The sequence below is a fragment of the Gordonia sp. C13 genome (genome assembly GCF_023218005.1).
In the GTDB taxonomy this organism is placed as follows: domain Bacteria; phylum Actinomycetota; class Actinomycetes; order Mycobacteriales; family Mycobacteriaceae; genus Gordonia; species Gordonia namibiensis.
In genome coordinates this window covers 1-57671 of record NZ_JALPSY010000025.1, presented here as the reverse complement: position 1 = coordinate 57671, position 57671 = coordinate 1, and the positions used below count along the sequence as shown (strand labels likewise).

The 57671-nt window shown below is 68.4% G+C and carries 39 protein-coding genes, 1 tRNA gene and 2 pseudogenes (1 of these 42 running past the window's edge); 9 read left to right on the top strand and 33 right to left on the bottom strand.

Annotation, left to right across the window (positions count from 1 at the left end; translation table 11 throughout):
- The 25 genes from M1L58_RS17875 to M1L58_RS17755 all read right to left on the bottom strand — a co-directional run.
- A protein-coding gene (locus M1L58_RS17875) for an acyl-CoA thioesterase (RefSeq protein ID WP_005196163.1) crosses the window boundary here: on the bottom strand, window positions 1-321 show its start. The gene continues 558 nt to the left of window position 1, outside the view; the window shows 321 of its 879 coding nt (coding positions 1-321); it begins with the start codon at window positions 319-321; its stop codon lies beyond the left edge, outside the window.
- 36 nt (window positions 322-357) lie between these two features.
- The gene (pyk, locus tag M1L58_RS17870; RefSeq protein WP_040536658.1) at window positions 358-1782 is read right to left on the bottom strand and encodes a pyruvate kinase; all 1425 of its coding nucleotides are present in this window, start codon (window positions 1780-1782) and stop codon (window positions 358-360) included.
- Window positions 1783-1959: 177 nt separating this feature from the next.
- Window positions 1960-3465, bottom strand: a complete 1506-nt coding sequence (locus M1L58_RS17865; protein WP_248659907.1) for a glutamate synthase subunit beta — start codon at window positions 3463-3465, stop codon at window positions 1960-1962.
- Window positions 3458-8029, bottom strand: coding sequence for a glutamate synthase large subunit (gene gltB, locus M1L58_RS17860; RefSeq protein ID WP_248659906.1), 4572 nt, complete (start codon window positions 8027-8029; stop codon window positions 3458-3460). The genes M1L58_RS17865 and gltB overlap by 8 nt, the downstream gene beginning before the upstream one ends.
- Window positions 8030-8634: 605 nt before the next feature.
- On the bottom strand, window positions 8635-10554 hold the full coding sequence (lgt, locus tag M1L58_RS17855) for a prolipoprotein diacylglyceryl transferase (protein WP_248659905.1): 1920 nt from the start codon (window positions 10552-10554) through the stop codon (window positions 8635-8637).
- A 139-nt stretch (window positions 10555-10693) separates the two neighbouring features.
- Window positions 10694-11503: a tryptophan synthase subunit alpha gene (gene trpA, locus M1L58_RS17850; protein ID WP_248659904.1), complete on the bottom strand. Its 810-nt coding sequence runs from the start codon at window positions 11501-11503 to the stop codon at window positions 10694-10696.
- Entirely contained in the window at window positions 11500-12831 is a 1332-nt protein-coding gene (gene trpB, locus M1L58_RS17845) for a tryptophan synthase subunit beta (RefSeq protein ID WP_248659903.1), read from the bottom strand. The genes trpA and trpB overlap by 4 nt, the downstream gene beginning before the upstream one ends.
- Window positions 12832-12892: 61 nt before the next feature.
- The gene (gene trpC, locus M1L58_RS17840) at window positions 12893-13711 is read right to left on the bottom strand and encodes an indole-3-glycerol phosphate synthase TrpC (protein WP_006867638.1); all 819 of its coding nucleotides are present in this window, start codon (window positions 13709-13711) and stop codon (window positions 12893-12895) included.
- Window positions 13712-13892: 181 nt separating this feature from the next.
- Window positions 13893-14654, bottom strand: coding sequence for a Trp biosynthesis-associated membrane protein (locus tag M1L58_RS17835; protein WP_374112747.1), 762 nt, complete (start codon window positions 14652-14654; stop codon window positions 13893-13895).
- Window positions 14651-16243 carry an anthranilate synthase component I gene (locus tag M1L58_RS17830; RefSeq protein ID WP_248659902.1) on the bottom strand — a complete coding sequence of 531 codons (1593 nt, stop codon included), beginning with the start codon at window positions 16241-16243 and terminating at the stop codon, window positions 14651-14653. Before M1L58_RS17830 ends, M1L58_RS17835 begins: the two co-directional genes overlap by 4 nt.
- Window positions 16240-16419: a tautomerase family protein gene (locus M1L58_RS17825; protein WP_005196179.1), complete on the bottom strand. Its 180-nt coding sequence runs from the start codon at window positions 16417-16419 to the stop codon at window positions 16240-16242. Before M1L58_RS17825 ends, M1L58_RS17830 begins: the two co-directional genes overlap by 4 nt.
- 39 nt (window positions 16420-16458) lie before the next feature.
- The gene (hisI, locus tag M1L58_RS17820) at window positions 16459-16857 is read right to left on the bottom strand and encodes a phosphoribosyl-AMP cyclohydrolase (protein WP_006867635.1); all 399 of its coding nucleotides are present in this window, start codon (window positions 16855-16857) and stop codon (window positions 16459-16461) included.
- 19 nt (window positions 16858-16876) lie between these two features.
- On the bottom strand, window positions 16877-17650 hold the full coding sequence (gene hisF / locus M1L58_RS17815) for an imidazole glycerol phosphate synthase subunit HisF (RefSeq protein ID WP_248659901.1): 774 nt from the start codon (window positions 17648-17650) through the stop codon (window positions 16877-16879).
- Window positions 17651-17721: 71 nt separating this feature from the next.
- Window positions 17722-18543 (bottom strand): inositol monophosphatase family protein, encoded by an 822-nt coding sequence (locus tag M1L58_RS17810; protein ID WP_248659900.1) that lies wholly within the window; start codon window positions 18541-18543, stop codon window positions 17722-17724.
- Window positions 18543-19286, bottom strand: a complete 744-nt coding sequence (gene priA, locus M1L58_RS17805) for a bifunctional 1-(5-phosphoribosyl)-5-((5-phosphoribosylamino)methylideneamino)imidazole-4-carboxamide isomerase/phosphoribosylanthranilate isomerase PriA (protein ID WP_248659899.1) — start codon at window positions 19284-19286, stop codon at window positions 18543-18545. The genes M1L58_RS17810 and priA overlap by 1 nt, the downstream gene beginning before the upstream one ends.
- Window positions 19287-19339: 53 nt before the next feature.
- On the bottom strand, window positions 19340-19639 hold the full coding sequence (locus M1L58_RS17800) for a hypothetical protein (RefSeq protein WP_154883974.1): 300 nt from the start codon (window positions 19637-19639) through the stop codon (window positions 19340-19342).
- Window positions 19636-20277 carry an imidazole glycerol phosphate synthase subunit HisH gene (hisH, locus tag M1L58_RS17795; RefSeq protein WP_006867630.1) on the bottom strand — a complete coding sequence of 214 codons (642 nt, stop codon included), beginning with the start codon at window positions 20275-20277 and terminating at the stop codon, window positions 19636-19638. Before hisH ends, M1L58_RS17800 begins: the two co-directional genes overlap by 4 nt.
- On the bottom strand, window positions 20274-20897 hold the full coding sequence (gene hisB, locus M1L58_RS17790) for an imidazoleglycerol-phosphate dehydratase HisB (RefSeq protein ID WP_005196188.1): 624 nt from the start codon (window positions 20895-20897) through the stop codon (window positions 20274-20276). The genes hisH and hisB overlap by 4 nt, the downstream gene beginning before the upstream one ends.
- A complete protein-coding gene (locus tag M1L58_RS17785; protein ID WP_248659898.1) occupies window positions 20894-22057 on the bottom strand; it encodes a histidinol-phosphate transaminase in 1164 nt (387 codons plus the stop codon). The genes hisB and M1L58_RS17785 overlap by 4 nt, the downstream gene beginning before the upstream one ends.
- On the bottom strand, window positions 22054-23397 hold the full coding sequence (gene hisD, locus M1L58_RS17780; RefSeq protein WP_248659897.1) for a histidinol dehydrogenase: 1344 nt from the start codon (window positions 23395-23397) through the stop codon (window positions 22054-22056). Before hisD ends, M1L58_RS17785 begins: the two co-directional genes overlap by 4 nt.
- A 172-nt stretch (window positions 23398-23569) precedes the next feature.
- Window positions 23570-24598, bottom strand: a complete 1029-nt coding sequence (locus M1L58_RS17775; RefSeq protein ID WP_248659896.1) for an ABC transporter substrate-binding protein — start codon at window positions 24596-24598, stop codon at window positions 23570-23572.
- Window positions 24599-24697: 99 nt separating this feature from the next.
- Complete coding sequence (locus M1L58_RS17770) at window positions 24698-25069, bottom strand: 4Fe-4S dicluster domain-containing protein (protein ID WP_248659895.1); 372 nt, start codon at window positions 25067-25069, stop codon at window positions 24698-24700.
- Window positions 25066-26679, bottom strand: coding sequence for an FAD-dependent oxidoreductase (locus tag M1L58_RS17765; protein WP_248659894.1), 1614 nt, complete (start codon window positions 26677-26679; stop codon window positions 25066-25068). Before M1L58_RS17765 ends, M1L58_RS17770 begins: the two co-directional genes overlap by 4 nt.
- The gene (locus M1L58_RS17760; RefSeq protein ID WP_248659893.1) at window positions 26672-27427 is read right to left on the bottom strand and encodes an ABC transporter ATP-binding protein; all 756 of its coding nucleotides are present in this window, start codon (window positions 27425-27427) and stop codon (window positions 26672-26674) included. Before M1L58_RS17760 ends, M1L58_RS17765 begins: the two co-directional genes overlap by 8 nt.
- Window positions 27428-27430: 3 nt before the next feature.
- Complete coding sequence (locus M1L58_RS17755) at window positions 27431-28306, bottom strand: ABC transporter permease (RefSeq protein ID WP_248659892.1); 876 nt, start codon at window positions 28304-28306, stop codon at window positions 27431-27433.
- A 309-nt stretch (window positions 28307-28615) separates the two neighbouring features.
- Here M1L58_RS17755 and M1L58_RS17750 point away from each other — a divergent pair.
- From M1L58_RS17750 to M1L58_RS17730, 5 genes and pseudogenes are all read left to right on the top strand, one after another.
- Window positions 28616-30206 (top strand): annotated as a pseudogene (locus M1L58_RS17750) (DUF222 domain-containing protein).
- 169 nt (window positions 30207-30375) lie between these two features.
- A pseudogene (locus M1L58_RS17745) lies at window positions 30376-31479 on the top strand (dicarboxylate/amino acid:cation symporter); the annotation flags it as partial.
- 485 nt (window positions 31480-31964) lie between these two features.
- The gene (locus tag M1L58_RS17740; RefSeq protein WP_248659891.1) at window positions 31965-33440 is read left to right on the top strand and encodes a flavin monoamine oxidase family protein; all 1476 of its coding nucleotides are present in this window, start codon (window positions 31965-31967) and stop codon (window positions 33438-33440) included.
- Between the two features lie 33 nt (window positions 33441-33473).
- On the top strand, window positions 33474-34118 hold the full coding sequence (locus tag M1L58_RS17735) for a TetR/AcrR family transcriptional regulator (RefSeq protein ID WP_248659929.1): 645 nt from the start codon (window positions 33474-33476) through the stop codon (window positions 34116-34118).
- 14 nt (window positions 34119-34132) lie between these two features.
- A complete protein-coding gene (locus tag M1L58_RS17730) occupies window positions 34133-36166 on the top strand; it encodes a neutral/alkaline ceramidase (RefSeq protein ID WP_248659890.1) in 2034 nt (677 codons plus the stop codon).
- A gap of 344 nt (window positions 36167-36510) precedes the next feature.
- Here the strand turns inward: M1L58_RS17730 and M1L58_RS17725 are convergent, their stop codons facing one another.
- The 4 genes from M1L58_RS17725 to M1L58_RS17710 form a co-directional block, all read right to left on the bottom strand.
- On the bottom strand, window positions 36511-38025 hold the full coding sequence (locus M1L58_RS17725) for a DUF4185 domain-containing protein (protein WP_248659889.1): 1515 nt from the start codon (window positions 38023-38025) through the stop codon (window positions 36511-36513).
- Between the two features lie 42 nt (window positions 38026-38067).
- Entirely contained in the window at window positions 38068-39258 is a 1191-nt protein-coding gene (locus tag M1L58_RS17720) for a L,D-transpeptidase (RefSeq protein ID WP_248659888.1), read from the bottom strand.
- 251 nt (window positions 39259-39509) lie between these two features.
- Window positions 39510-39582, bottom strand: a tRNA-Lys gene (locus M1L58_RS17715).
- Window positions 39583-39727: 145 nt separating this feature from the next.
- Window positions 39728-39949 (bottom strand): DUF3618 domain-containing protein, encoded by a 222-nt coding sequence (locus M1L58_RS17710; protein ID WP_005199860.1) that lies wholly within the window; start codon window positions 39947-39949, stop codon window positions 39728-39730.
- A 149-nt stretch (window positions 39950-40098) separates the two neighbouring features.
- On the opposite strand from M1L58_RS17710, the gene bcp reads away from it, so the two are divergent.
- Together bcp and M1L58_RS17700 are read left to right on the top strand one after the other, a co-directional pair.
- A complete protein-coding gene (bcp, locus tag M1L58_RS17705) occupies window positions 40099-40590 on the top strand; it encodes a thioredoxin-dependent thiol peroxidase (RefSeq protein WP_005199861.1) in 492 nt (163 codons plus the stop codon).
- A 12-nt stretch (window positions 40591-40602) separates the two neighbouring features.
- Window positions 40603-41229: a TetR family transcriptional regulator gene (locus tag M1L58_RS17700; protein ID WP_005199862.1), complete on the top strand. Its 627-nt coding sequence runs from the start codon at window positions 40603-40605 to the stop codon at window positions 41227-41229.
- 30 nt (window positions 41230-41259) lie between these two features.
- Here M1L58_RS17700 and acpS read toward each other — a convergent pair whose 3' ends face one another.
- Window positions 41260-41652 carry a holo-ACP synthase AcpS gene (gene acpS, locus M1L58_RS17695; RefSeq protein WP_039880916.1) on the bottom strand — a complete coding sequence of 131 codons (393 nt, stop codon included), beginning with the start codon at window positions 41650-41652 and terminating at the stop codon, window positions 41260-41262.
- Window positions 41653-41690: 38 nt separating this feature from the next.
- Window positions 41691-50945 (bottom strand): type I polyketide synthase, encoded by a 9255-nt coding sequence (locus M1L58_RS17690; RefSeq protein ID WP_248659887.1) that lies wholly within the window; start codon window positions 50943-50945, stop codon window positions 41691-41693.
- Window positions 50946-51511: 566 nt separating this feature from the next.
- Between M1L58_RS17690 and M1L58_RS17685 the strand changes: the two genes are divergently transcribed.
- Both M1L58_RS17685 and M1L58_RS17680 read left to right on the top strand, forming a co-directional pair.
- Window positions 51512-51937 carry an HIT family protein gene (locus tag M1L58_RS17685; RefSeq protein ID WP_006868102.1) on the top strand — a complete coding sequence of 142 codons (426 nt, stop codon included), beginning with the start codon at window positions 51512-51514 and terminating at the stop codon, window positions 51935-51937.
- A complete protein-coding gene (locus M1L58_RS17680) occupies window positions 51934-52710 on the top strand; it encodes an SIR2 family NAD-dependent protein deacylase (protein ID WP_308221826.1) in 777 nt (258 codons plus the stop codon). The genes M1L58_RS17685 and M1L58_RS17680 overlap by 4 nt, the downstream gene beginning before the upstream one ends.
- Window positions 52711-52736: 26 nt before the next feature.
- Here the strand turns inward: M1L58_RS17680 and M1L58_RS17675 are convergent, their stop codons facing one another.
- Complete coding sequence (locus M1L58_RS17675; RefSeq protein ID WP_248659886.1) at window positions 52737-56891, bottom strand: AAA domain-containing protein; 4155 nt, start codon at window positions 56889-56891, stop codon at window positions 52737-52739.
- A gap of 128 nt (window positions 56892-57019) precedes the next feature.
- On the bottom strand, window positions 57020-57370 hold the full coding sequence (locus tag M1L58_RS17670; protein ID WP_248659885.1) for a rhodanese-like domain-containing protein: 351 nt from the start codon (window positions 57368-57370) through the stop codon (window positions 57020-57022).
- Between the last annotated feature and the right edge of the window lie 301 nt (window positions 57371-57671).

The window sequence follows — 57671 nt, the reverse complement described above, 5'->3', positions numbered from 1 at the left end:
GAAGATCTCTTCGCCGTCCTGCTTGGCGGTGACCTGCCGATTGGCGAAGGACTTGCCGTCGCGGAACCGGTCGACGTGGTACTCCATCGGCTTGGTGACGTCGCCACCGCGGATGAAGTGCGCGTGCAGAGCGTGGATCGGCGGATTGCCGCGGGTGAGGCTGCGCGAAGCGGCCACCACACCCTGCCCGAGGAGCTGCCCGCCGAAAGTGCGAGCGGTGACCTGCTCCGGGTGGTGCCCGATGAACACGTCCTCGTCGCGACGTTCGACGTCGAGCAGTGCCAGCAGCTTGCCGAGATCCCCGGTCTGTTCCACGGTCATGGCCTTCACCCTAGTGACAGACCGGGGACCTCTGTGTCAGTGGTCCTGCTCGCCGATCCGGTGCACGTGGATCATGTTGGTCGAGCCGACGGTGCCGGGCGGGGCGCCGGCCACGATGACCACCACGTCGCCCTCGGACAGGCGGCCGATGCGCAGCAGTTGATGATCGACCTGATCGATCATGTGATCGGTGGTGTCGACGTGGTCGACGATGAAGGTCTCCGTGCCCCAGCTCAGGGCGAGCTGGCTCCGCACCTCCTGCGTGGGGGTGAAGGCCAGCAACGGCAGGCGCGAGTGCAAACGGGCGAGGCGTCGGACGGTGTCTCCGGACTGGGTGAACGCCACGAGGGCCTTCACCTCGAGCCGCTCACCGATGTCACGGGCCGCGTAGGAGATGACGCCACGCTTGGTGCGGGGCACATGCGACAGCGGCGGGACATCACGCGGGCCGGTCTCGACGGCCCGGCAGATGCGGTCCATCGTGCGGACGGTCTCGAGCGGGAACTTGCCCACCGACGTCTCGCCGGACAGCATGACCGCGTCGGCGCCGTCGAGCACCGCGTTCGCGACGTCGGAGGCCTCGGCGCGGGTGGGGCGCGAGTTCTCGATCATCGAGTCGAGCATCTGGGTCGCGACGATCACCGGCTTGGCGTTCTCGCGGGCCATCTGGATGGCCCGCTTCTGCACCAGCGGCACCTCCTCCAGCGGCAGCTCGACACCCAGATCGCCGCGGGCGACCATGATCGCGTCGAACGCCAGGACGATGGCCTCGAGGTTCTCGATGGCCTCCGGCTTCTCCAGCTTCGCGATGACCGGCACCCGGCGACCCACGCGGTCCATGACCTCGTGGACGAGTTCGATGTCGGACGGGCTGCGCACGAACGACAGTGCGACGAGGTCGACGCCCAGACCGAGTGCGAATTCGAGGTCGGCGATGTCCTTCTCGGACAGCGCCGGCACCGAGACGCTCATACCCGGCAGCGACAGACCCTTGTTGTTGCTGACCGGACCGCCCTCGGTGACGGTGCAGACCACGTCGTTGCCGTCGATCGAGGCGACCGTCAGCCCGACCTTGCCGTCGTCGACGAGGAGTCGATCGCCGGGGCTCGCGTCCTCGGACAGGTTCTTGTACGTGGTGGAGACGCGGTCGTGGGTGCCCTCGACATCGTCGACGGTGATCCGCACCTCCTCGCCGGTCTCCCAGACGGTGGCGCCGTCGCAGCCGTCGAAACGGCCCAGCCGGATCTTGGGACCCTGCAGGTCGGCGAGGATGCCGACGGCCTTCTCCGCAGCATCGGAGGCCTTGCGGACACGCGCGTAGACGGCAGCATGGTCCTCATGCTTGCCGTGGCTGAAGTTCATCCGGGCCACATCCATACCGCTGGCGACGAGTTCTTTGAGTTTTTCGTCGCTGGAAGTGGCCGGACCCATGGTGCAGACAATCTTGGTTCGCCGAGTCACAACCTCACCTTAGTCCCGTCGGGAACGCATCTCCACGCGCCGCCGGAGTCGTCACCCCGGGGTCATGTGGTGTTGTCGCTGGTGACAGCCCGCTACTTTCCAGTACGGATTTCGCGTCACACGGGCAGCCCGCGCGTGTTCCCCGTCCTCGCCGGCCGGCGATCCCGACGGCGCCGGTCAGCGCACCGACAGCGGTAGTGCTGCCGGACGAACCGGTGACGGCAGGTCGGATTCACCGACGAGGAACTCGTCGACGGCCCGGGCCGCCGATCTGCCCTCGGCGATCGCCCACACCACCAGCGACGCACCACGGTGGGCGTCACCACACACGAAAACGCCGGGAGCGTCGGTCTGCCAATCACTTCCGCACGAGATGGCCCCTCGCTTGTTGGGTTCGATCTCCAAACCCGACAACAGCTCGCCCCGTTCCACACCGGCGAAGCCGATCGCGAAAAGCGCCAGCTCACACGGAATTTCGAACTCCTCGCCGATGGGTTTGATCTCGCGTCGGCCGTCGGCGTCGCGCTGTACCTCGACCTCGGCGAGCACCATCGTGGTGACGTTGCCCTCGTCGTCTCCGACGAAACGCTGCACCGCGACCTGATGCATGCGCTCGCCGCCCTCGGCATGGGCGCTCGAGGTCCGCATGACGAGCGGCCAGGTCGGCCACGGGGACCGTTCGTCGTCGCGTTCACCGGGCAGTTCCGGGTTGTAGTCGAGCTGCACCACCGACGCAGCACCCTGCCGATGGGCGGTGCCCAGGCAGTCCGCGCCGGTGTCGCCGCCGCCGATGATCACGACGTGCTTTCCGGCCGCGGTGATCGGCGACGGGCCGTCACCCTCGCATTCGCGGTTGGCGGGTACGAGGTGTTCCATCGCCAGGTGAACGCCGTTGAGCTCACGGCCGGGCACCGGGTTGTCGCGGGCCTCCATCGCGCCGATGGCCAGGACGACGGCATCGTGTCGGGCCTTGAGGTCCTCCACCGACAACTCGGTTCCGACGTCGCAGTTGGTGACGAATTCCGTTCCCTCGGCACGCATCTGCGCGATGCGTCGGTCGATGTCGGACTTCTGCAGCTTGTACTCCGGGATGCCGTAACGCAGCAACCCGCCGAGCCGGTCGTCCCGCTCGTAGACGGTCACGTCGTGGCCCGCACGCGTGAGCTGTTGCGCCGCAGCGAGTCCCGCAGGGCCAGAACCGACCACGCCCACCGACTTGCCGGTCTTGGACTCCGGCGGCTCGGGGCCGATGACGCCTTCGGCCCATGACTCGTAGGCGATCGTCTTCTCGATGCGCTTGATGGTGACGCTGCCACCGGTCGCGCGCTCGGAGATCGACAGGACACAGGCGGCCTCACACGGCGCCGGGCACACCATTCCGGTGAACTCGGGGAAGTTGTTGGTCGCGTGCAGGCGGCTGCTCGCCGCATCCCACCGGCCGCGGCGGACCAGGTCGTTCCATTCCGGGATCAGGTTGCCCAGCGGACAACCCGCGGTTCCGGAGTGACAGAACGGGATACCGCAGTCCATACACCGGCGCGCCTGGGTGCTGACCTCCGCGAGCACCTTCGTCGGGTCGTCGGCGTGCACGTAGACGTCGTCCCAGTCCTGGACGCGCTCGGCGACCGGACGGTACTTCGCTTCTTTCTTCGGGACCTCCAGGAACCCGCGTGGATCAGCCACGTGCCGCCTCCATGATCGCTGAATCGACGTCGCGTCCCTCGGCCTCGGCCATCCGGGCCGCGTCCAGGACACGCTTGTAGTCGGTCGGCATGACCTTCGTGAACGCCAGGCAGCGCCGGGGCCAGTCCGCGAGGATCGACGCACCGATCGCCGAACCGGTCAGTTCGGTGTGCTTGGTGATGGTCGCCTTGAGCCAGGCCAGGTCGTCGGGGTCGGGGCGCATGAGTTTGACCATCGCCATGTTGACCTTGTCGGGGTCGAGGTCGTGCACAAAGGCGATGCCACCTGACATCCCGGCCGCGAGGTTGCGTCCGGTGGGCCCGAGGACCACCACACGCCCGCCGGTCATGTACTCGCAGGCATGGTCGCCCACGCCCTCGACGACCGCGGTCGCGCCCGAATTGCGAACCGAGAATCGCTCGCCGACGCGGCCGCGCAGGAACACCTCGCCCGATGTCGCGCCGTAGAGGATGGTGTTGCCGGCGATGACCTGGTCCTCGGCGACGAACCACGAGTCGGGATGCGGGGCGACGACGATCTTGCCGCCGCACAGCCCCTTGCCGACATAGTCGTTCGTGTCGCCGCTGAGCTTGATCGTCACGCCCGGCGGCAGGAACGCGCCGAGCGACTGCCCCGCCGAACCCTCGAGTTTCACCACGATCGTGTCCTCGGCCAGGCCCTCGGCGCCGTAGCGACGGGTGACCTCGGCGCCGAGCAGCGTGCCGACGGTCCGGTTGACGTTGCGCACCGGCAGTTCGAGCGTCACCGGGTGGGCGTCCTCGAGGGCCCCTTCGGCGAGCTGGATGAGCGTCTGGTCGAGCGCGCGGTCCAGGGCGTGATACTGCTCCCGCACCCGCCGGGCCGGGCCCTTGCCCTCGACCTTCCGGAAGATCGGCGACAGATCGAGACCCTTCGACTTCCAGTGCGCGACAGCGGAATCGGTGTGCAGGCGTTGCGACTGCCCAATCGCCTCGTCGAGCGTGCGGTAACCCAGCTGCGCCAGATACTTCCGGACATCCTCGGCGATGAACCGGAAGAAGTTCACCAGATGGTCCACCTGGCCGGTGAAACGCGAACGCAGCTGCGGGTTCTGGGTGGCCACACCGACCGGGCAGGTGTCGAGGTGACACACGCGCATCATGACGCAACCCGCCACGATGAGCGGCGCGGTCGAGAAGCCGTACTCCTCGGCGCCGAGCAGTGCGGCCATGATGACGTCGCGGCCGGTGCGCAGCGCACCGTCGCACTGCACGGTGATTCGGTCGCGCAGACCGTTGAGCATGAGCGTCTGCTGGGCGTCGGCGAGGCCGATCTCCCACGGCGTACCAGCATGCTTCAGCGAGGTCAACGGCGAGGCGCCGGTGCCGCCGTCGTGCCCGGAGATGAGCACGACGTCGGCATGGGCCTTGGAGACGCCGGTCGCGACCGTGCCCACGCCGACCGCACTGACCAGCTTCACGTGGATGCGGGCCTGCGAGTTGGCGTTCTTCAGATCGTGGATCAGCTGCGCGAGGTCCTCGATCGAGTAGATGTCGTGGTGCGGCGGCGGCGAGATCAGCGCGACACCGGGCGTCGAGTGCCGGGTCTTGGCGATCCACGGGTACACCTTGTACGCCGGAAGCTGGCCGCCCTCACCGGGTTTCGCACCCTGCGCCATCTTGATCTGGATGTCGGTGGCGTTGATCAGGTAGTCGCTGGTGACACCGAACCGACCGGAAGCGACCTGCTTGACCGCGCTGCGTCGTTCCGGGTCGTAGAGGCGGTCGACGTCCTCGCCGCCCTCCCCCGAGTTCGACCGGCCGCCGATCTTGTTCATCGCCATCGCGATCGTCTCGTGCGCCTCGGCGGAGATCGAGCCGTAACTCATGGCACCGGTGTTGAAGCGCTTCATGATCTCCTCGACCGGTTCCACCTCCTCGATCGGGACCGGTTCGCGCGCATCGAGATCGAACTCGAACAGGCCGCGGAGCGTGCCGCCCTTGCGCGACAGCCGATCGACCTCGTCGGAGTACTTCTGGAAGATCTCGGCCCGCCCGGTCTTGGTGGCGTGCTGCAGCAGGAACACGGTCTCCGGGGTGAACAGGTGCAGCTCGCCTTCCCGGCGGTACTGGTACTCGCCGCCCGAGTCGAGACGCCGGTATACCTGCTCGGTCGGGTTCTCCGGGAACGCCCGATGATGCCGGATGCGTACTTCTTCGGCGAGTTCGTCGAGACCGACGCCCTCGATGCGCGACACCGTGCGGGTGAAATATTCGCGCACGACCTCCGACGAGAGGCCGACGGCCTCGAAAGCCTGTGCGGCGGTATACGAGCCGATGGTCGAGATCCCCATCTTGCTCATCACCTTCAGCACTCCCTTGCCGAGCGCCTCGAGGTAGTTGCGGATGGCCTTCGACGGGGTGACGCCGATCAGCTCACCCTCCGCGATGAGGTCCTCGATCGTCTCCAGTGCCAGATACGGATTGACCGCGGCCGCACCGAAACCGATGAGCGTGGCGATGTGGTGGACCTCGCGGGCGTCGCCGGATTCGACGACCAGCGCGACCCGGGTGCGCTCCTTGGTGCGCACCAGGTGATGGTGGACGGCGGAGATGGCGAGCAACGACGGGATCGGTGCGTGATCCTTGTCGGTCAGACGATCGGAGATGACGAGGGTGGTGTGGCCCTCGGCGATCGCCTGGCTCGCCCGCCGGCGCAGGTCCTCGAGGGCGAGCCGAAGTCCTTCTCCCCCTTCGTTCACCTCATACAACGCGCGCAACACCTTGGCCGACAGGCCGGGGTGATCACCGTCGTCGTTGATGTGGACCAGCTTGGCGAGGTCGGCGTTGTCGAGGACCGGCCAATGCAGCATGATCTGGCGGCACGATGCGGCAGTGGGGTCGAGCAGGTTCTGCTCCGGACCCATCACACGCCCCATCGAGGTCACGATCTCCTCGCGGATCGCGTCCAGCGGCGGGTTGGTGACCTGGGCGAACAACTCCACGAAGTAGTCGTAGAGCAACCGGGAACGCCGCGACAGCACGGCGATCGGGGTATCGGTACCCATCGAGCCGAGCGGCTCGTATCCCGACGCCGCCATCGGCGTCAGCAACACCCGCAGATCCTCTTCGGTGTACCCGAACGAGAGCTGGCGTCGGACCACGGTGTCGTGGTTGGGCTGGAAGACCGGGCGTTCGGGCAGCGTGGCGATGTCGAGGAGGCCCGCGTGCAGCCACTCGTCGTACGCCTCGGCGTTCATCAGCTCACCCTTGATCTCCTCGTCGGGGATGATCCGGCCCTGGGCGGTGTCGACGAGGAACATGCGGCCCGGTTCGAGCCGGCCCTTGCTGATGACGTCGTCGACCGGGACGTCGAGGACACCCGCCTCGGAAGCGAGGATGATGCGGCCGTCGCGGGTCTGCCACCAGCGGCCGGGACGCAGGCCGTTGCGGTCGAGGACCGCGCCGACGACGGTGCCGTCGGTGAAGGTGACGCACGCCGGGCCGTCCCACGCTTCCATCAGCGACGCGTTGAACTGCAGGAAGGCGCGGCGCTTCGGGTCCATGTCGGGGACGTTCTCCCACGCCTCGGGGACCATCATCATCACCGCGTGCGGCACGCTCCGACCGCCGAGATGCAGCAACTCGAGCACCTCGTCGAGCGACGCCGAATCCGACGCCTCGGGCGTGCAGATCGGGAAGGCGCGCTTGAGGTCGCCGGGGATGAGGTCGGTCTCGAGCAGTGCCTCGCGGGCGCGCATGCGGTTGCGGTTGCCGCGCACCGTGTTGATCTCACCGTTGTGGGCGACGAATCGGAACGGATGCGCTAGCGGCCACGACGGGAAGGTGTTGGTCGAGAAGCGCGAGTGGACGATCGCGATGGCGCTCTGGCACCGGTCGTCGCGCAGATCCGCGTAGTACAGCGGCAGCTGCATCGTGGTGAGCATGCCCTTGTAGACCATGGTGCGGCTCGACAGCGACGGGAAGTAGACGCCGGTGCCCGCCTCTTCGATCTCCGGGGTGACGCGCTCGGCCTGCTTGCGGAACGGGTAGATGAAGCGGTCGAGGGTGACGCCGCCGATGCGCTCGGCACCGGGCTCGGGGTCGACGGTGACGAACAGCTGCATCATGTAAGGCATACAGGCGACGGCGGTGCCACCGATGTCGGCGTGCTCGTGGTCGACCGGGACGTCGCGCCAGCCGAGGATCGTGATGCCCTCGTCGGCGGCGAGGGCTTCCACCCGCGCGATCGCCTGCCTGCGCAGTTCCTCGTCCATCGGCAGGAAGCAGGTACCGGCGGCGTAGGTGTGGGAACCGTCGGCGGTCGGCTCTGGGAGCTCGAAGTCGACGGTGGCACGCAGCAATTCGTCGGGCAGCTGGATCAGGATGCCTGCGCCGTCACCGCTGTTGGTCTCGGCACCGGCAGCCCCGCGGTGCTCGAGGTTCTCCAGCGCCAGCAGGCCGTCTGCGACGATCGAATGCGATCTGCGACCGTGGATGTCGGTCACCATCGCGACGCCACACGAGTCGACCTCGGCCTCCGGGTCGTACAGGCCCTGCTTGGCCGGGAGCGCAGAAAAGAGCATCACTACCTCCACTCGATCCGGAACGGATCGCTGCTGAGTGTCCACTGGGACAGCACTGGCCCGAGGAGTATTGCGCGGCGAGCGAGTGACCGTGCCGAGATCGGTACCGGGCTGAGTCGAAACCGTCGCGACCCCGAGGGTCGAGGCGGTCGGTACCGGGCGGTCGGAGATCGCGCGTCGTGAAATTCGATCGTATCCGAACACCATGGCGGGTGCGGGTGCTCGACGGCTGTGATATCCGCGACCGGGAGCGGCCCGGGTAACCAGGCGTCGGCGGTAGTTCGGCGCGGGCTGTCTCCTGGGCGCGGCTGAAAACCGCCCCTGGAATGCGCCCTGTACAGCTGCGCCGGCGACATATCGTCGACGGTCGCCCCCTGGAGGGCGCAGATCAGGGGCAGATTTCAGGGGTGGATTTCGGGCTCAAGGATCGGCACCCAGAGGTCAGACAGCTGCAGCACGACCGCGCCACTGAAAACCGCCCCCGAAAACAACCCTCCACAGACACACCAACGACGTATCGTCGACGGTCGCCCCCTGGAGGGCGCAGATCAGGGGCGGATTTCAGGGGCGGTTTTCGGGCTCGGTTTCTCCCAGCGCTCGAAAGATCAGGAACGACGCCGACGACCGAACCGGGAGCCGAGCCGGCGGCGGAGACTGCTCGTCGCACCGGTCCCGCCCGCGTCGGGGGCATTTGTGACGGCCGGATCCGCAACTGTTGATTCTGCATCGCCGCCGTGTACGTCACCGGCTTCTACGTCACCGGTTGCAGCGTCAGACGGTTCCGGGTCGGTAGCAGCCACGCCTGGCGTGGAGTCCTCGGAATCCGCGGCGCCGGTTGCTGTGTCCTCGGGTTCGATAACACTGCTTGCCGTGTCCTCGGGTTCGATGACAGTGCTTGCCTCGTCCTCTGTCGCGACGACACCGGTTGCCGGGTCCTCTGTCGCGGCGGCGCCGGTTGCCGGGTCCTCCGACTCGACGACGTCGGCTGCCTCGTCCTCAGATTCGACGACGCCGGTCACGTCGTCCCCGGTCTCGACAGCGCTGGTCACTTCGTCCTCGGAGTCGACGACGCTGCCCGCCTCGTCCGCCGCTGCTTCAACCGACGCTCCGCCCGCGGCCTCGGTGGCCGTTGCTTCCGCATCGGCGGGCGCGTCGTCCTCTGCCTCGGCTTCCCCGACCTCGGCGTCAGCAACCTCGGCGGGCTCAGCTTCGTCGGGCTCAGCTCCGTCGGGCTCCGCCACCTCGGCATCAGCTGCGTCCGGGACCACTTCGCCTTCCCCGACCTCGGGTTCCGCGGTGTCGGTCTCCTCGACTGTGACATCGTCGACCGCGGCATCGTCGACCACCGGAACCACCGGCTCGGCAGCCTCGCCGGCCTCCGGCGACTCATCCTCCGGGCTCGGTTCCTCGGCGGCTTCGGCCGTGGGCTCGTCGTCCGGCACCTTCGGCGCGACCGCGGGTGCGGCGGAGCCACGAGTGGTCTCGATCTTGTCGGCCTCGGCGTCGAGAGCGTCCAGGGTGTCCACCTCCGACGACGGCTGCTCGTCTTCGACAGCGTCGAGGTCGTCGAAATCCTCGTCGTACCAGTCATCCACGTACCCGGCGACGCCCTGTTCCTCGAGTTCGGCGGCGCGTTCGGGGTGGTACATCTCCAGGCCCTGTTCGCGGCCCTTGGGTGCGACCACGAAGTAGACGATCGCGCACACGAACACCAGAGCTGCGGTGAAGAGGTTCGGGCGGATGCCGGCGATGTAGTTGGCGACGGCGGCACGGTCATCGCGCAGCATCTCGATGAAGAACCGGCCAAGGCAGTAGCCGGCGATGTACAACGCGAACAGTCGGCCGTGGCCGATGCGGAACCTGCGGTCGATGACGACGAGGAGGATCACGATCAGGACGTTCCACAGCAGTTCGTAGAGGAACGTCGGCTGGACGACGGCGACCACGACACCGTTCGATCTGCCGTCGATCAGACCCGCGTTGGCGTACCCGGCCTTGTTGACCCGCTCGTAGATCTCCAGGCCCCACGGCAGGGTGGTCTCCCGGCCGTACAGCTCCTGGTTGAAGTAGTTGCCGAGCCGACCGATGGCCTGGGCCAACAGGATCGGCGGAGCGATCGCATCACCGAAGGCCGGAAGCCGGATGCCGCGGCGTCGGGCGCCGATCCAGGCACCGACCGCGCCGAGCGCGACCGCACCCCAGATTCCGAGACCACCGTCCCAGATCCGCAGCGCGTCGAGCGGCTCCTTGGGGGCGTCGGCGCCGAAGTAGGTCTTCCAGTCGGTGATCAGGTGGTACAGACGCCCGCCGAGAAGACCGAACGGGACGGCCCAGATCGCGACGTCGAGGACCTCGCCTTCCTGTCCCCCGCGTGCCACCCACCGGCGGTTGCCCCACCAGATGGCGACGATGATCCCCGCGATGATGCACAGCGCGTACGCGCGCAGCGGGAACGGTCCGATTTCCCACACACCCTGAGGTGGGCTGGGGATGTAGGCGAGCATCGTCGTGGTCGGCGCGTTCACGGTGCAACCCTAACCGACACGGCACCCACTCCCGTGAGGTCTGGTTGTCGGGGCGCGCCCGGCCTCGATACGGACCTCGGGCAGCCCTCGGCACTACTCGACCAGCGGCCGGGTGGCCCCTGCAACTGGTGGAGCGATCTCAGACAGCAGCGTGGCGCGAACGCACACCCTCCGCGAGTTCGCCGACGAGCGCGGCCAGGCGGTCCTGACCGGCCTTGGCGGCGGTCACCAGAGCCGAGCCGACGATGACGCCGTCAGAATAGGACGCGATCTGGACGGCCTGCTCACGGTTACGGACACCGAGTCCGACGCCGATGGGGATGTCGGAGTACTCACGGACGCGGGCACACAGTTCGGGAGCCATGTCCGACACCGCGTCACGCGCACCGGTGACACCCATCGTGGATGCGGCATAAACGAATCCACGGGACGCGTCGACGGTCAGCGCAATGCGCTCGGTGGTCGACGACGGTGCGACGAGGTAGATGCGGTCGAGCTCGTACTCATCGGAGGCCGCGTGCCACTGGGCCCCCTCCTCGGGGATCAGGTTCGGGGTGATGAGGCCGGCACCGCCCGCGTTGGCGAGGTCCCGCGCGAAGTTCTCGACGCCGTACTGCAGCACCGGGTTCCAGTAGCTCATGACGACCGCGGTGCCGTCGGCCGAGCTGATCGCCTCGACCGCCGTGAACACGTCGCGCACCCGCACGCCGTTGGTGAGGGCGAGGTCGGCGGCCTCCTGGATCGTCGGGCCGTCCATCACCGGATCGGAGTAGGGCACGCCCACCTCGATGATGTCGCAACCGGCGTCGACCATCGTCCGGAACGAGGTCAGTGAGTCGTCGAGCGTCGGATAACCCACGGGGAGATATCCGATGAGGGCGCTGCGGTTCTCTTCGCGGCACTTTGCGAAGACCGGTCCGGTCTTCGACGATATCGTGTCTGCGCTCATGCCTGCTCTCCCGGCTGTCCGTCGGTGGCCTTTGCCTCGTCCTGCGACGGCGGCGGGTCGAAGAGACCGAACCAGCGCGCAGCGGTGTCGACGTCCTTGTCGCCGCGTCCGGAGAGGCTGACGACGATGATCGCACCCTCGCCGAGTTCCTTGCCGAGCTTGAGTGCACCGGCGACCGCGTGCGCGGACTCGATGGCGGGGATGATCCCCTCGCGACGGCTCAGCAGCGCGAGCGCGTCCATCGCCTCGGTGTCGGTGATCGGTCGGTACTCGGCCCGGCCGGTGTCCTTGAGGTAGGCGTGCTCGGGTCCGACGCCCGGGTAGTCGAGACCCGCGGAGATCGAATGGGATTCGGTGGTCTGCCCGTCCTCGTCCTGCAGCAGGTACGAGTAGGCACCCTGGAACGCACCCGGCGTTCCCCCGGTGAAAGTCGCTGCGTGACGGCCGGTTTCGACGCCGTCACCGGCCGCCTCGAAACCGACGAGACGAACGTCTTTGTCATCGATGAACGGGTGGAAGATGCCGATGGCATTGGAACCGCCGCCGACGCAGGCGGTCACCGCGTCGGGCAGGCGTCCGGCCTTGTCGAGGATCTGGGCACGGGCCTCGAGACCGACGACGCGCTGGAGGTCGCGGACCATCACCGGGAACGGGTGCGGGCCGGCGGCGGTGCCGAAGCAGTAATAGGTGTTGTGCGCGTTGGTGACCCAGTCACGCATGGCCTCGTTGATGGCGTCCTTCAGCGTGGCCGAACCGTTGTCGACGGCGATGACCTCGGCGCCGAGCAGACGCATCCGGGCGACGTTGAGCGCCTGGCGATCGGTGTCGACGCGACCCATGTAGATCACGCACTCGAGGCCCAGGAGCGCACATGCGGTGGCGGTGGCCACGCCGTGCTGGCCGGCGCCGGTCTCGGCGATGATGCGGTTCTTGCCCATCCGCTGGGCCAGGAGCGCCTGCCCGAGGACGTTGTTGATCTTGTGGGAGCCGGTGTGGTTCAGGTCCTCGCGCTTGAGGAAGATCCGTGCTCCCCCGGCGTGCTCGGCGAGACGCTTCGCCTCGTACAGCGGCGATGGCCGGCCGGCGTAATCGCGCTGCAGACGGTCGAGTTCGTTCAGGAAGTCGTCATCGCTGCGGATCTTGTAGAAGGTCGTGGTGACCTCGTCGATGACCGCCATCAGCGCTTCCGGAACGTGGCGTCCGCCGTAGACGCCGAAGTGCCCGCCCTCGTCGGGTTCGATCGACGTACGTGTCGTCAGGCCGGTGCTGGCCGGCGGGAGCACGGTCGCGGAAGTGTCGGGATGGGCCGAATCAGGTTGGGCGGTCACTACATCTCACAGTCGATCGGGCCGACGACGACATGGACCGAACCCGGCCCGAAGACGTATGTCAGCGAACTGGTTTCGGGCACGACGGGTGGGTACCCGCGGTGACCAGCTCACGCACGGCGGCGCGGGGGTCACCACTTGTCACGAGTCCCTCACCCACCAGGACGGCGTCGGCGCCCGCGCCGGCATAGGCCAGCAGGTCGGCGGTGCCGCGCACGCCCGACTCCGCGATGCGGATGATCTCGGTCGGCAGGCCGGGGGCGATCCGCGAGAAGGTGTCCCGCTCGACCTGGAGGGTCTTGAGATTGCGGGCGTTCACGCCGACGACCGAGGCGCCGGCCTCGAGGGCACGGTCGGCCTCCTCCTCGGTGTGGACCTCCACGAGGGCGGTCATGCCGAGGCTCTCGGTGCGGTCGAGCAGCGAGGCGAGGACATTCTGTTCGAGGGCCGCGACGATCAGCAGGATGACGTCGGCGCCGTGGGCGCGGGCCTCGTGGATCTGGTACGGACCGACGATGAAGTCCTTGCGCAGGACCGGGATGTCGACCGCTGCGCGAACGGCGTCGAGGTCGGCGAGCGAGCCGTGGAAGCGACGCTCCTCGGTCAGCACGCTGATGATGCGGGCACCGCCGTCTTCGTAGGCCTTGGCCAGGTCGGCGGGGTCGCCGATCGTGGCCAGCTCACCCTTCGACGGGCTGGCGCGCTTCACCTCGGCGATCACACCGATGCCGGGCTGACGGAGTGCGGCCATGGCGTCCCGGGGAGCGGGAGCCTTCGCCGAGGCGGCCTTGACGGCAGCGAAATCGGTCACCGCTTCACGTGCGGCGACGTCGGCTTTGACTCCCTCGATGATCGACTCGAGAACGTTGGGCATGCTCACAGCGACTCCGCTCCCTTCCGCTCGTCGTGTGGTCTCAGGGTAGACCGACAGTCGCGGCGACCTGTCGCCGGGTTGGCCGATTCTCCCCGAAACGGGAGCGGTCCTGGACTGTTGCGCATATCTCAGCCTGTCGTGCGCGTCTCAGCGAGACGTCGGACCGGGTCACTGCTCGCCCGGAGGGTCAGCGGTCGTCCGGATCGGACGGATCGGTGGGGTCGATCCCCGTGTCGAGCGCGTCCCACATCATGCGCTCGTTGGCGTCCGGGTCGTCAGCGGACCGCCCGTCCTTTCCGCCGGTCGCGGCGCCGCCGGCAACCGGGGTGTCCCCGGCTTTCGTGGCGTCGGCCGCGGCTGCCTTCTTCCGCCGCTCGTAGTCGGCGAAGATCTCGGTCTCGAGCTCCTCGCGCCGGGCTGCGGGGGTCTTGTACTTGGATGACATGGTCGCACCTTTGGCGACCCGGAGCAGCACAACCGCGGCGACGACGGCGCACACCGTGCCGAGGAGGACCAGCGCGGCGGGCAGCCACTGGGTGTCGGTGTAGAGCACGACGTACCGGTCCGGGATGTCTCCGGCGTCGGCGGCGTACTCGGAATCGGTGCCGCCGGCGATCAGGGAGATCGCCGGGAAAGCGGCGAGCACACCCCCGGCCGCCACGAGCAACGCGACGAGGCGCAGACCCCAGCCCCGCACCGACAGCACCGCGGCGATGCCGGCGAGGTAGACCAGGGCGAGCGGCGTGAGCCACGGACTCCAGTCCGCACCCTTGACGTCGAAGGCGCGCTGCGGTGACAGGCCGTCTTCGGCCGAGACGGTCGCCCAGGTCAACCGGCTCGCACCCCAGAACGCGGCCGCGGTGGCCAGCATCAGGATCGCCGCGATCATCTGCGGCCGTCGTGAGGACTTCGGCGTGGTCTGGGGTGCCTCGTGCTCCGCGGATGTCACGCGCTGTCTCCTGACGGGGTCTCCCCGACCCTGTTCATCGTCGACGCGGCGGCGACGGCGTTGAGCACCGCGGTCGCCTTGTTGCGCGCCTCGTTGTACTCGTATTCGGGTTCGCTGTCGGCGACCACTCCGCCACCGGCCTGCACGTAGGCCTGGCCACGCGCGAGGAGTGCGGTGCGGATGGCGATCGCGGTGTCGGCGTTGCCGGCGAAGTCGAGGTAGCCGACGATGCCGCCGTAGAGGCCGCGCCGAGTCTTCTCGTGTTCGTCGATGAGCTCCATCGCGCGCACCTTGGGCGCGCCGGTGAGCGTGCCGGCCGGGAAACAGGCGGTCACCGCGTCGAGCGCATGCTTGTCCTCGCGCAGGGTGCCCGACACCGTCGACACCAGGTGCATGACGTGGCTGTACCGCTCGATGTGGCGGTAGTCGCTGACCTTCACCGTGCCGGGGACGCACACCCGCCCGAGATCGTTGCGGCCGAGATCGACGAGCATGAGGTGTTCGGCGTTCTCCTTCTCGTCCTCGAGCAGGCCCTTGCCGAGCAGCTGGTCCTCTTCCTCGGTCGCGCCGCGCCAACGCGTCCCGGCGATGGGGTGCGTGGTGGCGATGCGGTCGGAGACCGTGACCAGGGCCTCCGGGCTGCTGCCGACGATCGTAAACGGCTTGCGGGCGATCGCGTCGGGGGCCGCGGTGTCGCTGTTGGCCTCGGTTCCCGGCATCCGCAGCAGATACATGTACGGGCTGGGATTGGAGGCGCGGAGCACACGGTAGACGTCGAGCGGATCGGCGTCGGAGTCCATCTCGAACCGCATCGACGGCACGACCTGGAAGGCCTCACCCGCCTCGATCTCGCCGACGAGACTCGTGACGATCTCGCTGTACTCCTCGAGCGTGCGCTGCGCGGTGAAGTCCGGCTTGGGCCGGTCGAAGGTCGAGACGGTCGACGACGCGGGTGCGGCCAGCGCTTCGGTCATCCGGTCCAGTCGGGCCACGGCGTCGGCGTAGGCCTCCTCGACGCGCTCGTCGGAACCGTCCCAGTTGACCGCATTGGCGATCAGCGTGATCGTGCCCTCGTGGTGGTCGACGGCAGCGAGATCGGTGGCCAGGACCATCATCAGGTCCGGCAGGCCGAGGTCGTCGACGGTGGTCTCGGGAAGTCGTTCGAGGCGGCGGACCATGTCGTAGGCCATGAACCCGACGAAGCCGCCGGTCAGCGGCGGCATGCCCGGCAGCGGATCGGTCTTGAGCACGCGCAGCGACTCGGCCAGCACCTCGAGGGCGTCGCCACCCTCGGGAGCGCCCACCGGCACCGAACCCCACCAGTGCGCCTGGCCGTCGACGACGGTCAGCGCTGACGGTGCCCCGGCCCCGATGAAGGACCAGCGCGACCAGGACCGGCCGTTCTCCGCCGACTCCAGCAGGAAGGTCCCGGGTCGCTCGCCGGCGAGCTTGCGGTACGCCGACAGCGGCGTCTCCGAATCGGCGAGCACCTTGCGGGTCACCGGCACCACGCGATGGTCACGGGCGAGGTCGAGGAATTCCGCGAGGGACGTCGTGTGCGCCCCGGCCGTCGCGTTCACGCCGCTCATCCGAGAGGCTCGCCGCCGACGCCCCACTGGGTGCGCGGCACCTCGGTGATCGTCACCCAGACCGAATCCGGGTTCTTTCCGGTCGCCTTGGCGTACGCCTCGGTCACCGCCGCGATGGTCTCGCGCTTGACGCGGTCGGAGAGTCCGGGGGTCTGCGAGATCTGGATGAGGGGCATGCAGCGTCACCGCCTTTCGGGTGTGATCACGATGGAAATCTACTGTGCGGAGTCGACCGGACGGGCTTCTACGCCGCTTGGCGCCGGAGGCGCGTCGACGCCGAAGGCCAGCGACTCGGTGTCGAAGCACGAGTGGTTCCCGGTGTGGCAGGCCGCGCCGACCTGGTCGACGACGAGCAACACGGTGTCGCCGTCGCAGTCGAGGCGTGCGTCGTGCACGTACTGGGTGTGGCCGCTCGTCTCGCCCTTGACCCAGTACTCCTGCCGCGAGCGCGAGTAGTAGGTCGCCTTGCGCGTGGCGAGGGTCCGCTCGAGAGCGGCGTCGTCCATCCACGCGACCATGAGGACGTCGCCGGTGGAGCGTTCCTGCGCGACCGCGCTGAACAGCCCGTCGGCGTTGCGCTTGAGACGTGCGGCGAGCTCCGGATCGAGTGCCATCAGCGTTCTCCTGCCTGTGTCATCGGACGGTGATCCCGGCCTCGGCCATGGCCGCCTTCACCTCGTGGATGGTGAGTTCGCCGAAGTGGAAGACCGAGGCGGCGAGCACCGCGTCGGCACCGGCCTGGACCGCGGGCGCGAAGTCCTCGACCTTGCCCGCACCACCACTGGCGATGACCGGGACCTGCACGGCCGCGCGCACCGCTTTGAGCATGCGCAGGTCGAAGCCCCGCTTGGTGCCGTCGGCGTCCATCGAGTTCAGCAGGATCTCGCCCACTCCGAGATCCTGGCCGCGTCGGGCCCATTCGACGGCGTCGATGCCGGTGCCCTTGCGCCCGCCGTGGGTGGTGACCTCCCAGCCGGACGGCGTCGGCTCCGAGCCCTCCGGCACGGTCCGCGCGTCGACCGACAGGACGATGCACTGCGAGCCGAATCGTCGGCTCATCTCTCCGAGGACCTCGGGGCGGGCGATCGCGGCGGTGTTGACGCTGACCTTGTCCGCGCCCGCGCGCAGCATCATGTCGACATCCTCGGCGGTGCGGATGCCGCCGCCGACGGTGAGCGGGATGAACACCTGGTCGGCGGTCCGCTTGACGACGTCGATCATCGTGGAGCGTCCCGAGCTCGACGCGGTGACATCGAGGAAGGTCAGTTCGTCGGCGCCCTCGCGGTCATAGCGCTCGGCCAGCTCGACGGGATCCCCGGCGTCGCGGAGGTTCTCGAAGTTGACGCCCTTCACGACGCGGCCGTCGTCGACGTCGAGGCACGGGATGACCCGGGTCGCCAGCGTCATCGTCGTGTCTCCTTCGCGTGCTCGTACTTCATGGGATGCTCTCGCGCCTGTCTCATCGGTTGCCGGGGTGCTCATTTCGCCCACTCCCCGACCGTTTCCTCGATCACTGCCATCAGACCCGCGTGCACGGTCGGAGTACCCGCGACCAGGGACGGGGAGGCGACCGTCCAGCGCTCGCCCGCGATGTCGGTGGCGACCCCGCCGGCCGCCCGGACCAGCGCGGCACCCGCCGCGTTGTCCCACGGATGCCGGCCGAACGCGACGGCCCCGCCGAATACGCCCGAGGCGGTGAACGCCATGTCGACGCCCGTGCTCCCCGTCATCCGGATGCGGGCGACGCGGGAACTCAACGCGCGCAACAGTTCTGCGCGACGATCCCCCGCATAGCGCCCGCGCCCGGCCGCGTTGAACGGACCGAAGGCGATCGCGGCCTCCTCCAGCGGCAGGTCCGGCAGCGGATCGGCGACCTCACCGTTGATCATCAGCGGACCGTCGGCGTGGGCGGCGTACTTCCGGTCCAGCAGCGGCAGCCACGTCAGGCCGAGTGTCGCCTCGCCGTCGACGACGAGGCCGAGCAGGATGCCGGTCAGCGGCATGCCCGCCGAGTAGTTGAAGGTGCCGTCGACCGGGTCGAGCACCCACACCGGGCCGTCGACCGGATCGGCGCCGCCGAATTCCTCACCGTGGACCGGGATCTGCGTCCGGTCCTCGAGCTCGGCCGAGATCCGCCGCTCGAGGTCGAGGTCCACCTGGGTGGCGAAGTCCGTACCGCCCTTGTGCACCGCGCTCGGCGCGCCCAGACCCTCGACAAAGGTCTCGACGGCGGCGTCGAGCACCGATCCCGCGGTGTCGAGCAACCGCGGGAGGTCGAGCGAGCTCTCGGTTGCGCTCATCAGACCGCGGTGACGGCCGTGAGTGCCTCGGGCAGGGTGAAGCGGCCGGCGTAGAGGGCCTTGCCGACGATCGCGCCCTCGACACCCTGGTCGACGAGACCGGCGATGGCGACGAGGTCGTCGATGGCCGAGACACCCCCGGAGGCGACGATCGGGGCGTCGGTGGCCGCGGCGACCTCGGCGAGCAGTTCGAGGTTCGGACCCTTGAGGGTGCCGTCCTTGGACACGTCGGTCACGACGTAGCGCGAGCAGCCGTCGCGGTTGAGGCGCTCGAGGACCTCCCACAGGTCTCCGCCGTCGGTGACCCAGCCGCGGCCGCGCAGCCGGTAGGAGTCGCCGTCGCGGATGACGTCGAGGCCGACGGCGATCCGGTCACCGTGCTCGGCGATCGCGCGGGCGCACCATTCCGGGTTCTCGAGGGCGGCGGTGCCCAGGTTGACGCGGGTGCAACCGGTCGCGAGTGCGGCGGCGAGCGAGTCGTCGTCGCGGATACCGCCCGACAGCTCGACCTTCACGTCGAGTTCGCCGACGACACCGGCGAGGAGCTCACGGTTGTCGCCGCGACCGAAGGCCGCGTCGAGGTCGACGAGATGGATCCACTCCGCACCGTCGTTCTGCCACGCCAACGCCGCATCGCGCGGCGAGCCGTAGGAGGTCTCGGTGCCGGCCGCGCCCTGGACGAGGCGGACCGCCTGCCCGTCGGCGACGTCGACGGCGGGAAGGAGTTCGAGGGTGCTACCCATGGGTGGAGTGTTCCTGTCTGTTCTCGGGTCGGGCTGTTGTGTGTCGGGCGGGGTCAGGCGGGCGGGTGTCCGTCACGGGCGGCGATCAGGTCCGCCCGCGCGCGGTTGACCATGCGGTTTGCCACGGTACCGATGGCCGCGATCATCGCGACCACTGCGGCCAGCGCGGCGATCAGGCCGGCGACCGGTGACCAGTTCGCCAGCAGGAGGATCAGCGGTATGCACACCGCCAGGACCAGCACACCGGCGCCGAGAGCGTAGAACGCGAGCTTGGCGATCGAGAAACCGCCGCCCGCAGACGGGGTGTCGGAGGAGTTCCCGTCTGCGTCGCCGACCGGTGTGCCGTCGGTCATGAGAGACCCTTCACCCAGTTCTCCAGGAGTTGGGCACCGGCGTCGCCGGATTTCTCCGGGTGGAACTGAGTGGCCGAGAGCGGTCCGTTCTCGACCGCGGCCAGGAAGCGTCCGCCGTGCTCGGCCCAGGTCAGCTTCGGCGCCGTGAGCGGCGAACCGACGTTGTCCATCTCCCAGTCCTGGGCGGCGTAGGAGTGCACGAAGTAGAAGCGGGTGTCGGCGTCGAGGCCGTCGAACAGCACCGATCCCTCCGGGGCGTCCACGGTGTTCCAGCCCATGTGCGGCAGGACCGGCGCGGGCAGTTGGGTGACGCTGCCGGGCCACTCACCGCAACCGTCGGCCTCGACCCCGAACTCGACGCCGCGTTCGAAGAGGATCTGCATGCCGACGCAGATGCCCAGGACCGGACGTCCGCCGGCGAGACGGCGACCGATGATCCGGTCGCCCTTCACCGCACGCAGGCCTTCCATGCACGCGGCGAACGCACCCACACCGGGGACGACCAGGCCGGTCGCCTCCAGCGCGGTGTGGAAGTCGGAGGTCACCGTCACCTGTGCGCCGGTGCGTTCGAGCGCCCGCTGCGCCGAGCGCAGGTTGCCCGAACCGTAGTCGAGGATCGTGACGTCGGTTGCGCTCACAGGGCTCCCTTCGTCGACGGGACGCCGCTGACGCGGGCGTCGTATTCGGTGGCCGTGCGCAGTGCGCGCGCCACGGCCTTGAACTCGGCTTCGGTGATGTGGTGCTGGTCGCGGCCGTAGAGCACCCGCACGTGCAGGGCGATGCGGGCGTTGAGCGCGATCGACTCGAACACGTGCCGGTTGATGATCGTCGAGTACGGCACCCCCGGGTACCCGCCGATCACCGCGGTGAGCAGGTGTTCCGGTTCGCCGGTGTGCACGCAGTACGGGCGACCGGAGACGTCGACGACGGCCTGCGCGAGGGTCTCGTCCATGGGGATCCAGGCGTCGCCGAAGCGGCGGATGCCCCGCTTGTCGCCGAGGGCCTGACCGAGCGCCTGACCGAGGACGATGGCGGTGTCCTCGATGGTGTGGTGCCCCTCGACCTCGATGTCGCCCTCGGCCTTGACGGTGAGGTCGAAGCTGCCGTGCTGACCGAACGCCGTCAGCATGTGGTCGTAGAACGCGATGCCCGTGGAGATGTCGGTGATCCCGGTCCCGTCGAGGTTCAGTTCGACCGAGATCGAGGATTCCTTGGTGGTCCGTTCGACCTTCGCGATGCGAGGCGCGGGGATGCTCACTGAGAGTTCTCCAGATCTGTTGTGGCGAGCGTGCGGCTGACGTCGAGGAATGCGTCGTTCTCGTGTGGGAGTCCGATGGTCACCCGCAGGTGGCCGGTGATCCCGACGTCCCGGATGAGGACACCGGCATCGAGGTAACGCTGCCACGACTCCGGAGCATCCCGGAAGCCGCCGAACAGGACGAAGTTCGAGTCCGAGTCGACAACGCGGTAGCCGAAGCCGGTGAGCGCCGTCACCACGCGTTCGCGCTCGGCGATGATCGCGGCGACCCCGGCGAGGGTGTCGTCGCTGTGCCGCAGTGCGGCGCGTGCGGCGGCCTGCGTGAGCACCGACAGGTGGTACGGCAGACGGACGAGCTGGATGGCGTCGACGACGGCGGGGGCGGCGGCCAGGTAGCCGAGGCGGCCGCCGGCGAAGGCGAAGGCCTTGGACATGGTGCGGCTGACGACGACCTTGGTCGGGAACTCGTCGATCAGCTCGGTCGCGCTCGGCGCTGCGGAGAACTCGGCGTAGGCCTCGTCGACGATCACGATGCCGGGAGCGGCCTCGACGATGCGTCGGAGGTCGGCGAGCGGGAGCGAGCCACCGGTCGGGTTGTTGGGCGAGGTCACGAAGACCACATCGGGTTCGCGGTTGGTCACCTCGGCGACGGCGTAGTCGACGTCGAGCCCGAAGTCGGGCGACCGGGCCGCGACCAGCCAGGTGGTGTCGGTGCCGTCGGAGATGATCGGGTGCATCGAGTACGACGGCACGAAACCGAGCGCAGACCGCCCGGGACCACCGAACGCCTGCAACAGCTGCTGCAGGATCTCGTTGGAACCGTTTGCCGCCCAAAGGTTCTCGACGCCGAGCTGCACGCCGGTGGCCCGGGTCAGGTAGTCGGCGAGGTCGGTGCGCAACGCGACCGCGTCCCGGTCCGGGTAGCGGTGCAGTTCCGCGGCGGCCTGGCGCGCCGACTCGGCGACGTCGTCGATCAGCGCCTGCGACGGCGGGTGCGGGTTCTCGTTGGTGTTGAGGATGACCGGCACCTTGAGTTGCGGTGCGCCATAGGCGGATTTGCCGCGCAGGTTCTCCCGCAGCGGCAGGTCGTCGACGCTGATCTGCGATCCGGGGACCGGACTCCCCGTCCCACCCCTCACCGTTGCGTCCGATGCGGTCACGGGCGCACGCTTCCGGCGAAACGCTGCTTCACCGCGTCGCCGTGACCGGGCAGGTCCTCGGCGTCGGCGAGGGTGACGACCTTGTCGGCGACCTCACGCAACGCGGCCTCGTCGTAGTCGATGACGTGGACGCCCTTGAGGAAGGTCTGCACCGACAGGCCCGACGCGAAGCGCGCCGAACCAGAGGTCGGCAGAACGTGATTCGAGCCCGCGCAGTAGTCGCCGAGACTGACCGGCGCGTACGGGCCGACGAAGATCGCACCGGCGTTGTGCACGCGGTCGGCGACCGCGGCGGCGTCGCGCGTCTGGATCTCCAGATGTTCGGCGGCATAGGCGTCGACGACGGCGAGACCGGCTTCGACGTCGTCGACGAGGACGATGCCCGACTGCTCCCCCGACAGCGCCGTGGTGACCCGCTCGCGGTGCTTGGTCGCGGCGACCTGCTGCTCGAGAGCGGCGTCGACGGCGTCGGCGAGTTCGACGCTGTCGGTGACCAGCACCGAGGCGGCCAGGACGTCGTGTTCGGCCTGGCTGATGAGGTCGGAGGCGATGATGCCCGCGTCGGCCGAGTCGTCGGCGAGGATCGCGATCTCGGTGGGTCCGGCCTCCGAGTCGATGCCGACCACGCTGCGGCACAACCGCTTGGCGGCGGTGACGTAGATGTTGCCCGGACCGGTGATGAGGTCGACGGGATCGAGGACGGCGCCCGGCTCGTCGGCCGCATCCGTATCGGTGCCGCCGTAGGCGAGGAGCGCGACGCCCTGGGCGCCGCCGACTGCCCACACCTCGTCGACGCCGAGGAGCGCGCAGGCGGCGAGGATGGTCGGGTGCGGCCAGCCGCCGAAGTCCTTCTGAGGAGGCGACGCGACGACCAGTGAGCCGACGCCGGCCTCCTGGGCCGGGACGACGTTCATGATCACCGACGAGGGGTAGACCGCGTTGCCGCCGGGGACGTAGAGGCCCACGCGGCGGACCGGAATCCACTTCTCGCTGACGACGCCGCCGTCGACGACCTGCGTGCGGGTGGTCTCGCGGCGCTGGTCGGCGTGGACCCGGCGGGCACGGGCGATGGACTCACGCAGCGCGTCGGCGACCTGCTCGTCCAGACCGGCCAGCGCGTCGGCGATGACCTGTGCCGGGACCCGCACCGACGTCGGCTTCACCCCGTCGAACTTCTCCCCGAACTCCAGCGCCGCGGGCGTGCCGGTCTCGGCCACCGCATGCACCACCGGCGTCACCGTGTCGAGTACGGCATTGACGTCGGTACCCCCACGGGGCAGCGCACGACGCAATTCGGCGAGCGTCGGCGTGCTACCGCGCAGGTCAGTTCGGGCGAGCATGATCTCTCCTGGTCGGTGCGGGAAATTACCCATCCAGGATACGGGTCGGTGGCCAGCGGGTTTCTGGTGCGGGTGATCACCGGCGTGTGGTGTGTCGGGCGCCACGCCCCCACGACGCACGTCGGCGACCCGGTCGGTACCCGGGTCGCCGACGTTGTGGCTGGGCCTGAGGTCAGGGGTTCTTGTCTCCGGCGGAGCGTTGGAACCAGGTGTCGAGGTCGAAGTCGGACTTGATGCTGCCCTGGTCGACGAGGAACGCCTTCGTGCCGGTGAGCAGCTCGACGGCCTGCGCCGGGAACGGTTCCTCGGAGTACCCGTCGGGGTTCGCCGCGGCGCGGACCGCTGCCTCGGGAGCCTTCGAGTTGGCGAGTTCGAACTCCAGGTACTCGTCCCAGTGGGCCTTGGCGTACCTGACGGCGGCGGCGTGCAGTTTCTGCCAGGTGGGGGCGAACTCGGGGTTCTTGGTGAGGAAGTCCTCGCTGCTGACCGTCACACTCGTCCCGGCGAGGTTCGGACGATCCCGGTAGACCGAGTCGACCAGCTGGAAGCCCTTGCTCTGGAACGTCTGCAGCGCGACCGACGGGATGACGCCCGGAAGCGCCGCTGCGTCGATCTCCCCGGAGTTGAGCGGCGCCTCCTGATCTGCCGGATACAGATGGATCAGGTTCGCCGTGATCCCCTCCTCCGCCAGAGCGCCCTGCAGATACCGATCGATGTAGGAACCCTTGGGGACCCCGATGTTCTTGCCCTCCAGATCCGCGAGGCTTTTGATCGACGGGTCCTTCACGACGACACCGGCGTCGTTGTCGAACTGCTGTACCGCGACGAGACGTGTCTGCAGACCGGAGCCGCGGGCCACCAGCGCCGGTGTGTCGCCGTAGTTGGCCACGTCCAGCCGGCCGCCGATGAGCGCCTGGTTGAGGTCGGGTCCGTTTGGGAAGCTGAAGACCTCCACCTTGCTGACGCCGAGCGGCGCGAACGCCTCGACGAGTTCGCCGCGACTGTGCGCGAAGCCCACCGGACCCGCGATGACGTTGCTCGATCCGATGACCCCGATGCGGAGGGTGTCGATGACGTCGCGCTGGGCCGAGGACGTGTCGTCGGACCCGCACGCCGCAACGGCCATCACTGCGGAGACGGCCGCGAGGACGGCGACCGTGCGCTTGGCTCTGCGGATCGGTGTACGGAGGTCGATCTTCATGGGTGCTTTCTCTGTTCTTCGGCGATCGGCGGGTGCGGGCATACGAGATCGCTGGTTCGGTGAACCGGGTTGTGGTTCAGGGGAATTCGGATGAGGTGGTCAGCTGATGGAGGGAGTGCGTTCGTCGATGATTCGCTCGACGAGTCGTGGTGGGGGATCCCCGTGCGGGATGGGCGGTCCGACGGCTGTTCGGCTTCCCGGTTGACGCCCCTTGCCCCAGCCCAGCTTCTCGCGGTAGCTGCCGATGAGCTCGTCGCGAACCGCGTCCCCGGAACCGGCCGGCGACGATTGCGGGCTGACGTAGAGCGCGTCCGTCGGGCAGTACGCCTCGCACATGAAGCACGTCTGGCAGTCGGATTGCCGGGAGATCACCGGCACACCGTCCGCGCCGGTGTCGAAGACGTTCGTCGGGCAGACGTTCACGCATTTGTCGCAGGCGATGCAGGCGGATGCGATGACGAGTTCGATCATGCCGAGATCCTCGCGAGCGCCTCGGATTCGGCGTGGCCTGCCGAGCGCGCGGCGGACACCCACACGTCGTCTAGCCCACCGGTGCGCACATGCGACTGCTGGGCGGGATCGAGGCCGGGGAGGTCGTCGCGCTTGCTCATCCCCCGGGATTCGGTACGCGCCAACGCCGATCGATAGATCCACCGCCCGACGGCGGTGATCGCGGCTGCCTCTCTGGCCCGGATACGACCCGCGGGGGTCGCGGCACCGTAGGAGCCGTCGGACACCCGACCCCAGAGGGAGTCCAGTTCTCGCAGGGCCGACGCCATCCGGTCGCCGGTGCGAATGTAGTTCTTGTCGAACGGGATCAGCTCGGACTGTGCCGCCGCGACGACCTCGTCGGAGCTCAGCGAGCCGCGGCTGATGGACAGTCCGACGGTGCCCGCGCCGCGGAGACGATCGACCGGCGCCGCGCCGCCCCCACTGCGGGACGCCCGTGCGGCAGCCGCTCCGGCGAAACTGCCCGAGGACATCGCCCACGCCGAATTGTGGCTCCCGCCACCGGTGAAGCCGCCACAAATGCGTTCTCGGGTTGCGGCGTCGCCGGCCGCGTACAGTCCCGGCACGCCGGTCCAGCAGTCGTCGTCGACGATGTCGATGCCGCCGGTTCCCCGAACGGTCCCCTCAGCGAGTAGGTCGACCTCGAAACGCTGGGTGAACGGATCGATTCCACGACGATCGAACTGGAGGAAGAAGTTGGGCTGACCCTGTCGCATCTTCGCGGCGACCTGCTCGTCGGCGCGGTCGAGTTGCGCGAAGACGGGTTCGTTCAGCAGGGTCCGGGCGATCATGGACCGCCCCTTCATCGACCCGGCGCCCTCGACGATGCGCCCGTCGGCGTGGAAGAAGGTCGCGTATCCGTAGTACGCGGTCTTCGTCACGGTCGAACCCTTGGGAACGATGGCATAGGCGTTCGCGAACTCCATGCCGGAGAACGACGCTCCGACCTCGGCGGCCATCAGGGCGCCATCCCCGGTGTCGACGTTCGTGCCCAGCGCCTTCGACAGGAAGGCGCACCCGCCGGTGGCGAGGACGACCGCACCCGCGGCGATACGGAAGTCACGGTCGGCCTGACGCTGGTACCCGGCCGCACCCCGCACCGCGCCGGACGCGTCGGTGAGGAGTTCGAGCACCGGCGAATGGTCCAGGATCTGCACGCCCCGACGCTGGACCCAGGCACGCATCCGTCGCATGTACTCGGGACCCTGCACACCGGTGCGGATGGGCTCGCCTGTCCGGTCGTCGACCGGGAACGGGTAGCGCCCTTCGGTACCGAGTCGGTGCATGTTGGCGTACGTCTGGTCGAGCACGCGGTCCATCCACGAATGCTCCGCCAGGTGCCCGCCCAACGTCTCGCGGCTCGCCTTGGCCTTGGCTCGCGCTTCCGGTTCGGGAACCACGTACCAGACACCGGTCCCGGCCGGTGCCGTCGTGCCCGAGGTACCGCAGTAACCCTTGTCCACGAGGATGACGTCGGCGCCGGCGTCGCGAGCATGGATGGCTGCCCAGGTGGCGGCCGGGCCGCCGCCGATCACGAGCACATCGGTGGACAGCGTCAGTTGTTCAGACATGCGTGTACTCCTGATCGGTGGTGGTCGTGCGGATGGGTTCGCCGTCGCCGACCCCGAGACCGGCGAGCAGACGTGAACGCAGGGCGACGAATTCGGGATCGGTGACCCGACGCGGACGGGGAAGGTCGACGACGATCTCCTCGGCGATGCGGCCGCCTCGCAGGATGAGGGCGCGATCGGCGAGCAGCAATGCCTCTTCCACGTCGTGGGTGACGAGAAGCGTTGCCGGACGATGGGTTTCCCAGAGTCGAGCGACGAGCTTCTGCGCGTTGATCCGGGTCAGCGCATCCAGCGCGCCGAACGGTTCGTCGAGCAACAGCAGTTCGGGCTCGCGGACGAGGCCACGGGCCAGTGCCGTCCGTTGCGCCTCGCCACCCGAGAGGGTCGAGGGCCACGCGTCGGACTTCGATGCGAGACCTACCTCGTCGAGAGCGCGGAGGGCACGTTCCCGGGTGTTTCCACCGCGAAGTCCGAGAGCGACGTTGCGCCACACGGACAACCACGGCATGAGCCGGTGCTCCTGGAACACGATCGCCTTGGCAGCCGGCGCCTCGATCGTGCCGGTGAATCCGCGGTCGAGGCCGCCGATCCCACGCAGCAGCGTGCTCTTGCCGGAGCCGCTCGCGCCGAGCAGAGCGACGAACTCCCCCGGTTCGATGGTCAGATCGACGTCGGCCAAGACGGTCCGCCCGTCGAACTCACGACCCGCACCAGAGACCACTACCCTGTTGACGTCAACGATGGTCACGGGTCACCGACCTTCGAATCCGTTGCGCCATGACAGGAATCGGCGCTCGAGCACGCGAACCCCGATGTCGGTCAGCAGACCGAGGATCGCGTAGATGACGAGGACCAGGAAGATCTGGTCGGTCCTCAGATACTCCTTGGCGTCGTTCATCAGGAACCCGAGACCGACAGGTGTCGTCTGCATCTCGGCGACGACGAGCACCAGCCAACCGATTCCGAGTGCCTGACGGAGGCCGACGAAGATCTGCGGCAGAGCACCCGGGAGGACGACGTAACGGATCAGCTCGAGTCGCGTGAGTTCCAACGACTCCGCGGCCTCGATCAACTTCTGGTCGACGCCTCGGATGCCGGCGACGACGTTCAGATAGATCGGGAAGATCGGCGCCACGATGATGAGTGCGATCTTGAACTCGTCGCCGATCCCGAACCAGATGATGAAGACCGGCACCAGTGCGACCGCGGGCATCATGCGCAGCACCTGAACAGGCGCATTGACCAGGTCTTCGGCGACCTTGAACAGCCCGGCCGCGGCGCCGAGGATCGCCCCGATGGCTATACCGATGGCCAGACCGATCGCCACTCGACGTCCGGATGCGGCGAGGTGTGTCCACAGTTCGCCGGTACGGATGAGGTCCCACCCTGCGGTGACGACCTCGGTCGGCGCGGGCGTCGTGGTCCCCAACCAATCTCGCGCACCGAGTTGCCAGATGCCGACCACGAGAATCAGACCGATGGACTGCCGTAGGGCACGAGTCGCCTTTGCACGTGGGACCGAAAGTCGCCGAGCACGCGGCGTCGAACTCGCCGGCGCGGCCTCGGTCGCTGGCGCCGCGGGCACGGCACCGACGACGCCCGGAGGCGTCGAGAGCTGGAGGGTCATGGAGAATCCGCCTGGAAGTGGGCTGGTCAGGACTCGTCGGACGCTACTGACAATCCGGACGGCGAGGGACCTTTTGACTCAGGGTGATTCGGAACACCCGACAGTCATCCGAGAGCACGGTCTGCGGTCATCATGCACCGCAACCCCCGAGTGAGGGACGGTCCGGCCCGGCAGCTGTGTCCCCCACACCTACCATGCGACACCGACAGATTCTGTTCCGTGAACCGTTTCCGACAATCGTTGCACCGCAGTGCAATCGGGCGTACTATCGAACATACATTCGCACTATCGGTTCAGGGGGTGACCGCCATGTCCGACTTATCGCTGGGCAATCCGGACGCCGCTGAACCGTCCGGCGCCGTCGCTGTCATCGACAAGATCCATTCCCTCATCGACGAGCTGCAGACGATGAACCTCACCGAATGCTCGCACAACGAACTCGTCGATGTCGCCGCCGAAACCGAACGGGCCATCGCCCGAATGACTTTCGCCGGCGACAGACAGATCGTCGAAATCGCCGACCGCGACCTCCCCCACAAAACCGGACACCGCAGCATCACCGCGTTCATGACCCACCGCCTACGCGTGGCCGACCCCATGCGCCGCACCAAACAACGCCACGCAACCGCCACCCACCTCAGCCACACCGGCGAACCACTCGAACCCGAACACCCCGCCCTGGCAGAAGCATTGGCAGACGGCCACGTCAGCACCTCCCACGTCCGGGCAGTACTCGACGTCCTCGACCAGATCCCCCACGCCATCGACCACGACATCAAAGTCGCCGCCGAACGACAGATGACCGAGATCGCCGTCGACCACACCCCCGCCGACATCACCGCCCTTGGCGCACGCCTACTCGCCCACCTCGATCCCGACGGCACACTCGCCGACGACACCGACCGCAAACGCCGCCGCAACCTGTCGGTCCACCGGCAACGTGTCGACGGCACCGCCAAAATGACCGCCAACCTGACTCCGGAGCTTCTCGCCCGGGTCACCATGCTGCTTGCTGTGTGGGCCAAACCCGGCATGAACAACCCGACGACCCCGACTCCCCGCGCGGGTCGATCGAAGACGCCGACCCCGACGCGGTGGCTGCTGCGGCCGAACGCGATGACCGCACCCCGGCCCAGCTGAATCACGACGCGTTCAACGCACTGCTCAAGGCTGTTTTCGAGGACGGGCTGCTGGGTAAGAGTCACCGCGGGTTGCCGACCCAACTGATCATCAAAGCCGACCTCAACGATCTGGTCCGCGAAGCCGGGTTCGCCACCACCGCCACCGGCACCCTGATCCCCCATCCCCGAGCTCATCGACATGGCCGCCGACGCCCAACCCTGGTTGGCGGTGTTCAAAGACGCCACCGCCGTCCCGCTGTACTTCGGACACGGCAAACGCCTGGCTACCCGCGAACAACGATTGGTGTCTTTCGCCCGGCCCGACGGCGAAAACTGCTCCACCCCCGGCTGCGACCTCGCCGCCGCACACGTCGAGATGCACCACGCCCAACTGGATTGGGCCGAAGGTGGGACTCACCAACATCACCGACCTCGCCCCCGCCTGCCCGAAACACAACCGCATGGTCAGCAACCAACCCGGCGGCTACACCACCCGCATGGTGCGCGAAGGACCCGACGAAGGCCGCTGCGCCTGGCGACTCAACGCCGAACCCGGCGCACCACCCAACCCCGAACACATCAACCGGCGACCCGACATACCCCGCCGATTCACCGAACACCTCCAACAAGTGCGCGACGAGATCCACGGACCCCAACCGGAGTCCGGCGATACCCCACGCCTACAGATGCGTCAGGTCATCGACCTCCGCAACGCCTCCGACGCCGAAGCCACCCTCGCCTCAATACTCCTCGCCGAGGCATACCCACGGCTGAGATGAGTATGACGTTGTGCCCGGAAACCGGGCACAACGTCATACAGATCAGCTGCCTCACCTGCGACGAAATCTGGACGTCAAATTCGTGACATATGCGGGTAGTCACCGCCACCTAGGGTCACGGCGTTGAAACGAATCCACGAGGGCCACGTGAAGGCGCTGAAACACCCCTGGGACGGGCAAGATCGCGTTCCGCACGTTCAAGTGGATGATCGGCTTCTCCGTCGTTGCCGCGGTTCTCGCGTGGGGACTCAGTGCGCTGATCAAGCCGGGCAACGGCATGGTCTTCGACGGCGCGGTCGACCCGACCCTCGAAGAGGAGGCCGCCGAGACGACAGGCTGGCAGGACACACTCTTGGACTTCGTGTCGAAAAACATCTTCGAAGCGATGTCCACAGCGACGATGGTGCCGATCATCATCTTCGCTCTGCTGTTCGGTATCGCTTTGCGAATCCAGATCACCAAGACCGGCGACGATCGGGTGCTCACCTTCATCGATCAGATCCAGCAGATCGTGCTCACCATGATCCGGCTGGTCATGTACATCGCACCCATCGGCGTCTTCTGCCTGCTGGCACCGCTGGCGGGCGACGTCGGGTTTTCCGTCATCACCACCGGCCTCAAATACCTGGGCACGACAGCACTCGGAGTCGCGATCCTGTTCGTGCTCTTCGTCATGGTGGTCACGGCACGAACTCGTCTGAACCCGTGGAAGCTCCCCGGAAAGCTCGCCGAGCAGACCGTCATCGCCGTCACCACCACCAGCTCGGCGGTCACCTTCCCGACCGTTCTGAAGAACACCGTCGAAAAGGTGGGCGTCAGTCAGAAGGTCGCGAACTTCACGCTGTCCATCGGCCTCACGATGGGGTCGTACGGCGCCGTCCTCAACTACATGATCGTCGTGATGTTCCTGGCGCAGGCGGGCCGAGTGGAGCTGACCGTGGGCAGCATAGCCCTTGGTATGGCACTGGCGATCCTGTTGAACATGGGCACCATCACCGTTCCCGGAGGCTTCCCGGTGGTCGCCACCTTCCTCGCCACCTCGCTCGACCTTCCGCTCGAGGCGATCGGCCTGCTCATCGCCGTCGACTGGTTCACCGGCATCTTCCGCACCTTCTTGAACGTCAACGGTGACACCTTCGTTGCGATGCTCGTCGCGAACGCCGACGACGAGATCGACCGGGACGTCTACAACGGGACCAAGACGGTGGTGTCCGAGGAGATCGACGTCTCCGAGTTCGTCGACGTCATGGCAAAGGCCGACGCGGCTGACTGATCGGATGCGCGAGAACCGGTGGGCGGCAACCAGATGCCCACCGGTCTTCGTGCCTTGGGCCCACGACCTGCGGGTACTTGGTCCCCAATGATCCCGGATCAGCTGCGGGAGTGGGTTCTCCGCAGTAGCGTCACGGGCATGCCAGCATATTGGGTCATGTTCGTCGTCGCGCTGATCGCCTGCATCATCATCGGGATCGGGTTCATCGTCGGAATCCCCGGCAACAAGGACTGATCTCCGGTCCCACTCGTCGCGGCGACCACCCATGGGTCCGCCGCGCCGTTTCCGCACGCACCACTTCCGCAGTCGCCATCTCGGGCACTCAAGCGCTACCGCCGACCAGCGCTTGAGCGTCAGAGGTGGCGATTCTGCGTTGATCGGGGTGTCGCGCCTCACACTCTCCTGTTACTCTCTCGATACTTCAGGTCATCTGACCTGAACATGTGGTCGATAGCCTTGCCATCACCACGAGAACGGGGGATCACATGGGCGCGCACCTCTCACGCAGGCATTTCCTGGGCGGATCGCTCGCAGCGGCGGGCGTCGTGGCGGGAGCGACACTGGTCGGGTCCGGCCGGGCGTCCGCCGCCCCGACGGGAATCGTCGACGTCATCGTCGTCGGCGGAGGACTGTCCGGGCTCGCCGCCGCCAAGACACTCACGGCGGCGGGCGCGTCGGTGACGGTTCTCGAGGCCCGAGATCGTGCGGGCGGCCGCGTCCACAACATCTCTTCACCCAAGATGGGCGCCACCCTCGACGCCGGAGCCGAATTCATCGGGCCCACGCAGGGGCACATCGCCGGCCTCGCACGCGAGTACGACGTCCGGACGTTGCGGACCCACAACGCCGGCGACAGCATCTTCGTCAGCCGCACCGGTACGACGCGGGTGCCCGCCGCCCTGCCGATTCCCGCGGTGGCCGACCTCGGCCAGGCGGGGGCCGCGCTCGTGCGGGCGCAGGCCGACGCACTGGCGGGCTTCCCCGTCGGCCGGCCGTGGAAGCACCCGAACGCCGCCTACCTCGACTCGATCACCTGGGGCCAGTACACCCATCAGATCGCCGACACCCAGACCGCGCGCGACCTTGTGCAGATAGCGATGTCGGCCCCACTGTCGGTCCGCCCCGACGAGGTCTCCGCGCTCTACTACCTCAACTACATCGCGGCATCCGGTGACGAGCAGAACCCCGGCACCCTCATCCGCCTGCTCAGCACAGACGACGGCGCGCAAGAGCGACTGTTCGAAGGCGGCGCCGCCCTCATCCCGCTCCGGATGGCCCGCGAACTCTCGGCGCACATGGTCTACAACTCACCCGTTCGGTCGATCGATTACACCGACGGCATCGCAACCGTCACCAGCGACGTCGGCGCCTACCGCGCCCGTCGCGTCGTCGTCGCCATGTCCCCTGCCATCTCCGGTCAAATCGACTACCGCCCAGGACTTCCCGCTGCACGTATCGGAATCCACCGCGGCTACCGAATGGGTGCGGTCAGCAAGTTCGCGGCGCTCTACGAAAGGCCGTTCTGGCGCGACAAGGGTTTGTCGGGACAGGTCTATGGCGCCGGGCGCCCCGTCGACGTGACCTTCGAGAGCTACGCGGAGGGCAACCACATCTTGATGGGCTTCATCTCCGCCGACGCCATGCGCCGCCTCGACCACGCTCCCGAATCCACCCTGGTGAGGGAATGCATCGCCAACTTCGTCGAGTACTTCGGCCCCGAGGCCCGGGGCTTCGTCGACTACGGCGTCTTCAAATGGGACCTCGAACCGTGGTCACGTGGTGGGCCGGTCGCGGTAAGCCGACCGGGCGTACTCACCAAGTACGGCACCGGACTTCGCGAGCCCGTCGGACCCATCCACTGGGCGGGCACGGAGACCTCGGACTACTGGACCGGGTACATGGACGGCGCCGTCCGCTCGGGCCGCCGTGCGGCGCGGGAGATCCTCGATGATCTCCGGTGACCGAGCTGATGTGAGAGCGCACCGACCATGAGAATGCCTGTGGAGGAACGGCGAGAACTGCTGCTGGAGTCCGCGTTCCGCGTGATCGCCCGACGCGGGGTCGACGGCGCGACCACGCGCGCGATCTGTGCGGAGGCCGGCGTGACCCTGTCGACCTTCCACTACGTGTTCGCCACCCGCGACGAACTCCTCGAGGCACTCGTCGAACGCGGAACCGAAAAGGAACTGACCGCGGTGGGCGCTGCGCTCGAAGAGGGCGCCCAGGCCATCTCTCAGGGTCGGCCCGGCGCGGTCGCAATCCTGGAGAGCGCACTCTCCGCCTACATCGACGGGGTGCAGGCCGATCCCGACCGCGAACAGGCCATGATCTCGCTGAACCAGTACGCCAGGCAGACCGACGGACTCAGCGACCTGGGCTCACAGATGTACCTCCGGTACTACGAGGCGATCGCAGCCGCACTCGACGGCGTCGCCGCGGCCACCGGCACCGCCTGGGACCGTCCCACCGCCGAGCTGGCACCGCTCGTCCTGGCCGGCACCGACGGGATCACCCTGTCGTACCTCAATATTCGTGACCGCGCGATCTGCGACCTCATCGCCGACGCCGTGGTCGCCAATCTGTCGACCCACATCGTCGACCACCCGGAGACCACCCAGAACACTCCAGAAAAAGCCTGAGGGGGACACAGCACGTGGACGTGACACGGAGACAACTGATCGCCGGCGCGGCGGTGACCGCTGCGGGCGCCGGTCTGGCGCTGAGCACGGCCGGGCGGGCCTCGGCCGCCCCGTCCGACTCGACGGACTATCTCGTCGGCTGCGGCATCGGTGACGTCACGGGCGCCGTTGCCGGACAGGGCATGATGGGCTATTCCAATCCCGAGCAGGTCGCGGCAGGCCTGCTCCAGCGATGCTGGGCGCGGGCCTACATCATCGTCGACCAGACCACCGGCAAGCGCGTCGTCTTCCTGACCGCCGACATCGCGTGCCTGTTCCAGTCGCATCACATGGGACTGATGGAGAAGCTGCGCAAGCGTTTCGGCTCGCTCTACACCGAGGCGAACGTCAACCTGAACGCGCAGCACTCGCATGCCTCCTGCGGCGGAACCGCCTGGGACTACGCGTATTCGCTCGCCGCGTTCGGGTTCAAGAAGAACTCCTACGACGCCGAGGTCGACGGCATGTTCGCCGCCATCATGCGCGCGCACGACAACCTGGCACCCGGCACGATCACCATCGGCCGCGAAGAACTGCACAACGCCAGCGCGAACCGGTCCAAGGTCGCCTTCGACGCCAACCCGGCGTCGGAGAAGAAGTTGTTCCCCAACGCGATCGACCCGCAGGTCACCGTGCTGCGTCTGCGCCACGCGAGTGGCAAGGACGTCGGGGCCATCACCTGGTTCTCGACCCACGGCACCTCGCTGGCCGACCACAACGTGCTGATCGCCGGCGACAACAAGGGTTACGCCAGCTACCTGTGGGAGCGCTCCCAGCCGGGCTTCGTCGCAGCCTTCCCCCAGACGAACTCGGGCGACATGACGCCCAACCTCTCCCTCAAGTGGTTCAAACCGAGTGGGCCGACCACGGACAACAAGCGCAACTGCGAACTCATCGGCGAGCGCCAGTACGTCGCCGGGCGACGCGCCTTCGACGCCACCCGACCGATGACTCGCGGCGGCGTCGACTCGATCACGCGCTACGTCGACATGTCCGCGGTGCGGGTCGCCGGAACGTTTACGCCCGACGGGAAACCTGCGTCGACGACACCGGCGATGATGGGTGCCGCCGCGGCCGCGACCAGCAGCGAGGACAACTACGAACAACCGCTCCCCCTGCTCGTCGAGGGTATGACCAACCCGCTGTTCGACGCCCTCGGCGGCAACAAGAAGCCTCCGATCGCCCCGTGGATGCGGGACATGCAGGCGCCCAAGCTGATTCTCTTCCCGCTGGGACTCATGCCGCCGTCGGGCTGGATTCCGTCGGTGGTGCCGCTGCAGATCATGCGGATCGGCGAACTGGTGCTCGTCGCGGTGCCGGCCGAGGTGACCGTCGTCGCCGGACTCCGACTCCGTCAGGTCGTCGCCGACGAACTGCGCATCGACATCGACAACGTGCTCGTCCAGGGATACGCGAACGCATACACCCAGTACGTCACCACCCCGGAGGAGTACGACCTCCAGCAGTACGAGGGCGGTGAAACCCAGTACGGCCGTTACACATTGCCCGCGTACATGCAGGAGTTCGCGAAGCTCGCCGCCGCGATGGCATCGGGCCGCAGCCTGGGTCGCGGCCCGGCGCCCGTCGACAAGTCCGGTTTCCAACCTGACCTGGTCCCACCGGTCCCCGCCGACCGCCCCATTCCGGGGTACACCTACGGCGACGTCCTGCGGCAGCCGGGCGGGTCGTACCGTGCCGGACAGGTCGTGACCGTCGACTTCGTCGGGGCGCATCCCAACAACGACTTCCGCCACGGCGGAACGTATCTGGAGGTCCAGCGTCGCGAAGGCGGCGCCTGGACGACGATCGCCGACGACAACGACTGGTCCACCGAATTCCGCTGGGCACGTCCGCCCGGCGGCACCGACACCTCACGCATCACGATCACCTGGCGCCCGCCCGCCGGGACGTCGGGGACCTACCGGATCAAATACCACGGCAACAGCCGCGACGGCGCCGGGAAGACCCGGCCGATCAGCGGCGCCTCGAGAACCTTCGAGGTGCGCTGAGCCGCCCCTCTGCACCCTGGGCATGAGGGGTGTCCAGGGAGCAGAGGGTCGGGTCGAAGGGTTGTCGTCGGGGTGCGGCTGGCCGTTTCTCGAGGTGCGAGCGAAGCGAGCCCCCCGCTCCCTGAGGTGCGAGCGAAGCGCCCCCCCGGCTCCCTGAGGTGCGAGCGAAGCGACCCCCCCGCTCCCTGAGGCGCGAGCGAAGCGACCTCCCGCTCCCTGAGGCGCGAGCGAAGCGAGCCACGAAGGGTTGGCGACGACTCGTCACCAGGCCTTCGTGGCTCGTCGCTATCGCACCTCGCACCTCAGGCAGCGAGGGCCGCACCTCAGGCAGCGAGGGCGGCACTTCAGCGGATACGCGCCCGCATGAGTGAGACGTTGTAGTCGGTCCAGGTCGACATGGTGAAGTACAGGTCCTCGCCGCTGGACCAGGGGTGCATGAAACCGCCGTAGAGCTGGTCGTACTTCGACGAATGGACGAGTTCTGCGGGTTCGGACCAGAGTCCTTGCGGTTCGCGGGCCTTACGGATCACGATCCCGCCGCGGAGGGCGTCGAGGTAGGTCAGCTGCCAGCGTTTCGACTTCTCGTCGTAGCGGGCCGACACCTCGCCGGCCGGGCCGGCGAAGATCACCGACGCGATGTTGCCGTCGCGGGCCGGGACCCATCGCCCGTCGCGCCAGTACTGGTAGGCGGTCTTGTTCAGGACATGGTCGCGGTGGACACGCGCGAGGCCCACCGATCCGATCCGGGAGTTGGGTGTGCCGAACATGTAGACGTACTCGCCGTGCGGCACCATCGACGACACCTGGAACTGGCTGACGCCGAAGATGTTGTCCCACCGGGCGTACGGGTCCTTGGTCCACGTCGACCCGCCGTCGTCGGAGTACGCGAGCCCGCCGTGGTTGGTCAGCCACGTGCCGGGGATCTTGCCCCAGGTCCGCACCGACATGTAGGTCATGAACTGCCGGTCCCCGATCGCGAAACCGGAGGTCGGGATGACGGTGATCTCGTAGTGGTCGACGCGTCGCGCGCTCAACAGCTCCGCGGCGTGGCAGCGGCTGTCCTGGATCATCGTGTCGATGCTCATGCCGTCGGACAGCTTCTTGTCGCCGGAGAACCCGAGCACGTTGGAGCGCCAGTCCCGGCCGTTGGCACCCGGCGGGCGGAAACCCTTGCCGAAGGTGTCGCCGAAGACGACCGCGACCTTCCCCGGCTCGGACTCCCACATGATCCCGAGGTCGGTGCCGTTGATCTGCCAGCGCTTGTCGGTACGGCTCGTCGACCCCTTGCCGGTGAGTGTGCTGACGAGGTCGACGTCGGACACCCGCGGACGCGTCGGCTTGGATGCCACCGGTCCGGCGTCGACGCCCGGGGCGACGGCCGCAGGTGGCGGCGGAAGCTTCGGCGGGTTCGGGTTGGGCACCGGAACCGGGATGTTCTTGGGTGCCGGATCGAAAGTGATCTTCGGGAACTCGATGCTCAACGCGGGACCGCCGGAATCGGGTTTCGGCTTCGGCGGGTCGGTGATGTCCGGGCACGGATCCGAACACGGGTCCTTCGGGGGCTTCTCGGACGGAATCCGAATCACCGGTTTCTCCGGGGCAGGTTCGGGCACCGGCAGGATCCGCGGATACGGCAGCGGGATGCTGAACCGGTCGGGCAGACGCGGGATCAGATCACGCGGGTCGACCGGTCCCTTCTTCGGTTTCGGCGGCAGATCCGCCTCACAGCCGGAACTCGGCAACACGACCGAGGGTGCCGCGTGCACTACCGCGGCCGAACCCCCGAGTGCGGTCCCGGCGACCACGATCGCGCAGACCGGGACGAACCATCGAAGCCCGCCGATCCGGAACGAGTCCACACGAGAGCCAGATCTTCGGCTCTCGTGTGGACGGTTCATGGATCAGGAGTTGTCCGCGTTGCCCTTGCGCCACTCCGACCACGGGATGTTCCAGTCACCGAGGCCGTCGGTGCCGGACAGGGTTCCGCCCGTGGTGTTCTTGACGACCACCGGGTCGCCGCGCAGCGTGTTGTTCATGACCCAGAGGGCGTTCTCCGGGCTGAGGTTGAGGCAGCCGTGGCTCGTGTTGGTGTTGCCCTGGGCCCACACCGACCACGGCGCCGAGTGGAAGAAGATGCCGCTGTAGGACATCCGCGTCGCGTAGTCGACCGGGGTGCGGTAACCGTTCGGCGAGTTGGAGGGCACGCCGTAGGTCGACGAGTCCATGATGATGTGGTCGTGCTTGTCGGCGACCAGGTAGATGCCGTTGTCCGTCTCGTCGCCCGGCTTGCCCATCGACGTCGGCATGGTCTTGATGACCTTGCCGTCGCGCTCGAACACGACCTGCTTGGTGTTGTCGTCGGCGGTGATGACCATCCGGCGGCCGACGGTGAAGTTGGTGCGAACGTTCTCCTGGCCGAACAGGCCGTCGCCGAGGTCGATGCCGTAGGTGTTGACGGCGACCCGCACCTTGGTACCGGGCTTCCAGTACTCCTTGGGGCGCCACCGGACCTCGCTGTCGCTGATCCAGTAGAAGGCGCCCTCGACCGGCGGGTCGGTGGTGACCCGGATGGCCTTCTGTGCGGCACGACGGTTCGGGATCGGCTCGTCGAACTTCACCGCGATCGGCTGGCCGACGCCGACCGTCTCACCCGGGTTGGGGGTCAGGTAGGCCTGCGTCAGGTTGTTGGGGCTGCTGGTCGTGAAGGTGACCTTCTTGGTGACCGCGCCGCCGATGCCGACCGCGTCGGTCTCCAGCGTGTAGGTGCGGTTGTAGCCGAGCGCCTCGTTGCTGACCCAGACGGTGTCGTTGTCGCTGAAGGTGCCCTTGAGCGGGGTGCCGTCCGACTTGGTGATGAGGACCCGGCTCAGCGTGCCCTCGCTCGTCGTGACCTTGATGGGGGCACCCGGCTGCACGCCGACCGTGTTGTCGCTCAGCGGCTGATCGTTCAGCTCGGTGATGTCGACCGCGGGCTTGAGCAGATCGTCGAACAGACTCGAGCTCGTCACGTTGTCGGAGTACGACGGCGCCTGCGAGCACGACGTCACGAGCGCGATGATCGCGAGCAACACACCACTGATGATCAGTGACATCCGTCGTGAAGAACGACCCATCCCCATCTCTCTCCCACCTGTCCCGACCGACTCTGATGACTGGTCGGCCGAATGCCTCCCCGAATCTCGCACCAGTGTACGAGAACTCGGTCTGTGAGTTCCGCTGTGTGTCGTCCGTTCGGCGGCGTGTCCGCTGCACCGCCCGCACACCGGCCTGAATGCCTCTTCGTCACAAACCCTGATATGCCACAAGACGCCTCGCTTTCTGCGAGACGTCTTGTGAGCTGTTGTGCGCCATCAGGGACTCGAACCCCGAACCCGCTGATTAAGAGTCAGCTGCTCTGCCAATTGAGCTAATGGCGCTTGCCTTTGTCGCCTCCGGAGTACCTCCCGGCGGCGAGAAGGAACATTACCCGACACCATCGCCAGTTGTGAAATCGCCTGGTCGGAGCGGGTTTGCGCGGGTTTGTGAGCCGTTGCGTCCCGCCGGTGCCGGCAGCGGCACGGGTCAGCTCGTGATCTTGCGGACCACGAGGACGAGCACGAGTGCTCCCACGCCAGCGATCGAGTACATGACCGCGGGCTTCTGCAGCGTCGCCAGTGCTTTGGACTTGGCGTCGTCGGCGAGGCGCTGAGGGTTGGCACGTTCGGCGAGCGCGTCGAGCGTGCTGGCAAGGTCCTCACGGGCCCTGGCGATCTCCTGCTCGATACGTTCGGTGTCTCCGGCCACGTTGCATCCTTCCGGCGCTTCTCGCTCTGGTTACGCGTCGTCACTGCTCACGCGTAGTCATCGACTGTCAGATCGCCGCCAGACGGCGGCGGTTCGATGCTACGACATCCTCGCCTCGCGGCAGGTGACCATGCACTAGCCTTGCTCTCATGGCAGAGGTCACTCCCCCGGTGGAGGCACAGCGTTTGTCCGTCGGTGATCGCGCACCAGCGTTCACCCTGCCCGACGCGAACGAGAATCCGGTGTCATTGTCCGACTACGCCGGCCAGAAGGTCATCGTCTACTTCTACCCGGCGGCGTCGACGCCCGGCTGCACCAAGCAGGCGTGTGATTTTCGCGACAATCTCGCCGAGCTGAACGACGCCGGCCTGACGGTGCTGGGCATCTCGCCCGACAAGCCGGCCAAGCTGGCCAAGTTCGTCGAAAAGGAAGGGCTCACCTTCCCTCTGCTGAGCGACCCCGAGAAGAAGGTGCTCACCGAGTGGGGCGCCTTCGGCGAGAAGAAGATGTACGGCAAGACCGTCACCGGCGTCATCCGCTCCACGTTCCTCGTCGACACCGATGGGACCATCGCGCTCGCGCAGTACAACGTCCGGGCCACCGGTCACGTGGCCAAGCTGCGCCGCGACCTGTCCGTCTGAGATCTCCCGCCGATGGCCGAGTCCGCCGAACCGCTGATGCCGCGCAAGCGGCCCACGCAGGAACGAAGCAAGCGCAAGTTCCAGGCGATGCTCGAGGCGGCCCGCGAGCTGTTGATCGACGTCGGTTTCGAATCGCTGACGTGTGAGGAGATCGCGGCACGCGCCGAGGTCCCGATCGGGACGCTGTACCAGTACTTCGCGAACAAGTACGTCATCGTCTGCGAACTCGACCGCCAGGACACCGTCGACGTCCGCGAGGAGCTGACCGCGTTCGCCACCGAGGTGCCGTCCCTCGAATGGCCCAGCCTGCTCGAGAAGTTCCTCGACCATCTCGCAGCACTGTGGCGCACCGACCCGTCGCGTCGTGCGGTGTGGCTGGCGGTGCAGTCGACACCCGCCACGCGTGCGACGGCATCGGAGAACGAACGCGTCCTCGCCGAGCAGGTCGCACGGATCATCGCGCCGCTCACGCCTTCTCAACGTGAACGGCGCGAGATGATGTCGCAGGTGCTGGTGCACACGGCGTACTCGTTGCTCAGTTTCTCGGTGCAGGACGGCCACGACCACGACGAGACCGTCGCCGAACTCAAGCGGATGCTCGCGGGCTATCTGCTGCTCGAGGAGTCGACGACGGTCTGAGGGTCGTAGCGGTGTGCGGTTCCTGAGGGGTTATCGACCCTCGAGGATCGCGACCGCCGCCGCGGTGTCCCCGTCGTGTGTCAGGGACACGTGGACGACGGTGTCGCGCAGGTGATTACCGATCTCGCCGGCGAGCCGGATCGCCGGCCTGCCCCAGTTGTCGGTGACGACCTCGATGTCGCTGTGCCGGATCAGCGGCAGCAGCGGGGATCGCGAGAACCGGCTCACCGACCACGCTTTCACGACGGCTTCCTTCGCCGCCCAGCGCGCGGCGAGATGCCGTGCGTCGTCTCCGGTTCCGGCAGCCGAGTCCCGGCGTTCGCCGACCGTGAACCGGTCGGCGAACGTCGTACCCGGCTGCCGGAGCTGCTCGGCAAACTCCGGGATCGACACGATGTCGATGCCCACTCCGAGAACGCTCATCTCTTCCGGCTTCGCCTCCCCGCTCGAATCCGCTGCCGTCACCGGGTTTCCGGAACCGGACCGGAGCCGTACACGTCCGCGGAGTCGAGACGCACCGACGGATCGAGGAGCAGGCCCGCCTCGGCGTCGTGCTCGTCGACCGACTCGTCGAAGCGACGGTTCGGCGGACGCTGGTAGGCAGGTTCGCCACCGCAGATCGACTGCAGGAAGCGCTGATTGCCCGAGCGCGCACGCTCGTCGGCACGCTTGCGGTAGGTCTCCCGCTCCTCGGGTGCCAGCGAGGCGATGAAGGCCTCCGGGTGGACGACCGCGATGAGCCCGGACACGTGGCCGAAGCCGAGGCTGGTCAGCAGACCCGCCTTGAGTGGGAACCGCTCCCCCAGCTGCAGCGTCTCGCGCGGCCAGACCAGGTGCGGGTACTCCTTCATCTTCTCGTCGACGCAGTCGAGGCTGCGGTTCGGCGGGATGACGCCGTCGCGGAGCATCTGGCACAGGCCGATCAGCTGGAAGGCGGCGGCACCGCCCTTGGCGTGACCGGTGAGCGACTTCTGCGAGACCACGAACAGCGGGGCGCCCTTGTTGCGTCCGATCGCCTCGGCGAGGCGCTCGTGCAGCTCGGACTCGTTGGGGTCGTTGGCCTTCGTCGACGTGTCGTGCTTGGACACCAGCGCGACGTCGTCGGCGGTGACACCGAGCGAGTTCAGGGCGTTGGCCAGCGGCGAGGACAACGCACCGCGGGCCGCGCCCAGGGCACCGAGTCCCGGAGCCGGGATCGAGGTGTGCACGCCGTCGCCGAAGCTCTGCGCCCACGCCACCACACCGAGGACCGGCAGACCCATCTGCGCCGCGACATCGCCGCGGGCGAGGAGGATCGTGCCACCGCCGGCCGACTCGACGAACCCGCCGCGTCGGCGGTCGTTGGCCCGTGAGAACCGGCGGTCGTCGATGCCGCGGGCGGTCATCTTCGCCGAGTCCGCGGTCGCCGACATCGCACCGAAGCCGACGATGCCCTCGATGCCGAGGTCGTCGAAGCCGCCGGCCACCGCGAAGAGCGCCTTGCCGAGACGGATCTTGTCGACGCCCTCCTCGACCGACACCGCCGCCGTGGCACAGGCCGCGACCGGGTGGATCATCGCACCGTAGGAGCCCACGTACGACTGGACGACGTGTGCGGCAACGATGTTCGGCAGGGCTTCCTGCAGGATGTCGTTGGCGTTGGCCTCACCGAGCAGGGTGTTGATGTACAGATCTCGCATCGAGGCCATGCCACCCATGCCGGTGCCCTGGGTGTTGGCGACGAGGCCGGGGTGCACCCAACGCATCAGCTCGCTCGGCGTGAAGCCGGACGACAGGAACGCGTCCACGGTCGCGACCAGGTTCCACAGTGCGACCCGGTCGATCGCCTCGACCATGTCGGGGCTGACACCCCAGCGGGTCGGATCGAAGCCGGTCGGGATCTGGCCGCCGACGGTGCGGGTCAGCGAGAACTTGCGCGGCACACGGATCTCCGTGCCGGCCAGGCGCGTGACCTGCCAGTCGCCGTCGGGGTTCTGCGTCACCCGCGTCTTCTCGGGGTTGGCACTCGCGAACGCACGGGCCTCGGCCTCGGAGTTGACCGTGAAGGTCAGGTCCTCGTCGAGGAACACCGAGGTGAGCAGCGGCGAGGTGTTGTCGACCATCGCGCCGTCGTCGGCGTAGCGGCGGATGCCGCACCGCGACACGACCTCGTCGTGGTAGCGCTCGGCGATCTCGCTCTCCGGCACCGGATCACCGGAGTCGGTGTCGTACCAGCCGGGCTTCGGAGCCGAATCCCAGTGGATCAGACCGGTGTTCCAGGCCAGCTCGAGAACGCCTGCCGCCGAGAGCTTCTCGTCGACCTCCATCTCGAAGCGGGTACGCGCCGAACCGTAGGGGCCGAGCTCGCCCGCACCCACGATGACCACCAGGTCCTCGGGACGCGCGTCGATCGACGGCCATTCCGGGCGCATGCCGCGCGGTGCGCGGGCGGGTGCCGGGAGTGCGGCCACGGTGGTCGCTTCCGATGCTGCGTCGGTCTCCCCGGCGGCCTCGGCAGCCGCTGCGGCGGTGGCCGCGAGCGCCTTGAGGTCGGTCGAGGCGTCGAGCCCGCCGGTGAAGTCGGCCAGGACCGGAGCGGTCGCCGCGGACGAACGCTGCTCGGGGGTGCAGAGCGTCAACAGGTTGGCGGCCATCTCCTCGGTGCTCCAGGTGCGGACACCCGCGGCCTCGACCGCATCGACCATGCCGTCGTTGTGGCCCATCAGTCCGGTGCCGCGCACCCAGCCGATGAGGGCGTGGGCCAGCGTGGTCTTCGAACCCCACGACTCCTCGGCCGACCAGCGGGTCACGAGCGCGTCCAGGGCGGCCTTGCTCTCGCCGTAGGCGCCGTCGCCACCGAACATGCCGCGGTTGGGGGAACCCGGCAGGACGACGTGCAGGCGGGCCGCGATGTCGTGGTCGGAGTGGACCTCCGCCAGACCGGCGATGAGACGCTCGACCGACCAGAGCAGGACCTTCATCTCCAGCTCGGCGCGAGCGCCGGCGTCGGTGAGGTCGCCGGCCACCCGCGGGGCGGCGAACGGGAACAGCATCGTCGGCTTCATGGCCGGCTTCACCACCGCCGTCGTGCCGCCGAGGTTCTCGGTCTGCTCCGTGGCCACCCACTCGACCAGGTCGTCGACGTCGGTGTACGACGCCATGTTCGCCGGGGCGATCCACAGCGCCGCGCCGGTGCGGGCATTCTCGCGGTAGAGCTTCTTGTAGAAGGCGAGGCGCTCGGAGTTCAGACGCGAGGTGGTCGCGATGACGGTCGCACCGCCGGCGAGGAGTCCGGCCACCACACCTGCGGCGATCGAGCCCTTGCTGGCACCGGTGACGACAGCGATCTCGCGGCTGTAGATCCCCTTCTCGGGGTTCTCGGCGGCGTGTGCGATCGCGCCGAAGACACGGGCGTGCACGGCGTTTCCGTTCGCGAGGGCCTTGCCCTGCCACCAGGTGGCGTGTTCGGCGACGGTGTCCCCGGCGCCGGCGAACCCGCCGACGAGCTTCTCGAAGTCGGCGTCGAGCTCGTCCTCATCGGTCAGCCAGAGACGGACGAGATCCTCACGGGCGGTTGCCCACCGGTCGTCGATGAGGACGACCTTGGCGTCGTCGAACGCCGGTGCGACGGTGCGCGCCCAGTCCGATCCGAGTTCGGCGCTGACCAGTTCGGCCAGTTCGGCGTTGGGATCGGCCGCGGCCTCGGCGAGGTCGGCGACCTCGCTGAGGCCCAGCTTCTCCAGCACGGTGTACGCCGCCGACGCGAGCGCACCCGACCGACCGGTGATCTGTTCGGTGAACTCGCCGAGAGCAGCCGCGTCGACCGTTGCGCCACCGCCGGATTCGGCTGCGGGCTTGCCGACCGCGATGCCCTTCTCGGCACCCACGGCGGTGACCGCCTTGTCGATCAGCGCATCGAGCGCGTCGGCGTTGGCGACCGGGCCGTCGAGCAGGTTGCCCAGTGCCTCACCGCGGACCGAGGCGCCGTCCCGGGTACCCAGGGCGAGCGCGACGGTCGTGTGCAGTCCCCAGCCGGGGCCGAGCTGCCACACGGAGCTGACGCGGTCGGTGATGTAGTTCTGGCGCTTGCCGAGCGGGCCGAGGACCTTGCGGACCTGGTCGCTGACCGCATCGGTGAGCACCGCACCCAGCGGACGGTAGCCGCGAGCGAGGGTCTCGACGGTCGACGACAGCGCGACCATGTCGGCCTCCGCCGCACCATCGATGGCACCGAGTCCGAGCTCGCCACCGATGTCGAGCAGCAGCTGGTTGCGGCGTGAGGACACACCGTCACACAGCGCCTCGATGGTGTCGGCCGCACCGATCTGGTCGACGCGCATCTTGGTCCACAGCGCGATCACGGACTTCACCGCATCCGACGGGGTGAACGCGATGTCGTCGGGACGCGGGCCGCCCGCGGGAGCCGCCGGAGCGGCAGCCGGAGCCGGTGCCGCCGCGGCGGGAGCAGCCTCCGCCGGCGCGGCGGCCGACTCCGCGGGAGCGGCGATCTCGTCCTCTTCCGGCTCGTGGCCGGCGTCCTTGGCCAGGATCACGTCGGAATCGCGTTCGACGTTCACCACCTCGGTGGTGGCCGAGGCGTAGTCGTCGAGCTTGAGGGTGTTGTTGGCCAGGCCGGTCAGGGTCGGGGCACCCTTCAGACCGATCTCGACGAAGCGCTGCACGGCGAGGCCGTCGCGCTCCGGGCCGCTGAACAGCAGGTCCTGGGTCTCGATCCAGCGGACCGGGCTGGCGAACTGCCAGGCGAGGAGCTCGATCAGGAGAACGCGGGCCAGCTCGGTGGGCTTGGCGGTCCAGGTGTCCCAGTCGGCGAGGACCTCGTTCAGCGGATCGGACGGCACGAGCGCCGCGATCTCCTCCACGAAGTCACGTCCGAGGTTGAACAGGCGCGGCACCAGGTTCGGGATGTACCGGCCGATCAGGATGTCGATGTCGATGTCGGCGGGCAGCAGCTCCTCGAGCTTGCCGCGGAACTCCGGCACACCGGCGCGCAGGACGCTGGAGTGGAACGGGACGTCGATGCCCGGGATGAGGATGAACGCCCGCTTGCCACCGAACTCGGCACGGCGACGGTCGATCTCGGCCTCGAGGTGCTCCAGGCCGCGGACCGTGCCGGCGATCGCGTACTGCGAACCGAGCAGGTTGAGGTTGACGACCTCGAGGAACTCGCCGATCTCTGCACCGAGATCGGAGACGAATCCGGTGACGTCGGCGTCGGCGAGACCGAACTGGCTCGGCCGGATCGCGGCCATGCGGTAGTCGCTGCGTCCCAGCTCATCTCGCGGAACCAGGTGGTGCATGGCCTCGCCGCGCTGGAACACGACCTCGAGGACGGCCTCGAGCGGCAGCACGCCGGCGCAGGCGGCGAGAGCGTTGTACTCACCGACCGAGTGGCCGCAGGTGATGGCGCCCTCGACGAAGCCGCCGGCCTCCTTGAGTTCGGCGATCTGCGCGACACCGAGGGTCGCCATGGCGACCTGCGTGAACTGCGTCAGGTACAGCACACCGTCGGGGTGGTTGTAGGTGGTGCCGTTGGCGACGAGAGTCGTCGGGTTGTCCCGCACGACGGCCAGGATCGAGAAGCCGAGCGCCTTGCGGGTGTGCTTGTCGGCGCGGTCCCAGATCTTGCGGGCGGCCTTGGAGCGCGACCGGGCGTCGAGGCCCATGCCCTTGGACTGGATGCCCTGCCCCGGGAACGCGTAGACGGTGCGCGGGGCGGCCAGGAGGCCGGTGGCGCTCATGACGAGGTTGTCGCCGACCTTGGCGCTCACCTCGACGACCTCGCGGCCGTTGTCGAGGCCCACGCGGTCGACGCGCACGGTGATGGTGTCGCCGAGGCGGACCATGCCCAGATAGCGTGCGGTCCAGCCGATCAGCGGTCGCGGCGACGGGGTCGGGTTCTTCGAGTCGGTCGCGGTGACGACCTGCTGCGCGGCGGCCGACAGCCACATGCCGTGCACGATCGGGTCACCGAGTCCGGCGAGCTTGGCCGCCGAGGCGTCGGTGTGGATCGGGTTGCGGTCACCGGAGACGACGGCGAAGCCGTGCATGCGGTTCGGCGCGGTGATGGTTGCCGAACGGAGCAGTTTGCGGGTGGCCGACTGCTCGGCCTTCGGGGCACCGCCCGCCCGGAGCGGGTCGGTGAGCTCGGCGGCCCCGAGGCGTCCGCGGATCGCGAAGCGTTCCTCGAGGGTGGCGATCGGTCCGGCGGGTCCGGCGATCTCGACCGAGACCTCGACGACACGGCCGACGTCGGAGTCGCGCACCGCACCGGTACGGGCGGTCACCGTCAGTTCGGTGTTCTCCGTGGGGATCTCACCGGTGAGGGCGATCGCGTGGTCGAGGTGGACCAGGTCGAGCAGACCCTCGACGACCGGCGCACCGGTCTCGGTACGGGCGGCACCGATGACACTGAACACGCTGGGCCAGCAGGCGCCGACCAGGGTGTCGGGGACGGCGAAGCCGAAAGGCTCGGTCGGGGTGGTCGGACGCAGGTGCGCGGGCAGGGAGAAGCCGGTCACCGACGCGTGGTCGGCCACCGAGTCGGGCTGCCAGGTGATGGTGGTGGTCGCGGTGCCGTCGGTCACCTCGGCGAGCGTGCCGCCCGCGGCGACCGTGAGGATCTCGGTCATCGCCCCGGCGGCCTCGTCGAGTCCGACGACCGGTGATCCACCGTCGCGCACACCGAGACCGGCGAGGAGCGGGATACGCACGGCCGCACCGGAGATCGGGACGACGAGATCGAAACGGGCCACGCCGTTCTCGCTGCCGACCTGCTCGATGACGGCACCGGTGGGCTTGTGCTCGGCACGCTCGGGTGCGACGACCGACCAGGCGGCGCGGTCGCCGAGGAGTGCGACCGGGCTCGGGACGATGCGTCCCGCCCAGCTCACGTCGTCGGATTCCAGGACGGCGGACAGGACGCCGGCGTCCTCGACGAGTCCGGCACGATGGCGCGAGGCGACCTCGACCGAGCGCACACCGGCGGTGAGCAGGTCGGTGACGACCTGCGCCTCGAAGCGGTCCAGCAGCTCGCCGACCGGCTCGTCGACGCGGGTGATGCCGGCCACGGCGACCGGGCCGGGGATGACGCAGACGGCGTCGGCGCCGTAGCGCGCGTCATGGGCCTGCCACAGGGAGTCACTGCGCCACCAGCGGCGCACGTCCTTGTCGATGACCGGCACGAAGTTGACCGGCTTGCCCGGGGTGCGGCACAGCTCGAGGAAGAACGCGACGTCCGCGGGATGCAGGATGTCGGTGTCGATCTCGCGGTAGACGCTGCCCAGCGCGTCGATCGCGGCGTGCGGGTCGTCGGTGGCCGACAGCTCGGCGAACATCGTCGGGATGGGGCCCGAGTCCTGCCGGTGCATGCGGGCCTCGGTGCGCTGCAGCATCTCCACGAAACGCTGCTGCCAGGTGATGTCGGCCCACGGGTGCTGATCGCCGTTGGCGTCGCCGACGGCGAGGGTCGCGTAGCGGTCGAGCCATTCGCGGTAGGTCATCTCGGCGACGTCGCCGAAGTACGGCTTGGCGGTGTTCGCCATCGCCGCGATGATCTCGTCGCGACGTGCGGCGACGGCCTCGGCGTCACCGGCGACCTCGTCGAGCAGACGGCCGCAGCGGGACGCGGTGTTGTCGACCTCGTGGATGTCGGCGCCGAGCTGCGAACGGCCCGAGGCCATTCCGGCGGTCGCGTGACCCGCACCGATCCACTCGTCGATACCGGCGGTGTCGACGAGGAGCTGCTTGACCTCGGGGGTGGTGGTGGCCTCTTTGGTGGCCATCGCCGCGGTGCCGATGAGGATGCCGTCGAGCGGCATCATCGGGTAGCCGTAGCCGGTCGACCAGACGCCGGTCAGGTATTCGCTGGCACGCTCCGGGGTGCCGACGCCCCCGCCGACGCAGATGACGACGTTGGGTCGGGCGCGGAGTTCGCCGTAGGTGGCGAGAAGCAGGTCGTCGAGGTCCTCCCACGAGTGGTGGCCACCGGCGCGGCCGCCCTCGATCTGGACGATGATCGGATGCTGCGGGACCTCGTTGGCGATCCGCACCACCGAGCGGATCTGCTCGACGGTGCCCGGCTTGAAGGCGACGAAGCGGAGCCCGGCCTCGACGAACTCGTCGACCAGTGCGACCGCGTCCTCGAGTTCGGGGATGCCGGCCGAGACGATCACGCCGTCGAGCGGCGCACCCTGGGCCCGGGCCTTCTGCACGAGACGCTTGCCGCCGAGCTGCAGCTTCCACAGGTAGGGGTCGAGGAACAGCGCGTTGAACTGCGCCTCGCGACCCGGCTCGAGCAGGTCGGTGAGGGTGGCGATGTTACGGGCGAAGATGTCCTCGGTGACCTGGCCACCGCCGGCGAGCTCGGCCCAGTGGCCTGCGTTGGCCGCGGCGGCGACGATCGCCGGGTCGACGGTGGTCGGGGTCATGCCCGCGAGCAGCATCGGCGAACGTCCGGTGAGACGTGTGAACGCGGTCTCGACAACGGTCCGGCCGTCGGGCAACTCGACGAGGGTCGGGGCGAACTGGGACCACGGGGTGCCGACCTCCGGCACGCCGCCCGGGCTGAAGAGGTTGCGCTGACCGACGCGCAGTGCGGCGGGGACGAGGCCCACCCCCTGGCCGCGGACGAGCGATGCGGAGAGACGGGTGGCGATGTCGCCGGGACCGAAGTCGAGGATCCACCTGGCGCCACGGGCGACGACCTCGTCGACCGAGGAGACCCAGTCGACGTGTGCGACGAGGATGTCATGGGCGTGGCGGGTCGCGAGCTCACGGTCGATGCCGCACCGGTCGGCCCACTCGCCGACGAGTTCGACGGCCTCGGCCATGTTGGGGTGATGGAAGGCGACCGACACCTGGAGGTGGTCGAACTTCGGGGCGAACGGTGCGCCGCCGGTCAGCTTGCGCTTGCGCTCGTCGGCCTCGGCGGCGGCGATCCGCTCGCAGAGCGCGACGAAGCCGGCGAGGTGACGCGGGGCGCCGGAGAGCACGAGGGCGTTGCGGCTGTTCTTGATCGAGACCACCGGCGCGGTGGCCAGGTCGCTCTCGGGAAGGCTCGCGCGGTACTGGGCGAGGACCTCGTCCACCCGTGCCGGGGTGACGTTGTTGACGGCCAGCATCGGCGTGCCGTCGGTGGTGACCCCGAGGCCGCGGCGACGCGCGATGAGCGAACCGGCGGCACCGATGAGATGGGCGACGGCGAGCAGCAGACCCTGACCGGCCTCCGCGGCGTTGCCCTCGGCTCCTACCGCGTCGGTGGCCAGCGAGCCCTGCGAATGTCCGATGACGGCACTCGGCGGGATGCTCGCGGTGTCGAGGCCCTGCTTGCGCAGCGCCTCGACGGCGGCCAGCTGGGTCAGCAGGACCCCGGGACCCGAGAGGGTGAAGTCGGCGAGCGCGGTCTCGGTGGGCACCTCTTCGCCCGCGTCGTGCGCGTGGACCCATGCGAGCGGGTGAAAGCCGTCGGCGCGCGCGACGACGAGGTCGTCGGCGACGGGTGCGACGAGCCGCTCCGCGGCCTCCACGAGCCCGGCGATGCGGTGTTCGAGGTCGGCGTCGACGACCAGCTCGGCCAGCGTCGGCAGCCACGCGCCGCCCTGACCGCCGAAACTGATCGCGTAGGGCTCCCCCTGGGCGAGGCGGTCGATGAGCGTGGCTGTGGGGCGCTCTGCGTTGGCGGCGCCCTGCGAGCCGGTGCGGAACTGGTCGACGGTCACGAGTACTCCTCTGTGGTGGTCGGTCTCGGTGGTCGGCGGAGTGTTTTGGTGCCGGCGCGGGCGTCGGCGATGTGTCTCGGGTGCAGGCGCGGGCGCCGGCGATTCCTCGTCGATGAGAACGGGGGTCGTCCACGACGCCCGGGGCATCGCAGGCGAAACGAGGGCGGCCGCCCTGCCTGATTCGAACTGACTGGTACAACTGGTGAACACGCCTGCCACACAAGGACATTGACGCTCCCTGGTTCATGGAGGAGTCGCCTGCGACGTGAACGTGACACCCATGATGACACACGAAAGTGAGGGATTCCTCATGTTTCTGGGTGACCCGTCGGTATACCCGCCAGTAACCCGGTGGGTAACTTGAAAGACCATGTCAACGACCATCCGAAGGGTTGCGAAACGCGCTGGCCAGGCAACGTACCCGAAGGTATGTCGACCCCCGATCGCGCGCTCGGTCAACCGTTATGAAACCGTGATGTGATCCGGGCCACGCCCCGACCCGGCGGCGATTCGCGTCGGTCGCGTGATGCCCGGATGAACCCCGTCCGTGCCCTAGAGTCGGGCCCATGAGCAGCTGCATCTTCTGCGCCATCGTCGCGGGCACCGCTCCGGGCCGGATCGTCTATTCCGACGACGACGTCGTCGGCTTCCTCGACATCCGACCGGTCACCCGCGGGCACACCTTGCTCGTCCCCCGCGTCCACTCATCCGGTCTCGACGACCTCGACCCGGCCGTCGGTGCGGCGCTCTTCGCCGCCGGACAGCGTGTCGGATCGGCGCTGAAGGCCGGACCGATGGCGGCGGACGGGGTCAACCTCGCCCTCAACGACGGCCGCGCCGCGTTCCAGACCGTCTTCCACACCCATCTGCACGTCGTGCCCCGCCACGCAGGCGACAAGCTCAGTTTCGCCAAGGGCCTGGTCGTGCGTCGCGATCCTGACCCCGACGAGACCGCCGACCTGGTCCGCGCTTCCCTCGAGGCCGCGGGGTGACCGGGCCGACCATCCCGGAGGCCGTGATCGACCTCGTCCGAGACGCGGACTGGATCACCGTCTTCAGCGGGGCCGGCATGTCGGCCGAGAGCGGTATAGCGACCTTCCGCGACGCCCAGACCGGGCTGTGGGAGACATTCGATCCCGCGGAACTCGCCACCCCTGAGGCGTGGGAACGCGACCCCGCCCTGGTCTGGGGCTGGTACCGGTGGCGCGCCCGCGAGGTGCTCGCCGCCGAACCGAACGCCGGACACCGCGCACTGGCCGAACTCGGCGCCTCGCGCACCGTCATGGTGGTCACCCAGAACGTCGACGACCTGCACGAGCGTGCCGGCAGTGACGTGGTCAGCCACCTCCACGGCAGCCTCTTCGCGCCGCGCTGTTCGGTGTGTGACACCCCGTACGACGGGCCCGATGCGCGGCCCTCGGCCGCCGATCCGGACACCGAACACGTCGAGCCCCGGGTCGCTCCCCCGATCTGTCCGAGATGCGGTGGCGACGTCCGACCCGGCGTCGTCTGGTTCGGCGAGGCGCTGCCCGCGGACGACTGGAAGCGGGCCGATCAGGCGTTCCGCGCGGGCGAGGTGGTCATCGTCGTCGGCACCAGCGGCATCGTGTACCCGGCCGCATCGCTCCCAGAACGTGCTGTGCGCGAAGGCATTCCGGTGATCGAGTTCAACCCCGCCGAGTCGTCGGTGACCGATTTCGCGACCCACAGCCTGCGGGTGCCGGCGGCCGAGGGGCTACCGGCGCTGCTCCGCGCGCTGGGCTGACCGCCCACTCGCCGCTACGGCGCGCGTCACTCCCCGGCCGTCAGGTCGATCGGCGACCAAGCCGGGGCGTCCTCGGCGGCCGGACGTGCCGTGATCGACCCGGGCTTGCAGCCACGCGCTTCGAGAGCGGCGGCGACCGCGTCGATCACGCGATCCGGGTCGAGTTCGAACTCCGACTCCCGTACGCGGGCGAATTCCCAACCGCAACGCCGCAATTCACGCTCGCGCTCCAGATCGGAGCGGGCCTGACGGCCGGTTCCGGGGAACGCGTCAGGATCGCATTCGACGGCCATCCGCGCATCGGCTCCGAGGACCACCAGGTCGATGACCCGGTTGTTGACCGTGACCTTCGGGGTCACGTGGTAGCCGAGTGCCGCGAGACGGTTGAACACCCGCTGTTCGAGCAGGTTGTCGAACGGTTCGACGCGGCGGTCGTCGGGCACGTCGGTCGGCATCGAGCTGATCCTGATGCCCTCGTTGGCGGTGAAGTACGACAGCAGCGAATACCGGAGATCGTTGTGCCGCAGACCTTCCGGACCGATCGAATGGAACAGCCAGACCTGATCCATCGCGCGGGTTGCCGCGACGTTGATCCGCCGTTGCGACTCCGCACGGGTCAGGGCCGAGATGGCTGACGGATCGGAGACGACCATCGACAGGAAGACGACGCGGCGTTCGTCGCCCTGGAAGTCCGGTGGGGTGCCCACCCGGATACGACGGGTGCGCCACACCTCGGCGTCGAGCCCGTCGCGCAGGGCTCGTTCCAGCGCCTCCGCCTGCTTGGTGCCCTGTAGCGCGATCACGCCGAAATCGCGTCCCTCGTAGGCAGGATCGGCGAGACAGTCGCGCAGGGCCCCGAGGATGGCCTCCACTTCGGCGTCGTTGACGAGACCCGACGCGCTGCCGGTCGCCTCGCCGTCGACCGCCACCGTCCGCAACGGTTCGAGGCGGTCGGAGCCGTACTGCCGCACCGGGATCAGTGGTGCCTTGCCGTAGAACTGCCGCGACGAGAACTCGATGATCTCCGGCATCGACCGGAAGTGCTCGCGCAACCCGACGACGTTGCCGAACCGGCTGCGCAGCAACGAGAACAGACTCGACCGCGGGGTCAATCCGTCGCGGAGATAGGTCGGGAGGTCCGGCAGTGCGGCGTCGAGCTCGGCGAAGGCGTCGTCGAGCGTGGTCCCGGCGAGTCCCACCGGCGCACACTGTTTGTCGTCGCCCACGACGATGATCCGGGGCGCGAGCCACAGCAGGAAGGAACTGGTGATGTCCGCCTGCGACGCCTCGTCGACGATGACGACGTCGAAGGAGTGCCGGCGGGGAGGAAGCGTCTCGGCGACCTGGTTGATCGACATGATCCATGCCGGGATCGCGTTCTGCGCGACGGCCATCGCCTCGCGTGCGGCACGACGGAACCGGTTGGCATGCTTACCCGAACCCTTGCCGAGGTTGATCATGTGGTCGCGGTAGGACTGCAGCGCCTGGATCTCACCGGTCGTGGTGCGCACCAGCAATTCTCGCCAGGCACGGGCAGAGGCCAGCCGGGTCGTCAAGTGTGCGACGTCGACCTCGATGGCATCGAGGTCGGCCGAGATCCGGTTCTCGGAGTGCACGTCGCTGCGTTCGGACACCCACGTGTTGGCGTACCGCCAGGCCCAGGCGGCAGTCATCTCCCGGGCGCGCCCGGACCAGATCGGATCGCGCGGCGTCGCCCAGATGGTCCGGACCAGTTCCGGGGCGCGACTCCTGAGCCGCAGTTCGAGAAGGTCGAGTGCATTCTCCGCATTCGCCTGCTCCTTTGCCCTCAGAAAGGCGCGGCGCGCCGTGCGGATCGCGGCGGCGTCGGCGGTGCCGAGCGCGTCGAGCAACGCATCGCCTTCGGGCGACGGGCCCTTCTCGAGTTCGGCAGCCAGGCCGTAGGTGCACTCGGCCAGTTCACGTTCGGCGAGGGCCGCGTCGTTGGCGGCGGCGATCGAACCCGCCTCCTGGGCGACCTCGACGATCTCGGCGACGCTGCGCGGACGCGGACCACCGGGGCTGATGGCCTCGAGTTCGTGGACGAGGTGGTCGCGCCCGGTGACCAGCCGCGAGATCCACGCGAGCTGCGCATCGAGGCGGACGAGCTGATCGACCTGCGCGGAACGGGATCCGGAGGCGTCGATCGGAACATGGAGGTCGGCCAGGATGCGATGGACCTGATGGACGGCGTCGACGACCGTCAGGTGGTCGGCCACCCGTCGCAACGACGCCTCGTCGGTCGGGGCCCGGCCGTCGACGGTCGCCCGTACCGGAGACTCCTCGACAGCACGTTGCTGCGGGGACCGCCGCAACCGGCCTCGCCACTGACCGCCCTCGGCCAGATGGTCGGCGGCCGCGTCGAACAGCACCGCATCGCCCGGGCGGTCGCCCTCGACGAGAACCGTGTGGGCACCCAGGTCGCGGTCGCGTCGGGCGGCCTCGGCGATCACCGGGGACAGGGTCGTCACGCGCGACCACAGATGGGAGTCGTGGCCGGCCAGCAACCGGTCGGCCATGGCGATCATCGGGGCCGGGAAGGACGACACCTCGCCCGCGGCCACACCCAACTGTTCGCAGATCCCCTTGATGGCGAGGAGGCGTTCGCTGTCGACACCGTCGAGCGACGGGAGCAGCGCTCCGGCGGCGCCGTGGGTTTCCTCGGGCCGCGCGGCGATCCGGGCACAGATCGTGTCCATGTCCGCGGGCTCCGGCAGATGGTCGGCGAGATCGGGGAACCGCTGGGTGAGACGGCCACGGTCGCCACCGGTCACTTGGAGGAGCTCGACGAGCCGACTGAACTCCGAGGAGTCCAGGGGCGGGACCGCACCCTCGAGTCCTGGCGGCATCCAGTCGAAGCGTTCGGCGTCGCGCTTGACCTGACGCACGATCTCAGCCGGTGTACCTCGATAGTCCCCCGCCACCCACTCGTGGACCTCGGTCTCACCTGCGCGCAGGTCCCACAGCTCGCGCATGATCTGGTCGCGCTCGGTGAGGGCGTGGTCGCGGCGGGCCTCGAGGTCGGCGATCTCGGCGTCTGCGACGGACACGGAGAACGCCGCCTTACGCGCGGCGAGGTTCTCCACCACGGACACGATCGTCTCGGCATGATCCTGGGAGATGTCGGCAATGGACACCGTGAGTTCGCGCAGCGCAGGCGGGAGCATGTCGCGCAGCACGTGGAGCGCATGCGCCTTCTCGCTGACGACAAGCACGCGCTGCCCCTTGGCGAGGAGCGCGGAAGTCACGTTCGCGATGGTGTGCGTCTTGCCCGTACCGGGCGGACCCTCGACCACGACGCCGGTGTCGTTGCCGAGCCGCACGAGCACGTCTCGTTGTTCGACGTTCGAAGGGAGCGGGAACAGCGCGTCGGCGATGAGGCGTTCGGGTGGGAGCACATCCGGGCCGTCGAGCGCGGCCAGTCGGTCCTCGGCGTCGATCGGTTTGACCAGCTGGGCCAGCCCGACGGGCACGCTCGCATCCTCGTCGCGCAGGTCGTCGATGATCGCGTCGTAGAAGGCCAGTGAAGTCTCGACGCTGCGGCGTCGGAGGACGATCGCCGGTCGCATGTCCAGCGAGAGGGTGGCACGGTCGGCGTCGATCTCGATCTCGCCCAGCCACTCGCCCACCAGATCGGTGACCTTGCCGGCGACGACCGATGGCTGCTCGGCGAGTCTGGTCCGCGTCCTCATCGCGCCGGCGAGTTCGAGTCCGTCAACCGCGGCGAGGAGATGGGTGTCGTGCATGATCGGCGCGGAGCCCGCGCCGAGGGACAGGCGGATGGCGCCGGACTCGTCGCGGTCGGCGACCACGGTCTGGGTGAGGAGATGCTCACGGACGAGAGGTTCGGAGGCGGCATCGTCGTGAACAGTGACGAGGGCGTTGGCCAGGACGAGTTCGAGGGTCTCGGGACTCTCGGTCAACTCGTCGACGAGGCGCGCGGCATCGGCGTGGGCGGCGTCGGCGGGATCGATCTCCACGACAACCTGACCAGGGGCGGCAGATGCTCGCACCGAGATGGACGTCGAGGCGCCCACCCACACGTGGCCTGCGTGTTCGTCGATGTCCCGAACATCTCCGGAGCGCGAGCGGACGACGTCCCTCAGGAACGCCATCAGCCGGGTGACCTGGTCTCGCAGTGTCTCGCGAGTGTCATCCTGCATCCGATGGGTTCCTCTCGTCGCCGGCGTTCCTACGCTATCAAGCCGCAGGTCAGGAAAGCGGAACTGCCGCACCGTATGTCAGGGGTGACACGTCGGCGGGTGAGCGGCATCGCGCTCACATGAAGAGCTCAGGTGGTGGAACGCAGTGCCCGGTACCCGCCGTCGACGTAGCGGACGTTGGTGTACCCGAGCCCGGCGATCTGCTCGGCGATGCGCGGCGCCTCCGAACTCACCGACACGACCGCGATCTCGGTGTCGCGGGCGATCTTCCTCGCCTTTTCGGCGTCGCGGATGACGGGGAAGGTCCCGGTGGGGGTGGGACTCAGGAGGTTCGGAAGCTCGCTGGGCTCGACCACGACGGCGCCCGGAAGGCTGCCCTGATGGCGCACCACCTGCGGGCGGGCATCCACCATGACCGCGTTCCCGGCGCGGCTGTGGTCGATCGCTTCTGCTGCTGAAATAGCCTTCACCAAAGACACTGGTGACTCACCAATCCTGTGTTCACTCGTAAGCTTCGTGCCCTCGATCGGCGGATCTCCGCACCGATCGAGAATCACACCTTGAAGACCCCCGCCTCCAAGGTTACGGAATGATCTCGGTTTGACAAGTTCCGTCACCGCACAGCGGGACGACGCGCGAGACCGACTCAGGTCGGTACGACGATCAGGACCGGCGACCGCGTCCGGCGACCCGTGGCGAGGGCCGCTTGCCACCGAAGTTGTCGCGCCGGCCGGCGCCACCACACGGCGGTCCGCCGCGCCTGCCGCCGCGCCCCCCCGG

What these genes read in the sequence shown, in the direction of transcription:
- priA (WP_248659899.1), bottom strand. Translation starts at nt 19,286, where the DNA reads ATGGGTAGCACCCTCGAACTCCTTCCCGCCGTCGACGTCGCCGACGGG.
- M1L58_RS17800 (WP_154883974.1), bottom strand. Translation starts at nt 19,639, where the DNA reads ATGACCGACGGCACACCGGTCGGCGACGCAGACGGGAACTCCTCCGAC.
- M1L58_RS17775 (WP_248659896.1), bottom strand. Translation starts at nt 24,598, where the DNA reads ATGAAGATCGACCTCCGTACACCGATCCGCAGAGCCAAGCGCACGGTC.
- M1L58_RS17685 (WP_006868102.1), top strand. Translation starts at nt 51,512, where the DNA reads ATGAGCAGCTGCATCTTCTGCGCCATCGTCGCGGGCACCGCTCCGGGC.
- M1L58_RS17720 (WP_248659888.1), bottom strand. Translation starts at nt 39,258, where the DNA reads ATGTCACTGATCATCAGTGGTGTGTTGCTCGCGATCATCGCGCTCGTG.
- M1L58_RS17765 (WP_248659894.1), bottom strand. Translation starts at nt 26,679, where the DNA reads ATGTCTGAACAACTGACGCTGTCCACCGATGTGCTCGTGATCGGCGGC.
- M1L58_RS17735 (WP_248659929.1), top strand. Translation starts at nt 33,474, where the DNA reads ATGCCTGTGGAGGAACGGCGAGAACTGCTGCTGGAGTCCGCGTTCCGC.
- M1L58_RS17770 (WP_248659895.1), bottom strand. Translation starts at nt 25,069, where the DNA reads ATGATCGAACTCGTCATCGCATCCGCCTGCATCGCCTGCGACAAATGC.
- M1L58_RS17740 (WP_248659891.1), top strand. Translation starts at nt 31,965, where the DNA reads ATGGGCGCGCACCTCTCACGCAGGCATTTCCTGGGCGGATCGCTCGCA.
- hisI (WP_006867635.1), bottom strand. Translation starts at nt 16,857, where the DNA reads ATGGCACTCGATCCGGAGCTCGCCGCACGTCTCAAGCGCAACGCCGAC.
- M1L58_RS17675 (WP_248659886.1), bottom strand. Translation starts at nt 56,891, where the DNA reads ATGCAGGATGACACTCGCGAGACACTGCGAGACCAGGTCACCCGGCTG.
- M1L58_RS17825 (WP_005196179.1), bottom strand. Translation starts at nt 16,419, where the DNA reads ATGCCCCTCATCCAGATCTCGCAGACCCCCGGACTCTCCGACCGCGTC.
- M1L58_RS17700 (WP_005199862.1), top strand. Translation starts at nt 40,603, where the DNA reads ATGGCCGAGTCCGCCGAACCGCTGATGCCGCGCAAGCGGCCCACGCAG.
- gltB (WP_248659906.1), bottom strand. Translation starts at nt 8,029, where the DNA reads ATGCTCTTTTCTGCGCTCCCGGCCAAGCAGGGCCTGTACGACCCGGAG.
- M1L58_RS17810 (WP_248659900.1), bottom strand. Translation starts at nt 18,543, where the DNA reads ATGAGCGCAACCGAGAGCTCGCTCGACCTCCCGCGGTTGCTCGACACC.
- trpA (WP_248659904.1), bottom strand. Translation starts at nt 11,503, where the DNA reads ATGAGCGCAGACACGATATCGTCGAAGACCGGACCGGTCTTCGCAAAG.
- M1L58_RS17830 (WP_248659902.1), bottom strand. Translation starts at nt 16,243, where the DNA reads ATGAGCGGCGTGAACGCGACGGCCGGGGCGCACACGACGTCCCTCGCG.
- hisF (WP_248659901.1), bottom strand. Translation starts at nt 17,650, where the DNA reads ATGACGCTGGCGACCCGGGTCATCCCGTGCCTCGACGTCGACGACGGC.
- acpS (WP_039880916.1), bottom strand. Translation starts at nt 41,652, where the DNA reads ATGAGCGTTCTCGGAGTGGGCATCGACATCGTGTCGATCCCGGAGTTT.
- M1L58_RS17755 (WP_248659892.1), bottom strand. Translation starts at nt 28,306, where the DNA reads ATGACCCTCCAGCTCTCGACGCCTCCGGGCGTCGTCGGTGCCGTGCCC.
- hisD (WP_248659897.1), bottom strand. Translation starts at nt 23,397, where the DNA reads ATGCTCGCCCGAACTGACCTGCGCGGTAGCACGCCGACGCTCGCCGAA.
- bcp (WP_005199861.1), top strand. Translation starts at nt 40,099, where the DNA reads ATGGCAGAGGTCACTCCCCCGGTGGAGGCACAGCGTTTGTCCGTCGGT.